Origin of the sequence: Erythrobacter sp. F6033 (assembly GCF_023016005.1) — a bacterium.
GTDB lineage: Bacteria > Pseudomonadota > Alphaproteobacteria > Sphingomonadales > Sphingomonadaceae > Erythrobacter.
Window position 1 is genome coordinate 1,371,069 of sequence record NZ_JALKAZ010000001.1, and the last position, 57,118, is coordinate 1,428,186.

At 54.1% G+C, this 57,118-nt stretch carries 57 protein-coding genes and 1 tRNA gene (2 of these 58 only partly in view); 25 read left to right on the forward strand and 33 right to left on the reverse strand.

Going from position 1 to position 57,118, the window contains the following annotated elements; genetic code table 11:
- On the forward strand, positions 1-113 hold the 3' portion of the coding sequence (locus tag MWU39_RS06445) for a ComEC/Rec2 family competence protein (protein ID WP_247159192.1). Its footprint begins 2,131 nt before the window's first position; the window shows 113 of its 2,244 coding nt (coding positions 2,132-2,244); the start codon falls outside the window, past its left edge; it ends in the stop codon at positions 111-113.
- A 21-nt stretch (positions 114-134) separates the two neighbouring features.
- On the opposite strand, the gene lexA is transcribed toward MWU39_RS06445, so the two are convergent.
- From lexA to MWU39_RS06495, 10 genes are all read right to left on the reverse strand, one after another.
- Positions 135-824 (reverse strand): transcriptional repressor LexA, encoded by a 690-nt coding sequence (gene lexA, locus MWU39_RS06450; protein ID WP_247159193.1) that lies wholly within the window; start codon positions 822-824, stop codon positions 135-137.
- A gap of 182 nt (positions 825-1,006) precedes the next feature.
- Positions 1,007-2,212: a molybdopterin molybdotransferase MoeA gene (locus MWU39_RS06455; protein WP_247159194.1), complete on the reverse strand. Its 1,206-nt coding sequence runs from the start codon at positions 2,210-2,212 to the stop codon at positions 1,007-1,009.
- 8 nt (positions 2,213-2,220) lie between these two features.
- Complete coding sequence (gene moaC / locus MWU39_RS06460; protein ID WP_247159195.1) at positions 2,221-2,694, reverse strand: cyclic pyranopterin monophosphate synthase MoaC; 474 nt, start codon at positions 2,692-2,694, stop codon at positions 2,221-2,223.
- Positions 2,695-2,763: 69 nt separating this feature from the next.
- Positions 2,764-3,552, reverse strand: coding sequence for an indole-3-glycerol phosphate synthase TrpC (gene trpC / locus MWU39_RS06465; RefSeq protein WP_247159196.1), 789 nt, complete (start codon positions 3,550-3,552; stop codon positions 2,764-2,766).
- Between the two features lie 4 nt (positions 3,553-3,556).
- Positions 3,557-4,549, reverse strand: coding sequence for an anthranilate phosphoribosyltransferase (gene trpD, locus MWU39_RS06470; RefSeq protein WP_247159197.1), 993 nt, complete (start codon positions 4,547-4,549; stop codon positions 3,557-3,559).
- Positions 4,546-5,157 (reverse strand): aminodeoxychorismate/anthranilate synthase component II, encoded by a 612-nt coding sequence (locus tag MWU39_RS06475; protein ID WP_247159198.1) that lies wholly within the window; start codon positions 5,155-5,157, stop codon positions 4,546-4,548. Before MWU39_RS06475 ends, trpD begins: the two co-directional genes overlap by 4 nt.
- Complete coding sequence (gene pip / locus MWU39_RS06480; RefSeq protein ID WP_247159199.1) at positions 5,154-6,131, reverse strand: prolyl aminopeptidase; 978 nt, start codon at positions 6,129-6,131, stop codon at positions 5,154-5,156. Before pip ends, MWU39_RS06475 begins: the two co-directional genes overlap by 4 nt.
- On the reverse strand, positions 6,131-6,958 hold the full coding sequence (locus MWU39_RS06485) for a phosphodiester glycosidase family protein (protein WP_247159200.1): 828 nt from the start codon (positions 6,956-6,958) through the stop codon (positions 6,131-6,133). The genes pip and MWU39_RS06485 overlap by 1 nt, the downstream gene beginning before the upstream one ends.
- Positions 6,955-8,454 carry an anthranilate synthase component I gene (gene trpE, locus MWU39_RS06490; protein WP_247160323.1) on the reverse strand — a complete coding sequence of 500 codons (1,500 nt, stop codon included), beginning with the start codon at positions 8,452-8,454 and terminating at the stop codon, positions 6,955-6,957. The genes MWU39_RS06485 and trpE overlap by 4 nt, the downstream gene beginning before the upstream one ends.
- Positions 8,455-8,505: 51 nt before the next feature.
- Positions 8,506-10,440: a SurA N-terminal domain-containing protein gene (locus MWU39_RS06495; protein WP_281501083.1), complete on the reverse strand. Its 1,935-nt coding sequence runs from the start codon at positions 10,438-10,440 to the stop codon at positions 8,506-8,508.
- A 235-nt stretch (positions 10,441-10,675) separates the two neighbouring features.
- Between MWU39_RS06495 and tpiA the strand changes: the two genes are divergently transcribed.
- The 3 genes from tpiA (at position 10,676) to MWU39_RS06510 (ending at position 13,662) form a co-directional block, all read left to right on the forward strand.
- Positions 10,676-11,449: a triose-phosphate isomerase gene (gene tpiA, locus MWU39_RS06500; RefSeq protein ID WP_247159202.1), complete on the forward strand. Its 774-nt coding sequence runs from the start codon at positions 10,676-10,678 to the stop codon at positions 11,447-11,449.
- Positions 11,450-11,527: 78 nt separating this feature from the next.
- Entirely contained in the window at positions 11,528-11,920 is a 393-nt protein-coding gene (gene secG, locus MWU39_RS06505) for a preprotein translocase subunit SecG (RefSeq protein ID WP_247159203.1), read from the forward strand.
- A 104-nt stretch (positions 11,921-12,024) separates the two neighbouring features.
- Positions 12,025-13,662 carry a CTP synthase gene (locus tag MWU39_RS06510; RefSeq protein ID WP_247159204.1) on the forward strand — a complete coding sequence of 546 codons (1,638 nt, stop codon included), beginning with the start codon at positions 12,025-12,027 and terminating at the stop codon, positions 13,660-13,662.
- A gap of 424 nt (positions 13,663-14,086) precedes the next feature.
- Here the strand turns inward: MWU39_RS06510 and MWU39_RS06515 are convergent, their stop codons facing one another.
- Positions 14,087-14,566, reverse strand: coding sequence for an Hsp20 family protein (locus MWU39_RS06515; protein WP_247159205.1), 480 nt, complete (start codon positions 14,564-14,566; stop codon positions 14,087-14,089).
- Between the two features lie 165 nt (positions 14,567-14,731).
- Here MWU39_RS06515 and grxC point away from each other — a divergent pair, with 165 nt between their 5' ends.
- The 4 genes from grxC to MWU39_RS06535 all read left to right on the forward strand — a co-directional run bounded on the left by grxC (position 14,732) and on the right by MWU39_RS06535 (position 16,418).
- Entirely contained in the window at positions 14,732-14,995 is a 264-nt protein-coding gene (gene grxC, locus MWU39_RS06520; RefSeq protein ID WP_247159206.1) for a glutaredoxin 3, read from the forward strand.
- An 8-nt stretch (positions 14,996-15,003) separates the two neighbouring features.
- A complete protein-coding gene (locus MWU39_RS06525; protein ID WP_247159207.1) occupies positions 15,004-15,822 on the forward strand; it encodes a carbon-nitrogen hydrolase family protein in 819 nt (272 codons plus the stop codon).
- 9 nt (positions 15,823-15,831) lie between these two features.
- Entirely contained in the window at positions 15,832-16,308 is a 477-nt protein-coding gene (locus tag MWU39_RS06530) for a DUF1178 family protein (RefSeq protein WP_247159208.1), read from the forward strand.
- Between the two features lie 33 nt (positions 16,309-16,341).
- A tRNA-Arg gene (locus tag MWU39_RS06535) sits at positions 16,342-16,418 on the forward strand.
- A gap of 4 nt (positions 16,419-16,422) precedes the next feature.
- On the opposite strand, the gene MWU39_RS06540 is transcribed toward MWU39_RS06535, so the two are convergent.
- From MWU39_RS06540 to MWU39_RS06550, 3 genes are read right to left on the reverse strand one after another with little or no spacing between them, the layout of a single operon-like run.
- Entirely contained in the window at positions 16,423-17,649 is a 1,227-nt protein-coding gene (locus MWU39_RS06540) for an MFS transporter (protein ID WP_247159209.1), read from the reverse strand.
- A complete protein-coding gene (locus MWU39_RS06545; RefSeq protein ID WP_247159210.1) occupies positions 17,646-18,560 on the reverse strand; it encodes a haloalkane dehalogenase in 915 nt (304 codons plus the stop codon). The genes MWU39_RS06540 and MWU39_RS06545 overlap by 4 nt, the downstream gene beginning before the upstream one ends.
- A gap of 59 nt (positions 18,561-18,619) precedes the next feature.
- Positions 18,620-19,483, reverse strand: coding sequence for a mechanosensitive ion channel family protein (locus MWU39_RS06550; RefSeq protein ID WP_247160324.1), 864 nt, complete (start codon positions 19,481-19,483; stop codon positions 18,620-18,622).
- 153 nt (positions 19,484-19,636) lie between these two features.
- Here MWU39_RS06550 and MWU39_RS06555 point away from each other — a divergent pair, with 153 nt between their 5' ends.
- From MWU39_RS06555 to MWU39_RS06570, 4 genes are all read left to right on the forward strand, one after another.
- Entirely contained in the window at positions 19,637-20,797 is a 1,161-nt protein-coding gene (locus MWU39_RS06555; RefSeq protein ID WP_247159211.1) for an acyl-CoA dehydrogenase family protein, read from the forward strand.
- Between the two features lie 127 nt (positions 20,798-20,924).
- Positions 20,925-21,224: a septum formation initiator family protein gene (locus tag MWU39_RS06560; protein ID WP_247159212.1), complete on the forward strand. Its 300-nt coding sequence runs from the start codon at positions 20,925-20,927 to the stop codon at positions 21,222-21,224.
- 180 nt (positions 21,225-21,404) lie between these two features.
- Positions 21,405-22,499 carry a pyruvate dehydrogenase (acetyl-transferring) E1 component subunit alpha gene (gene pdhA / locus MWU39_RS06565; RefSeq protein WP_247159213.1) on the forward strand — a complete coding sequence of 365 codons (1,095 nt, stop codon included), beginning with the start codon at positions 21,405-21,407 and terminating at the stop codon, positions 22,497-22,499.
- A 3-nt stretch (positions 22,500-22,502) separates the two neighbouring features.
- Positions 22,503-23,861: a pyruvate dehydrogenase complex E1 component subunit beta gene (locus MWU39_RS06570; protein WP_247159214.1), complete on the forward strand. Its 1,359-nt coding sequence runs from the start codon at positions 22,503-22,505 to the stop codon at positions 23,859-23,861.
- Positions 23,862-23,940: 79 nt separating this feature from the next.
- On the opposite strand, the gene MWU39_RS06575 is transcribed toward MWU39_RS06570, so the two are convergent.
- Genes MWU39_RS06575 through MWU39_RS06585 form a run of 3 tightly spaced genes read right to left on the reverse strand, consistent with a single transcriptional unit; the run spans position 23,941 to position 27,223 of the window.
- Positions 23,941-24,648: a TadE/TadG family type IV pilus assembly protein gene (locus tag MWU39_RS06575; protein ID WP_247159215.1), complete on the reverse strand. Its 708-nt coding sequence runs from the start codon at positions 24,646-24,648 to the stop codon at positions 23,941-23,943.
- Positions 24,645-25,244, reverse strand: a complete 600-nt coding sequence (locus tag MWU39_RS06580; protein WP_247159216.1) for a TadE/TadG family type IV pilus assembly protein — start codon at positions 25,242-25,244, stop codon at positions 24,645-24,647. Before MWU39_RS06580 ends, MWU39_RS06575 begins: the two co-directional genes overlap by 4 nt.
- Positions 25,241-27,223, reverse strand: coding sequence for a Tad domain-containing protein (locus MWU39_RS06585; protein ID WP_247159217.1), 1,983 nt, complete (start codon positions 27,221-27,223; stop codon positions 25,241-25,243). Before MWU39_RS06585 ends, MWU39_RS06580 begins: the two co-directional genes overlap by 4 nt.
- Before the next feature lie 211 nt (positions 27,224-27,434).
- On the opposite strand from MWU39_RS06585, the gene MWU39_RS06590 reads away from it, so the two are divergent.
- Positions 27,435-28,079, forward strand: coding sequence for a hypothetical protein (locus MWU39_RS06590; RefSeq protein WP_247159218.1), 645 nt, complete (start codon positions 27,435-27,437; stop codon positions 28,077-28,079).
- Positions 28,080-28,118: 39 nt separating this feature from the next.
- Entirely contained in the window at positions 28,119-28,583 is a 465-nt protein-coding gene (locus MWU39_RS06595; RefSeq protein WP_247159219.1) for a hypothetical protein, read from the forward strand.
- Here MWU39_RS06595 and trmFO read toward each other — a convergent pair whose 3' ends face one another.
- A complete protein-coding gene (gene trmFO, locus MWU39_RS06600) occupies positions 28,584-29,954 on the reverse strand; it encodes a methylenetetrahydrofolate--tRNA-(uracil(54)-C(5))-methyltransferase (FADH(2)-oxidizing) TrmFO (RefSeq protein ID WP_247159220.1) in 1,371 nt (456 codons plus the stop codon). It abuts the gene before it with no gap.
- Between the two features lie 43 nt (positions 29,955-29,997).
- The gene (locus MWU39_RS06605) at positions 29,998-30,630 is read right to left on the reverse strand and encodes a fatty acid desaturase (protein ID WP_247160325.1); all 633 of its coding nucleotides are present in this window, start codon (positions 30,628-30,630) and stop codon (positions 29,998-30,000) included.
- 314 nt (positions 30,631-30,944) lie between these two features.
- Here MWU39_RS06605 and MWU39_RS06610 point away from each other — a divergent pair, with 314 nt between their 5' ends.
- Complete coding sequence (locus MWU39_RS06610) at positions 30,945-31,595, forward strand: lysoplasmalogenase family protein (RefSeq protein WP_247159221.1); 651 nt, start codon at positions 30,945-30,947, stop codon at positions 31,593-31,595.
- A gap of 11 nt (positions 31,596-31,606) precedes the next feature.
- Here the strand turns inward: MWU39_RS06610 and MWU39_RS06615 are convergent, their stop codons facing one another.
- Together MWU39_RS06615 and gyrA are read right to left on the reverse strand one after the other, a co-directional pair.
- The gene (locus MWU39_RS06615) at positions 31,607-32,434 is read right to left on the reverse strand and encodes a TauD/TfdA family dioxygenase (protein WP_247159222.1); all 828 of its coding nucleotides are present in this window, start codon (positions 32,432-32,434) and stop codon (positions 31,607-31,609) included.
- 62 nt (positions 32,435-32,496) lie between these two features.
- Complete coding sequence (gene gyrA, locus MWU39_RS06620; RefSeq protein WP_247159223.1) at positions 32,497-35,292, reverse strand: DNA gyrase subunit A; 2,796 nt, start codon at positions 35,290-35,292, stop codon at positions 32,497-32,499.
- 327 nt (positions 35,293-35,619) lie between these two features.
- Between gyrA and MWU39_RS06625 the strand changes: the two genes are divergently transcribed.
- Entirely contained in the window at positions 35,620-36,975 is a 1,356-nt protein-coding gene (locus MWU39_RS06625) for a hypothetical protein (protein WP_247159224.1), read from the forward strand.
- A gap of 76 nt (positions 36,976-37,051) precedes the next feature.
- Here MWU39_RS06625 and MWU39_RS06630 read toward each other — a convergent pair whose 3' ends face one another.
- Genes MWU39_RS06630 through MWU39_RS06645 form a run of 4 tightly spaced genes read right to left on the reverse strand, consistent with a single transcriptional unit; the run spans position 37,052 to position 39,782 of the window.
- Positions 37,052-37,771: an NYN domain-containing protein gene (locus MWU39_RS06630; RefSeq protein ID WP_247159225.1), complete on the reverse strand. Its 720-nt coding sequence runs from the start codon at positions 37,769-37,771 to the stop codon at positions 37,052-37,054.
- Positions 37,772-37,811: 40 nt separating this feature from the next.
- Positions 37,812-38,453 (reverse strand): carbonic anhydrase, encoded by a 642-nt coding sequence (locus MWU39_RS06635; RefSeq protein WP_247159226.1) that lies wholly within the window; start codon positions 38,451-38,453, stop codon positions 37,812-37,814.
- Between the two features lie 34 nt (positions 38,454-38,487).
- Positions 38,488-38,796 (reverse strand): transcriptional regulator, encoded by a 309-nt coding sequence (locus MWU39_RS06640; RefSeq protein WP_247159227.1) that lies wholly within the window; start codon positions 38,794-38,796, stop codon positions 38,488-38,490.
- Entirely contained in the window at positions 38,793-39,782 is a 990-nt protein-coding gene (locus MWU39_RS06645) for a sodium-dependent bicarbonate transport family permease (RefSeq protein ID WP_247159228.1), read from the reverse strand. The genes MWU39_RS06640 and MWU39_RS06645 overlap by 4 nt, the downstream gene beginning before the upstream one ends.
- A gap of 119 nt (positions 39,783-39,901) precedes the next feature.
- On the opposite strand from MWU39_RS06645, the gene lipA reads away from it, so the two are divergent.
- Both lipA and MWU39_RS06655 read left to right on the forward strand, forming a co-directional pair.
- Positions 39,902-40,879 carry a lipoyl synthase gene (gene lipA, locus MWU39_RS06650; RefSeq protein ID WP_247159229.1) on the forward strand — a complete coding sequence of 326 codons (978 nt, stop codon included), beginning with the start codon at positions 39,902-39,904 and terminating at the stop codon, positions 40,877-40,879.
- Positions 40,879-41,340, forward strand: coding sequence for a type II toxin-antitoxin system RatA family toxin (locus MWU39_RS06655; protein WP_247159230.1), 462 nt, complete (start codon positions 40,879-40,881; stop codon positions 41,338-41,340). Before lipA ends, MWU39_RS06655 begins: the two co-directional genes overlap by 1 nt.
- On the opposite strand, the gene MWU39_RS06660 is transcribed toward MWU39_RS06655, so the two are convergent.
- Positions 41,301-41,813 carry a CinA family protein gene (locus tag MWU39_RS06660; RefSeq protein ID WP_247159231.1) on the reverse strand — a complete coding sequence of 171 codons (513 nt, stop codon included), beginning with the start codon at positions 41,811-41,813 and terminating at the stop codon, positions 41,301-41,303. The two genes, MWU39_RS06655 and MWU39_RS06660, sit on opposite strands and share 40 nt — an antisense overlap.
- A gap of 10 nt (positions 41,814-41,823) precedes the next feature.
- The gene (locus tag MWU39_RS06665; protein WP_247159232.1) at positions 41,824-42,984 is read right to left on the reverse strand and encodes a bifunctional 2-C-methyl-D-erythritol 4-phosphate cytidylyltransferase/2-C-methyl-D-erythritol 2,4-cyclodiphosphate synthase; all 1,161 of its coding nucleotides are present in this window, start codon (positions 42,982-42,984) and stop codon (positions 41,824-41,826) included.
- 77 nt (positions 42,985-43,061) lie between these two features.
- On the opposite strand from MWU39_RS06665, the gene dusB reads away from it, so the two are divergent.
- The 7 genes from dusB to hflX all read left to right on the forward strand — a co-directional run bounded on the left by dusB (position 43,062) and on the right by hflX (position 52,380).
- Positions 43,062-44,078, forward strand: coding sequence for a tRNA dihydrouridine synthase DusB (gene dusB / locus MWU39_RS06670; protein WP_247159233.1), 1,017 nt, complete (start codon positions 43,062-43,064; stop codon positions 44,076-44,078).
- Positions 44,079-44,080: 2 nt separating this feature from the next.
- Positions 44,081-45,172, forward strand: coding sequence for an ATP-binding protein (locus MWU39_RS06675; RefSeq protein ID WP_247159234.1), 1,092 nt, complete (start codon positions 44,081-44,083; stop codon positions 45,170-45,172).
- The gene (locus MWU39_RS06680; protein ID WP_247159235.1) at positions 45,169-46,611 is read left to right on the forward strand and encodes a sigma-54 dependent transcriptional regulator; all 1,443 of its coding nucleotides are present in this window, start codon (positions 45,169-45,171) and stop codon (positions 46,609-46,611) included. Before MWU39_RS06675 ends, MWU39_RS06680 begins: the two co-directional genes overlap by 4 nt.
- Before the next feature lie 70 nt (positions 46,612-46,681).
- Positions 46,682-48,907: an ATP-binding protein gene (locus MWU39_RS06685; protein WP_247159236.1), complete on the forward strand. Its 2,226-nt coding sequence runs from the start codon at positions 46,682-46,684 to the stop codon at positions 48,905-48,907.
- 46 nt (positions 48,908-48,953) lie between these two features.
- Positions 48,954-50,342: a sigma-54 dependent transcriptional regulator gene (locus tag MWU39_RS06690; protein ID WP_247159237.1), complete on the forward strand. Its 1,389-nt coding sequence runs from the start codon at positions 48,954-48,956 to the stop codon at positions 50,340-50,342.
- A 158-nt stretch (positions 50,343-50,500) separates the two neighbouring features.
- Positions 50,501-51,058, forward strand: coding sequence for an RNA chaperone Hfq (gene hfq / locus MWU39_RS06695; protein ID WP_247159238.1), 558 nt, complete (start codon positions 50,501-50,503; stop codon positions 51,056-51,058).
- Between the two features lie 17 nt (positions 51,059-51,075).
- Complete coding sequence (gene hflX, locus MWU39_RS06700) at positions 51,076-52,380, forward strand: GTPase HflX (protein WP_247159239.1); 1,305 nt, start codon at positions 51,076-51,078, stop codon at positions 52,378-52,380.
- On the opposite strand, the gene mazG is transcribed toward hflX, so the two are convergent.
- The 6 genes in view from mazG to MWU39_RS06730 are tightly spaced (at most 51 nt apart) and all read right to left on the reverse strand, a layout consistent with a single transcriptional unit that may run on beyond the window.
- Positions 52,369-53,163 carry a nucleoside triphosphate pyrophosphohydrolase gene (gene mazG, locus MWU39_RS06705; protein ID WP_348646375.1) on the reverse strand — a complete coding sequence of 265 codons (795 nt, stop codon included), beginning with the start codon at positions 53,161-53,163 and terminating at the stop codon, positions 52,369-52,371. The two genes, hflX and mazG, sit on opposite strands and share 12 nt — an antisense overlap.
- Before the next feature lie 51 nt (positions 53,164-53,214).
- Complete coding sequence (locus MWU39_RS06710) at positions 53,215-53,385, reverse strand: hypothetical protein (protein ID WP_247159240.1); 171 nt, start codon at positions 53,383-53,385, stop codon at positions 53,215-53,217.
- A complete protein-coding gene (locus MWU39_RS06715; RefSeq protein ID WP_247159241.1) occupies positions 53,382-54,164 on the reverse strand; it encodes an MBL fold metallo-hydrolase in 783 nt (260 codons plus the stop codon). Before MWU39_RS06715 ends, MWU39_RS06710 begins: the two co-directional genes overlap by 4 nt.
- On the reverse strand, positions 54,161-54,937 hold the full coding sequence (locus tag MWU39_RS06720; RefSeq protein WP_247159242.1) for a TatD family hydrolase: 777 nt from the start codon (positions 54,935-54,937) through the stop codon (positions 54,161-54,163). Before MWU39_RS06720 ends, MWU39_RS06715 begins: the two co-directional genes overlap by 4 nt.
- Complete coding sequence (gene metG, locus MWU39_RS06725) at positions 54,937-56,502, reverse strand: methionine--tRNA ligase (RefSeq protein WP_247159243.1); 1,566 nt, start codon at positions 56,500-56,502, stop codon at positions 54,937-54,939. The genes MWU39_RS06720 and metG overlap by 1 nt, the downstream gene beginning before the upstream one ends.
- A protein-coding gene (locus tag MWU39_RS06730) for a DNA polymerase III subunit delta' (RefSeq protein WP_247159244.1) crosses the window boundary here: on the reverse strand, positions 56,495-57,118 show its 3' portion. Its footprint extends 342 nt past the window's final position; only the last 624 of its 966 coding nucleotides appear in the window; its start codon lies beyond the right edge, outside the window; its stop codon occupies positions 56,495-56,497. The genes metG and MWU39_RS06730 overlap by 8 nt, the downstream gene beginning before the upstream one ends.

Below are 57,118 nucleotides of genomic sequence, written 5' to 3' on the forward strand. Positions count from 1 at the left end.
GGAGAATGCTGGAGGAAACCGGCGGTCTATCGCTCATCCTAGTGAACGGACGGATAGACAGCGTTGCATCGCGACAAGGCGAACACGGGTGGTGGCGCGGGGAGGGTGACTGACACCGCCCCGCGCTCACATAATCAATGATACCGACGGAGCAGGCCAGCCAATTTGCCCTGAACCTGCACCTCGTTTGAGCCGTAGACTTGAGGGTCATAGGCAGCGTTTGCTGGATCCAATCTGACGCTAGCACCTTCTTTGTGAAGATACTTCAAAGTCGCCTCTTCACCGCGCACTAGCGCAACGACAATCTCACCGTCCCGCGCGCTGTCGGTGCGGCGCACAAGCGCAAAGTCACCATCGAAAATGCCAGCCTCGACCATCGAGTCACCAGACACCTCAAGAGCGTAATGCTCGCCCGGACCAAGCAGAGCAGCTGGGACTGGGAGTGAGTTTTGACCTTCGAGAGCCTCAATCGGTGCACCAGCCGCAATCCGCCCATGAAGTGGAATCTCAATCACATCATTCGCGGGTTCCGGGGCAGCCCTCATCGCAGCATTGCCCGCTACGATAGTGTCATTGGCGGCTAAAGAGCTACGCGGCGTCGGGGTCGCGTCCTCTGGCATCTTGATGACTTCAAGCGCGCGAGCGCGATTGGGAAGACGCCGAATAAAACCGCGTTCTTCAAGAGCTGAGATCAATCTATGAACACCCGACTTACTCTTAAGGTCGAGCGCCTCTTTCATTTCTTCGAAGCTTGGTGAAATGCCGGATTCGTCAAGCCGTTGTTGGATAAACCGGATTAATTCGTGCTGCTTTGCCGTCAGCATGGAGTTTGCTCCCTAAGACGCACCATTCGCAAAAGCGCATACACGCTTTCTAGTGCCACATATGCGCACCCAAAGAGGCACCACAGAGAGGTGCGTTATGAATACTGGCCGTCCGCCAATAAGGTGAACGAATGTGGAACGAATAGGCAACCTTAGAGGGCCTGTCAACCTGATCCAGTCTCTCAAGACCTCGGTTTACCGCCATTTTCGAGCCAAAAGACGCCAACTTCGGCTCCGGCTTGTGAAGCAGCACATCCAGAAGGTCTATCGATGAGGCAATTCGCTTTCGCCAGTGATTGAAGAGCGCTCGAATCTTGCGAATCTGTGAGCCAAACCGATTGTCCATCTGATACGGCTCTGAGAAATTCTCTTCGGTGCCCGCCAGGGGGAAGGTCTTGCTTTGTTGGAATTTGGGTCAGGCCTGGGAAAGGGGTTTGAAAACCCATCATTGCCCTGATCAGGGGCAATGCAAATAGGTAACAGGTGACGAAGCTGGAGACGGGATTGCCTGGTAGCCCCAATATCACCTGCTTTCGTTGCTCAGACTGGCGGGTTGCAATCATCAGCGGTTTACCCGGTTTGATTGCGACTTTCCAAAACTCGATCTCTGCCCCCCAATTGATCAGCGCTTGCTGGATCAAATCATGATCGCCAACTGAAGCGCCGCCGGAGGTGACAAGCACGTCGCAATCATTGGTTTTTGAAAGGGCATCGGCCAATGCGTCCAAATTGTCCGCCACCGGGCCGAGCAAATCGATCGTGCCGGCAATCGGGGAAATCATTGCGCGAAGCATAGCGCCATTGCTCGCGGGAATTTGATGAGCCGCCAGTGTCGCGGGCAAACGAACAAGCTCGTCTCCGCTGTCAAGCACAGCAATTCTCGGCGCGGGAAGCACTGGCAGAGAAGAGAGGCCGCCAGAGAGCGCGAGGGCAATCTGTGCAGGTCCTATCAGTGTCCCGCGATGCAATAAAGTGTCGCCCTCATGAAAATCGAAACCTGCGCGCCTGATGTGTTGCGCCGATTCCGGCACGACTTCGCCTTTGCGCAGGCTCACTGTCTGACCGTCGACAACAGCATTCTCTTGGATCAGAATGCGGTCAGAACCGTCAGGGAGATGGGCGCCGGTTGATATGCGGGCGCACTGCCCATCAATCAGATGCCCTTTTAAGGGAGCGCCTGCGCGGCTTTCTCCCACGAGATCCCATGGCCCGTTCCCACAGATTGCGTATCCATCCATCGCTGACAGATCAGCCGCTGGTTGAGTTCGGACGGCTGTGACATCCTCGCTGACATGATGACCCTGCGCGAGATGGGTTTGGATCTCAACGGGCGGAATGTCTGACGCAAGAGCGAGTAGCTTCGCCTGGGCCTCTTCGAGTGTCAGCATTGACGGCACTAGGTCGCTGCCTTCCAGTTACCTGATTTGCCACCGCGCTTTTCAAGCAGCCTTATCTCGCTGATCACTATCCCCTTATCTAAAGCCTTGGCCATATCATAGATTGTCAGGAGTGCGGTGGAAACGGCGACCATTGCTTCCATTTCAACACCAGTCTTACCGGTCAGGGCAGCACTAGCGGTTGCTCTGATGGATTGGTGTTCAAAATCAAAAGCGACATTCACGGATTCAAGGCCCAGCGGATGGCAGAGCGGGATCAGGTCCCCGGTGCGCTTCGCCGCCATAATTCCGGCAATACGGGCAGTGCCTAGCACATCGCCTTTGGGCGCATCGCCTTCGCGGATTGCGCTTAGGGCCTCGGGCGTCATGGACACCGTACCAGTCGCAATGGCCGAACGCTTGGTTTCGTCCTTTCCACCGACATCAACCATATGGGCTTCGCCGCTTGTGTTAAGATGAGTCAGTTTGGTCACAATGCTTCCCTCTCGGCGGCTATTGATGCCATTCTTACGGCGTTGAGGCCAGGTTTCGAAGACCTGTGGTTAGCCTTGCAAAAGCGCTTTGGTTGCCGAAGCGACGTCTTCGGCGCGCATCAGGCTTTCTCCGACAAGAAACGACCGTACGCCGGAAGACGCCAGCCGTTTGCAGTCCGCATGCGTAGCAATCCCGCTTTCCCCGACGAGTAAGGCGTCTTTCGGCGCCAGTGGAGCGAGGCGCTCGGTCGTGGCTAATGATGTCGTGAATGTCTTGAGGTCGCGATTGTTTACACCGATCAATCGTGAATTGAGCACGCTAGCGGCACGTTCCAATTCAGCCTCATCATGTACCTCTACAAGGACATCCATAGAGTATTGTGCCGCGGCGGTTTCAATTTCAGCCATCTGGCTATCTTCCAAAGCTGCAACGATGATGAGGATAGCGTCTGATCCAATTGCGCGCGCTTCGGCGCATTGCCACGGATCGACCATGAAGTCCTTACGCAAGACGGGAATGGAGCAGGCAGAACGCGCCGCGATCAAATAGTCTTCGTGTCCCTGAAAGTAAGGCGCATCTGTGAGTACGGATAGGCAAGCTGCGCCGCCTTGCTCGTATGCCATTGCATGCTCGGCAGGGCGAAAGTCCTCACGGATCAAGCCTTTCGACGGGCTAGCCTTTTTGATCTCGGCAATCAGGCCGTATCCCTTCGCGGAGGCATCTCGCAGCGCGGATTCGAAGCCTCTGGGGGCAGATTGCACGCGGATAGCTTGCTCAAGATGAGCGAACGAAACCGCAGATTTTCGTGCGGCGACAATATCGCGTTTAGCCGCGCAGATTTCTTCCAGCTTATTCATGATTTCACTTGGCCAATTCGATCCAACGCTCGAGCAACTTCGAAGCCTTGCCACTATCCAATGCTTCGGCGGCTATCGCGACACGTTCTGGCCAGTCTGTGCCCTTGTTGGCGACCGCCAGGGCTCCAGCGGCATTGAATAAAACCGCATCGCGGTATGGGCCGGGCGCACCCATCAGCAATGCCTTTAGAGCAGCGGCGTTGTGAGATGCATCGTCGCCTCGAATGGCTTCAATCGGAGCTTTGGGCAATTTGGCATCTTCGGCGCTTAACCTGCTCATTTCAAATGCCTTACCCGCAACGACCGCGACTTCATTTCCCCCTGCCAAGCTCAGTTCATCCAAACCTTCGTCTCCTGAGACGATAAGCGAGCGACCTGTGCCTAACTTGGCCAACGCACCTGCATAAATTGGCACATAGGCAGGTCGGGCAATGCCGATTAGCTGGCTCTTAACCCCAGCCGGGTTTGACAACGGACCCATGAGGTTGAAAATCGTGCGCTTGCCGATCTTTTTACGGATCGGTTGGATGCGTCCCATCGCAGGATGGTGGTTCTTCGCGAAGAGAAAACAGATACCCAGCTCCGCGAGCGTTTCCTCCGCCGTACGCCCAGCCGCGTCCATATCCAGCCCTAGTGCTTCAAGCGTATCAGCGGCACCCGCTTTTGAAGAGGCAGCGCGATTTCCGTGTTTGGCAACGGGGATACCGCAGGCGGCGATCACAAGGCTGACCGCGGTCGATACATTCAATGTGTGATGGCCATCACCGCCAGTTCCACAAACATCGATTGCATTTTCCGGAGCCGAGATCGGGATCAATCTTGCGCGCAGCGCCCTTGCGGCTCCTGCAATTTCGTTTGAAGTCTCACCGCGTTCGGACAGATCAATAAGAAACTGTTCGATTTCGTTTTCAGACGGCGCACCATCCAGCAAGATGCCAAATGCGTCTTCTGCCTGAGTTTCAGTGAGAGGTCTCGATACGTCGGGTAGGGTACTCATGCAGAAGCTCTCGCGGGTAGTTTGGTTTCAACACCACATATTTTCAGAAAGTTTGCGAGTAGCGCGTGGCCATGCTCGGTTGCGATGCTTTCTGGATGGAATTGCACTCCGTGTATCGGGAGCGATTCATGTCTGAAACCCATCACGCTTTGTTCCGAGGTGCCCGGTGTTTCGGCATGGGCATTCGGGATTAGCGCGTGAGGTACATCGACAACTTCAAGGCTGTGATAGCGTGTTGCTGTATAGGGCGAGGGCAGGCCTTCAAAAACGCCTGTTCCGTCATGTGTGACCGGTGATGTCTTTCCATGCATTAAGCCGCCGCGCACAACTCGCCCACCAAAATGCTGTCCAATGGATTGATGTCCCAAGCACACACCGAGCAGCGGTTTGGATACGTCCGCGCATGCCGAAACGAGATCAAGGCTGATGCCAGCTTCGTTTGGAGTGCATGGGCCCGGTGAAATGAGAAACCCATCTGCCTTGGTCGCGATTGCTTGAGAAGCCGTCATCGCATCGTTGCGTTCGACGCGTACTTCGGCACCCAGTTCCATGAGGTAATGGACGAGGTTGAACGTAAAGCTATCGTAATTGTCGATCACAAGGATCATAATGGCTTACCTGCCAATGCATCTGTAGCGCGGACCAGACCGTCAATAATTCCGGGCTCGCTGGCACTATGGCCGGCATCATCCACTATCCAGAGCTGGGACTCAGGCCATGCCTTTTTCAGCGCCCAAGCCGCAGCAGGAGGTGTACAGATATCGTGTCGGCCTTGAACAATAATACCCGGGATGTTTTTGATTTTGCTGACATCCTTTAGCAGTTGAGCCTCTTCTAAGAAGAAGTCTTCGAGGAAGAATTTGGCGCATATGCGGGCAAAAGGCACAGCTTTTGAAGGATCGGCGAATTCATCCATCAATCCTTCATTTGGCAGCAAGGTCGCGACTGATCCTTCCCACATCGACCATTCACGCGCTGCTGCGAGACGCGTTGCTTCGTCTTCGCTGGTCAGGCGTGTGTAATAAGCTTTCACGAGGTCGCCGCGTTCACCTTCGGGAATTAGAGCGGTGAACTTTTCCCACTGCTCAGCCATGATTTGACTCGCACCGAAGCGATAAAGCCAACCTTTCTCTTGCTGACGAGCAAGAAACACGCCGCGCAGAACGATTTCACTCGTGCGGCTCGGGTGTTTCTGGGCGTATGCGAGCGCCAAAGTTGCCCCCCAACTGCCGCCAAAAACTTGCCAAGCGTCGTGACCGCACATTTCACGCAAGCGCTCTATGTCTGCGACGATCTTCCAAGTATCGTTGTTCTCGATTTCTGCGAATGGAAGCGATTTGCCGCAACCGCGCTGATCGAACAACAAGACATCGTAGAGCTCCGGATCCCACTGCCTGCGGTGAGACGGTGCCATTCCGCCGCCCGGGCCACCGTGAAGGAATACCGTCGGTTTTGCGCCAGGCGTTCCGACGCGTTCATAATAAAGCGAGTGGCCATCGCCTACATCGAGCATACCAGTCTCGTATGGCTTAATTTCGGGATAAAGCGTCCGAGCATAAGTGATGGTGTTACCGTGAGGCATTATTTGTCTTTCACAACCAAAAGTGGACCAACGCGTCGACTATCCATCCGACCAGTCGATGGGTCCCAAAGCGACGATACATTTCCATCAAGGAATAGCGCGTTGGGTGTCTTTAACTCGTCGCGGAAATAGCGGCCAAAGCGCCCAAAACTGATAGGCGCATCGGAGATCACAAAGTGCGCCTTACCATCGGACGAAACGCCAACACCGTTTCGTATGGCACGGGAAGGGCCATCGTCCTGAAATTCAGGGTGCAACTTACCATCGATAACCAGCATCGGTCCTGACTGCGTTCCGAACTGGGGGCGATCGCCGATCGTGCGAAAAAATGTCTCTGAATCGAGCACTTGCCACTTACCACTGCTGCCAAAGAACACGCCATTTGGCTTCAAATGAAAGTTTCCCGGTCCATCAGCGCGGTTCAATTCCTTCAACCGCTCAGATCCGCGGACGAAATAGCCGATCGCGCGAAGGTTATCGTCGTACATGCCGCCGTTCATAACAAAGGCAATTCCACCTTCATTCTTGCCAGCGGCCCATGCTTCAATCGTTCCGAAATTGCTCCCGCTTGATGGGGCAAGGGCAGTTTCAATTTTGTGAGAGGCAGGGTCGGCAACGCAATGGGTTAGTGCGACCCCTTCAAATGTGACGGATGAGCAAGCAGAACTTCGCGCAGCTTCAGTGGGCGTTGCATCGGGCTCAGGAGCTTCCACGATTTCGACCGGATTTGAACCGTCCAGCTGTGTCCTAACAACAGGCTCGCCGCCTGGTTGTTGCTCACAAGCGCAAAGGGCGAGGGCAACCGAACTGATAAGAACTCGCTTCATTGCCCAAACCCCGGTTCGCTGGCCACGCGTACTGCTTCTCGAGCCGCTGCGATCAATGCCCCGGCTTTCGCCCGACATTCTGCATGTTCGGAATCGGGGTCGCTATCAGCAACTATGCCTGCACCAGCCTGCACATTCATAACGCCGTCTTTGACGACTGCAGTGCGCAAGACGATGCAGCTATCGACTGATCCATCGGGCGCGAAGTAACCGACACCGCCAGCATACGCGCCGCGGGTCTCGGTTTCCAATTCAGCAATGATTTCACAAGCACGGATTTTTGGCGCACCTGAAACGGTTCCGGCAGGAAAACCGGCGAAAAGTGCGTCGAGTGCATCCCGGTCATCGGCCAAAGTGCCCACCACATTGCTCACAATATGCATGACATGACTGTACCGCTCGATTGTGAAACTGTCAGTCACTTCCACGCTGCCTTGTGCTGCAACTCGGCCGACATCATTCCGGCCTAGGTCCAGAAGCATCAAATGCTCTGCCAGTTCCTTTGGATCGGCCATCAGGCTGGCTTCGTTGGCACTATCCTCAGCAGGTGTGGCGCCTCTTGGCCTTGTCCCTGCGATCGGACGGATCGTGACTTCACCGTTCCGGACACGCACGAGTATTTCAGGGCTTGAGCCGACTATCGCGAAGCCCGGGAGGTCGAGAAAATATAGGAATGGAGAGGGGTTTACGCGCCGCAATGCCCGGTAAAGTTCCAACGGTGGAAGCTCAAAAGGGCAGGTGAACCTCTGGGCCAAAACGACCTGAAAGATATCGCCAGCCACGATGTAGTCCTTTGCACGGGCGACCATCGATTTGTAGTCCGCTTCGGCCATCACGGGTTTGAGCGACGGCTCTTCAGTGGCTCCAGAAAGCCGCGGTTCTGCCGGGCGAGGGCGGCTGAGCGCGCGCAGTGTTTCATCAATCCGGTCACTTGCCAGCTCGATCGCCTTGGAAGGATCAATCGCGTCCCAAATCGGTGCTACGCAATAGAGCGCATCGGTTAAGCTATCGAAGACAAGAATGATTGTTGGGCGCACAAAGAGCATGTCCGGCAAAGCCAGCTCACTCGCATTTGCTCGTGGCAGCTTTTCGACAAGCCCGATGGTTTCATAACCGAAATAGCCGACCAGACAGGCTAGGGCAGATGGCAGCTCGTCAGGGACATCAATGCGGCACGAATTAGCCAATTGACGCAGTTCGGCCAATGCATCTTGCCTACAGGTTTCGAACGCTTCTTTGTCAGTTTTCCAAGTGCGATTGATTGCTGCCGCGCTCTCGCTGCCCCGAAAGACAAGGTCGGGATCGAGGCCCAAGAGGCTGTAGCGCCCTCTTACTTCTCCGCCTTCGACTGACTCCAACAAAAAGTCGCCGCGCCCCGGTTCTATCAGCCTACGCGCAGCGCCTACTGGTGTGTCGCTATCCGCAACGGTGCGGCGCCACACTAATGCCGGCCGACCAGCGGCCAGAGCGCTGGCGGCTTCGGTTGCATTTTCAATCGTAGCGAGGGCGGGTCTTTCAGTTTTCACAAGTGGTTGCGATTTCTTTGATCAATTGGTTTCGCCAACCAATTGACGACGAACCGCATCAATCGCTGCTTCATTCTGTTCAACGCCAAGCTCCGCAAGAATCGCGCGCGTCAATTGCTCGGTATATTCCTGCGTAAGTGCCGGAGCCAATTGTTGCTGCGTCTGTGCCAGAATTGGGCTGTCATCCGGGAGGTCATCGGTGACGATCTCCCGCAGGTCCACAACATACCAACCGATGTTGTTTGGTGCTTCGTATAGCTTTGTGGACCCAGCTGCCATCGAGAACATCAAGACCAGCGGCGGAGGCGGATTACGGTTTTGTTGAGCAAATAGCTGGCGCCGCTCAAGGTCGATCCGCTCAACTGGAGGGAGTTGGGTTTCTTCAGAAGCAAGCGCTTCAGCTGTGCTGCTTTCCCCGCGAACTTTTTCGAGAACCCGATCAGCGGCTTCTCTGGCTAGCTTGTTGCCTTCGGCAAGGCGCCAAGCATTGACCAATTGCTCTCGTATTTCGTTGAGTGGAGGAGCAGCAGAAAGGGCAATCTCCGCAACATCGAAAACCACAAATTGCTGACCTGGAACGATCTCGGCAAGCTGAGGCTCGCTTTCTTCCATCTGGAAGGCTGTTTCGACGGTGCTGCGAAGCGCTGGATTCAGTGTCTCCCCACTGCCAAATACGCGGCCATCAGCAAGGATCGGAGGAGCCGTGTTGATTTCCAGCCCGTAAGTTTCTGCAACCTCGGGAAGTGACGTTCCATCAGCGATCTCGTCTTCGACGCGCGCGCTAAGATCACCGAGCGCTGCAGCTCGCTTGAGAACCCTCAATTCTTCAGTAATTTCCGGTCTAGCTTGAGCCAGAGAGCGAGCTGGTGTGGCATTAATGCGATCAACCCGTGCAACATACCAGCCGAGACTGCTCTGTGCCGGATCAGCAATTGCCCCCTGAGATGCGGCAAAGACGCTTTCGGAAACTGCGGCGCTCAATGACGAAGAAAGCTGCTCTTTCGTTTGTGCCTCAAGGTTTGAAACGCCAAAGCCAGCTTCGCGGGCAGCTGCTTCAAGAGAAGTACCCCCACGAATGCGCCTTACCAGAGCATTCGCAGCATCTTCGGTTGGGACGAGAAAGGACGATATGTCGCGCATCTCGCTAGCGGCAAAACGCTCTGCATTGTTGCCATAGAAGGTTTGGATCTCTTCGGTCGTCGGAGTGACATCGACGTCGAGCGTATCAGCACCAAAAAGAGCAAAACGGATTGTGCGGCGCTCTGGGCGAACGAAACGAGATTTCTCGGCGCTGTAAAACGCTTCGAGTTGCTCGTTTGTAGGGTCGCCTTCTGGCGCAAATGCAAAACTTGGTATGAAGCCGATTTCTCCGCGACGGCGCTCAAGGAGCAATGCAGCATATTGCTTAGCCGCTTTTTTCGGCATTTGCGGAGCTCCGAGTGCAGGTACAAGCAGCTGCTGTGCTAGAAGACCGTCGGCCAGATCGCGGCGCAAGATTGCATCATTCAATCCCTGCGCACGCAAAGCGCTTTCATAAACAGCCTGATCGAATTCACCGGTAGGTCCGTTGAACGCTCCGATTTTCAGAATTTCGCTGTTTACGAGGTTATCGCCACCGCGAAGGCCATACTTCTCTGCGTAGCCACCGATCCCATAGCGGTCGATCAGCTGGCTGATAACTTCATCAAGCCCGCCTTCTTCAACAAATTGTTGCATACCGATTGTCGGGTTCTGTTGCTGCACCGTACGCAGCGCAGATTCGGCCGTGCTTATCAGTTCGGAGCTGTTGATACGGTCATCGCCGACCGCAGCAACACGGTCACCGCCGGAAACTCCGCCAAATGTGGAGCCAGTTATGTCGGCAGCTGCGAATGCGAGCGCCACGAGAACCAGAAAACCAATAAAAATCGGCAAACCGATCTTGGATTGGAAAAAATTGCGAAAAAAGGAGATCATGGCGTTGGTCTATTCCGGCGATTTGATGGGCTGAGCGGCGGAATGACGCAGCGGCACCCATAGGTAAGCGCCCGTAAGGGCTGGTTTGGAAGCGCTTTATCGGCCCTGCGACCTCGCGGCAACAGGTCTGACAGTCTTTTGACTGTATCTCTTTACTCGTCTAGCGGACGCGGCCCCCTGACCCTACATCGGGTCCACAGATTCGTCCGACTAACGGACTTTGCAGGATATTGAGATGCCCAAGCGGCCATACATCGTTGGAAACTGGAAAATGCATGGAACCCGCGCCATGCTTTCAGAGGCTCGTACAATTGACCGCGCCGCCCAGCGCCACATGAAAGTTGAGGTGGCAATTGCGCCTCCTTACACACTGATCCATCCCGTCCATCGGGAAGCGGAACAGATTGCGGTTGGCGCTCAAGATTGTCACCATGAAGAGAGCGGTGCCCATACTGGCGATATTTCGGCTGCGATGGTTGCCGATGCTGGCGGAAAATTCGTCATCCTCGGTCATAGTGAGCGTCGTCAGAATCATGGCGAAACTGACTCGGAGATCAAAGCAAAGGCAGATGCTGCGCTGAATGCCGGTCTGCGGATCATTCTTTGCTGCGGTGAAAGCGAGAAGACGCGCGATTCTGGGAAAGCGGTTTCACACGTAAAGAAGCAGTTGAAAGCATCTCTGCCTCAGTTCGAAGATTCGTCTGAAGACATCAGCGAACGGCTTACTGTCGCTTATGAACCAATCTGGGCGATTGGAACCGGCAAGACAGCAACCACTGACGATATTGCCGAAATGCACGGTGAAATCCGGGCATTGTTGATTTCACTTTATGGTGAAGAGCACGGGGCAGAGGTTCGCATTTTGTATGGCGGATCTGTGAAGCCTGAGAACGCAGCCGAGATTTTGGCCACGCAGGATGTCGGTGGGGCTCTTGTTGGCGGAGCCAGCCTTACAGCGGACAGTTTTATGGGCATTGCGATGGCAGCGGGCGAAGCCGAGGAAAGCTGACAGTAGGCAGGCAAGACTTGCCGCTTGCCAATGCGCACCCTAAGTAGCGCCAGTAATTCAAATCGAGATCACACAGACATGTTCCTTTTCCTAACTGTTTTGCAAGCTATCGTCGCCGCTGGTTTGGTCGGCGTAGTCCTTATGCAGCGTTCTGAAGGGGGCGGTCTTGGCATCGGCGGAAATCCGAATGGCGCACTCGGTGCGCGCGGTGCAGCCGACTTTCTGACACGCGCGACCAAGTGGTTGGCGATAGCGTTCGTTGCTTTGTCAATCGCGCTGGCCGCCGTTGCCGTCAACGAAACCAGCAGCAATTCGATCACGTCCACACTCGATCGCGAAACCCCGGCAGCGACTACTGAAGACTTGCTCGGCGGCCCTGCAGGTGGAGAAGCTGCAGATCCGCTCGCGGGTCCGGGTGAGGGCGCTGAAGGAACGGAAGCTCCTGCAACGGGCGATCCACTCGCCGAATAACTCTGCATAAGCAGGTTTTTCTGACATTGGTTGTGGATGGCAGGGCAATTGCTCGCGCAATTTTCTTGCCACGAATCCAGTTCTACCCTTAAGGCTCAACTCCCATGGCGCGGTACATATTTATAACCGGCGGCGTGGTTTCCTCGCTTGGCAAAGGTCTTATGGCAGCAAGTCTTGCTGCTCTCCTTCAAGCGCGTGGCTACAAGGTCCGCATTCGGAAATTCGATCCCTATCTCAATGTCGATCCCGGCACGATGAGCCCGTATCAGCATGGCGAAGTCTATGTGACCGACGATGGCGCAGAGACGGACCTTGATTTGGGGCATTATGAACGCTTTACAGGCGTCTCTGCCCGCCAAAGTGACAACATCACGTCTGGCCGCGTTTATCGGGACATTATCGCAAAAGAGCGGCGCGGAGATTACCTTGGCGCGACGGTCCAAGTCATTCCGCATGTAACCGATGCTATCAAGCAATTCGCTTTAGATGATCAGGATGATCACGATTTCATTCTTTGTGAGATCGGCGGGACGGTTGGCGACATCGAATCCCTGCCATTCATGGAGGCGATTCGTCAGCTTCGGAACGATTTGGAGCCGATGCAAACGCTTAGTGTCCATGTGACACTTGTTCCCTACATCGCGGCAGCAGGCGAACTTAAAACGAAACCGACACAGCATTCCGTGCGTGAGCTAGCGAGCCTTGGGATCAAGCCTGACGTGCTGCTGTGCCGCGCGGAGCATCCTATTCCAGATAGCGAGCGTCAAAAAATCGCGAACTTTTGTAATGTTCGCAAAGAAGCTGTGATACCCGCGCTGGACGCTCCATCGATCTACTCGGTTCCCTTGCAATATCACCAGGTGGGCCTCGATGCAGAGGTACTGCGCGGCTTTGGCATCACCGACTCTCCTGATCCGGATCTAACCTCTTGGAATGATGTGACAGACCGTTACTTCAATCCAGAGGGTGAAGTGACAATTGGCGTTGTCGGCAAATATGTCGGCCTTCCCGATGCCTATAAGAGCCTAAATGAGGCCTTGGTTCACGGTGGATTGGCCAATCGGGTCAAGGTGAACATCAAGTGGATTGATGCTGAGGTTTTCGAAGGCGAAGACGAAAGCGCCCTTCTGGCCGAGCTTGAACCCTTGCACGGCATCCTGGTGCCCGGCGGCTTTGGTGAAAGAGGTAGCGAGGGTAAGATCGCAAGTGTCAAATTCGCGCGACTACGCAAAGTCCCATTCTTCGGTATTTGTCTCGGCATGCAGATGGCATGCGTGGAAGGCGCGCGCGAAGCTGGTTTCGAAGCTGCATCCTCAACAGAATTTGGGGAAACGAGTGAGCCTGTCGTCGGAATTATTACCGAGTGGATGAGCGAAGAAGGTATTCAAGAGCGTGAAGAGGGCGGCGACATGGGCGGCACCATGCGGCTTGGGGCCTATGATGCCAAACTCGGTGCCAACAGCCACGTTTCGCGCATATATGGCGGGGCGAGCGAGATTTCCGAACGTCATCGACACCGCTATGAAGTCAATGCACGTTACATAGATCCGTTGGAACGTCAGGGTCTGGTATTCTCGGGATTGTCACCGGATGGCTTGCTACCCGAAATTGTTGAGCGGCCTGATCATCCTTGGTTTGTAGGGGTGCAATTCCATCCAGAATTGAAATCTCGTCCGTTTGATCCGCACCCACTCTTTGCTGGTTTTATTGCGGCGGCGTTGGAGCAATCGCGTCTTGTATGACCTGTTCCAGGGCCAAGTGATTGAAGCGAAATAGTAACTTTGCATGAGTGGTCATATCTCTGCAATTCTACCAGCTGCATGGATATGTCGCGTTTTTACAATTCGATACGATTAGTCTTGCGCGATAACGCATCTGCGGCTTACGAGCCTGCGCACTGTAGTTTTTCGTAAGGGGGCGCTGTTAGGCGTTTGCGAAAATTGCTGCAGACCAAGACGATATTCAAATGCGTTGCGGCAAGGCTGTTTCGAAAACCAGGCTTTGCCAAGCGCATTTTACAAAGCTCGATACGGTGTTGACCGTCTTCTGCGACCCGGACGGTGAGCATCGAAACGAGGCGGCTTATGGTCGCAGGGGCGGATCATTGCGATCCGCCCCTACCTTTTTCAGATGAGTTCTATTCGTGTGAGTTTTGTGCGTACGCGCTTACGCAGCGTCGGTGGATTTCTCTTCCGAGCCGTCCGGTACTGCGGTCAGCGTTGGAGCGCCGTTTACCGCGATTTTCTTCGGTTTCATTGCCTCTGGCACTTCGCGGACCAGATCAATGATCAATAGCCCGTCTGCCATGTCGGCTTGTTCCACGCGCACGTGATCAGCGAGTTCAAAACGCCGTTCGAAACCGCGATTGGCGATGCCTACGTGCAGCATTTCTGAACCGCTATCGACATCGTCGCGCTTCTTGCCGTGAACAGTCAGAAGATTCTGTTGGGCTGTGATATCGATATCTTGCGGCCGGAACCCAGCAACAGCCAGTGTTATGCGATAATTGTCTTCGCCGCTGCGCGCGATGTTGAAAGGCGGGTAATTGTCGCCTGAGTTGTTGCGCGCCTGACTTTCCAGGAGGTCGAACAAGTGATCGAAGCCAACGGTGCTGCGGCGGTATGGAGTAAAATCTAAACGTGACATAATTTGCAAACCCTCGTGTTTGAGCAATTTGAGCATTTATGCAGACCTGCCTGATGCAGCGTCCGCGCGTGATGCCGCTTATTGTGTTCCCCTAGACTGGCGAAACACTGCGACACCGACTATTTGGGTGGAGAAGAAACACGTTTCAAGAGGTTCGAAACACTCATGAGCACGCCAAAAATCGATATCTACACCAAGTTCACATGCCCGTTCTGCGTTCGCGCGAAGCGTTTGCTCAGCTCGAAGGGCGTAGAGTTCAATGAGTTCGACATTTCGATGGGCGGACCAAAGCGCGAGGAAATGCTTTCCCGCGCTCCAGAAGCGCGCACTGTCCCACAGATTTTCATCGGTGATACTCACGTCGGCGGTTCGGATGATCTAGCGGTTCTTGAAAGTTCAGGTGAGCTGGACGCCCTTTTGGCGGGCTGACCAGCGCTATGCCGAAAATCGCCCTGTTGCAGATGACTTCCGGGATTGATCCGGAGGAGAACTATTCCTCTGTTGAAGCGGCGGCAAAAGAGGCATCGCGGGTCGGCGCTGAGGTGTTGTTTACTCCTGAGATGTCGCTGTTGCTGGATCGTGATCGTACGCGAGCCGCAACTTGGGTGAATTCGAACGAACCCATCCGAATGCGTGAATGGCTGGCCAGGCTGGCCGCTGAAACGGGCGTAGATCTGGCGATTGGCTCTATGCCGTTCCCTGCTGATGAGGGGCTGTGGGCCAATCGAGCGTTCTACTTTGACGCAACGGGTGCGGAGCGCGCCACTTACGACAAGATGCATATGTTCGATGTTCACCTTTCAACTGGTGAAACCTGGCGTGAAAGCAGCGCTTACAAAGCTGGTGATTGCCCCGTTAGCATTGATGATACACCGATGGGTAAACTCGGCCTTACGATCTGTTATGATCTGCGATTTCCAGCTCTATTTGAAGAACTCGGTAAGCGCCGCTGCGATACTATTGCCGTCCCCGCTGCATTTACAAAGCCAACGGGTGTCGCCCACTGGCACGTAATGCTGCGCGCGCGCGCTATCGAAGCCAGTGCTTTCGTGATCGCGGCAGCGCAGGTTGGGAAGCATCAGGATGGCCGCGAAACATACGGTCATAGCGTTGTCGTTGATCCATGGGGCGAAGTGTTGCTCGATATGGGCGGCGAAGACGCGCATCTGGCATATTGCGACATTGACCTCGAACGCATCAATGAAGTCAGGGGGCAGGTTCCAAGCCTTGCCAACAAGCGGGAAATCCCCAATTAGACCGACACGATGATAGTCTACGATCTCCACTGTGAACATGGCCACCAGTTCGAAGGATGGTTTGGCTCGTCGGCTGATTTTGAGGATCAGCAGGCGCGCGGCTTTGTTTCATGTCCCGATTGTGGTTCAGCACGAGTTAGTAAGGCGCCAATGGCTCCCGCCGTCCCGGCGAAGGGCAATACTCGGACCGAGCAAAGTCCACCTTCAGCATCGAATGCTGGAAAGCCTGTTTCCAATCAGCCAATTCCTCCCGAAGTTGAAAAGGCTATGAAGGCGCTCGCGAAGGCTCAAGAAAAAGCTCTCGAAAAAAGCACTTGGGTCGGAGAGCAATTTGCCGAGCAGTCGCGCGAAATGCATTATGGAGAACGTGATGAGACACCGATTCACGGGCAAGCTACACTAGAAGAGGCTAAATCTCTTATCGATGAAGGCGTGCAAGTTGCACCGCTTCCGTTCCCGGTGGCACCTCCAGACAAACTCAATTGATTAGCAACGCCTCAGTGCTAATGGGGTATCTGTGTCCCCGTAGCTCAGGTGGATAGAGCGTTGGATTCCTAATCCAAAGGCCACAGGTTCGAATCCTGTCGGGGACACCACGCTTCACGCCGTATTTAGCTGCGTGACGCCGCTTCCATAAAGCTTGAGGGCGAGCGCGCACAATGCAGTGAGCGCCGCGCAGCAGATCAAGACAGCCGTAGCAATCCCATCCCAGCCAAATGCGTCGAATATTGCGGGGCCTAAGAACGAAAACGCTCCGCCGCCAATGAACATGATGACGATATAGATGGTGGTCAGCCGTGTGCGCAGTGCGGGCTCTTTCGATAGAAAGGTCATGCGGCTGCCGACATCGATTGCTGGACCGACGGTCGACGTGATCAGGATCGGTATCATCAAGAGCCAGATGCTCCCGCCGAATGGTAGAAGTAGTGCGGTGCCGGCAGTCTGTATCAAAGCGAGATAGAGGCGAGCGCGGCGAGGGCCAATTCGATCAGACCATTTCCCGAGCCTTGGAGTGGTAAGCACGCTGAGAGCTGCAAAACCAGCGAGATAGCCAACAGCGTCCGTTCCATATCCCATTTCGGGCGATGTCAGGTGCAGGGCCAAAGCCAACCAAAGGGCGATGAATTGACCAAATCCGATGGCTTGAATAGCGCCTGAGATGATGATCTCTGGGTGCGAACGCAGCAGAGGGAACACTGAAAGCACCAATTGTAGATAAGGTTGCTTCGCTTCTTTAGGCGCAGCGACCTCAGATTTGGGCATGATCCGTGGCAACGCGATTGCGATTGCGACCATTGCGATTGTCGCCGCCCAGTAAACGGTTCGCCAGCCAAAGTGTTCGGCAACGACACCAGCGCCGACGCGGGCGACAAGTATGCCAAATAGAATTCCCGCAGTTAATGTTGCCGTTACATGTCCAAGACGTTCCGGCGCGACCCGTTTGGATGCGTACGCTGGCAGTAGATACGGGGCGATTGTGAAAAACCCCAGAAGCGTGGAGCCCGTGGTGAACAATACAAAGCCTGGCGCAAGTGTCATAAGTGCCAAGCCGAGGCACTGCCCGGCGGTGAATACAATCGTCAAATTGCGGTTCGAGTAACGATCACCCAACGGCAGCAGCAAAAGGATGCCTATCGCCAACGCTAGTTGATTGAGGGCTGGCACAATCCCGATTTGTGCATCGCTTATGCCAAATCCGTCGGCAACATCTCTGATTATCGGATGGATGTAATATGCGTTGGCCGTGACCACAGCGACCGCAAGCGCCAAGAGCAATTCTTGGCGCCGGGTCAGGTGCGGGTATGTGGCTTTTTCATCGTTGCTCAAGCGAGGAAACCAGCCTTTTGAGTTGTATCAATGACGCCTTGCGCGAGTTCAACGGGGCGATCCTCCTGACAGAAATGTCCGCAGGTTGAGAGCATACCGTGAGGCATATCCTTGGCACCTTGTATCCGCTTGATGAGTGGCTCAGCCAAACCGCCAGTCACCGGGTCATCCTCGCCAAACAAGGTGAGGAAAGGTTTGTCGAAGGAAGAGAGTCCCTTCCACGCCGCAATATTCTGCGCGATTCCATCCATACCATCCTCCACAGGAACGAGTGCAGGAAAAGCGCGAGCCCCGGCTTTGCTTGGCTCATCGGGGAAGGGGGCTTCATAGGCCGCGACTTCAGCCTCGGTGCGCTCTGTCGCGGTTGCGCGTTGAAGCAGCTCTCCGATCTGGAACTCTGGAGAGCTCTTCGCAAATTCCCGCCACGCTAAAAATGCTGGAGAAGGCGTTCCGCCGGTCGGTAAGAATGTGTTGCTGGCAACGACACACGCAAAGCGGCTTGGCTCTTCGCCGACCATTCGCAGTCCAAGCAGTCCGCCCCAATCCTGGCAGAATAGAGCTGCAGTTTCAGGAACAATGGCGTCACGCCACTGCTTCAGCCAGCTGACGTGCTTGTCATAGGTATAAAAAGCGATGTCATCAGGCTTATCACTTTTTCCGAAACCAATCAGATCCGGCGCAAAGCACCGGAACCCAGCCTCCACCAAAACCGGGATCATTTTGCGGTACAAAAAGCTCCAGCTTGGCTCGCCGTGGAACAACAGCAAGGGCGGTCCGTCCTTCGGGCCTTCATCAAGGTAATGCATTCTACCTGAAAAGCCCTCGCCGAGATCGATGTCGCGCCAATTCTCGGCAAAGGGATAGTCAGGGATCGCGTCAAATCGCGTGAGGTCGGCCTTCAGAATCTGCATTGGAATCGTCTCCTCTTTTCAGAAGATCGGTAGCATAGAAAAACTGAATCCCGATGCCTTTATGCGTTTTCGCCGGGTTGTTCGCCCATTGGCACACGCTCTTTGAAAGTGTGCGTGATGTATGGGAACGGAATTTCGATTCCGGCGTCGTCGAGACCACGCTTGATAGCTCGCACCACTTTGTCTTTGGATTCCCACCCCGAACGTGGCGTGGAACCTGACCACCAGCGTACGAGGAAGTCCACCGAGGAGGAGTTGAACTCTTGGGCAAAGATGTCGACGCCCTTTTCGGTGTCGACTTCTTCCACTGCAGAAACAGATTTTCGAATTACCTCGGCCGCTTCATCCAAGTCCGTGTCGTAGGAAACACCGATCACAACATCATGCCGCCTCTGATCTTTATCCGTAAGAATTTCGACGGGGTTTTTGAACAATATCGAATTCGGCACCACAGTGACTTCACCAGACAATTTTCGGATATGGGTTTCGCGCAATGTGATATGCTCGACCTTTCCGACGATGCCTTCGCATTCGATAACATCACCGATGCGCATCTTCTCCCTAATCATGATGAGAACGCCTGCGAGGAAGTTCTCGAAAATGTCCTGAAAGGCAAAACCGATTGCAACTGCACCGATACCAAGGCCAGCGATCAGGCTCGACGGTGTAAGATCGGGAAACAGCACAATTGCTGCGATCATCAAGCCGAGGATCCATGTCCCAAGTTTGACAATTGTTTCTATTAGATTTCGCAGGCTAGGACGCAGATCGGTCTTACCGATTAATCCGTCTGCGATTTTGACGGTAAATTTCGCCGCAATCGCCGTGACGAGAATGATAAAGAGAGCGATTGCAAAATAAGGCAGCGCATCAATGAAATCGTTGCCCATTGAGTTCAGTTGGTCGATCAATCTGTTCAGCATAGCAGTCTTGGTGTTCTCCTGTTTGCTAACCAACGTGACACTCCGCATGATCGTTCCGAAACAGTTGACCGGCCCGACCCAAATGATGCGGTGGACATTGCCGAGAATGCCAGCCAATCAGCGATCAGGGTTACAGAATGGATGCAATTCAAAATGCCGACTGAGACTGACGACATCGTTGAAATCCGCCGAGCGGTGCGGGCTCTCTGTGATGATTTCCCTGGAGAATATTGGCGCGCGAAAGACGCAGCGAGGGAATATCCGGGCGAATTTGTCGACGCTCTCACAAAAGCAGGTTTTCTGGCTGCGCTAATTCCGACAGATTTCGGGGGAAGCGGGCTGAGCCTTGATGAAGCCGCGGTGATCATGGAGGAGATTCAGGCATCCGGTTGCAATGGCGGTGCAGCCCACGCGCAGATGTACATCATGAACACGCTGCTACGTTACGGGTCTGATGCGCAGAAGAGTGAGTATTTGCCCAAAATCGCTAAAGGCGATCTGCGTTTGCAGGCCTTTGGTGTTTCGGAGCCCACAAGCGGGACAGACACGCTAAGTCTGAAAACCCGAGCCGTCCGTGATGGTAACGAATACGTGATCTCTGGCCAAAAAATCTGGACGAGTCGGGCGGAGCACTCCGACCTGATGCTTCTGCTAGCGCGCACGACCCCGCGCGATCAGGTGGAGAAGAAGACCGAAGGGCTTTCAATGTTCCTCGTCGATATGCAGCAAGCAGTCGGCAATGGCATGGAAATCAAACCAATCCGAACAATGATGAATCATTCATCGTGTGAGGTCTTCTTCGACGATCTGAGAATTCCGGCAAGCGCCCTTGTTGGCGAAGAAGGGAAGGGCTTTCGCTACATCCTTTCAGGCATGAATGCTGAGCGAATTTTGATCGCGGCAGAATGCATTGGCGATGCCAAATGGTTTATCGATCAAGCGAAAACCTATGCCAGCGATCGCAATGTTTTCGCGCGGCCGATCGGCCAGAACCAAGGCGTCCAGTTTCCTATCGCGCGTTGCTATGCGCAGATGCGCGCAGCCGAGTTGATGGTTCATCACGCAGCATCGGTTTATGACGAAGGTGGAAACCCAGGCGAAGAAGCCAATATGGCAAAACTGCTCGCCTCCGAAGCGAGCTGGGCAGCTGCTGATATGTGTGTTCAGACTTTCGGCGGGTTCGGGTTTGCTGAAGAATACGATGTCGAGCGCAAGTTCAGAGAGGCCCGCCTCTATACCGTGGCTCCGATCTCGACCAATCTGATTTTGTCATATCTGGCGGAGCACGTTTTGGGTTTGCCTCGATCATACTAGTGGTTTCAGGTGTCATATTGTCCACGCAATGGGGCAACCAGACCGGAAATTTTGCGTTCTATCATCTTTCGGCTTGATACGGACGGTTAACTATGATTCTGTGGAAGCAGGATCGAGGGACAATTCAATGCGTAAACCAGCGAAGGAGCAGATGCGGCAGGGCTTGGCTCTGTTTGTGCTTCTTGTGCTCACAGGTTTGGCGATCGCAGGGCCCACCGGATTGTTGGCTTGGAGCGAGAATTCGCAAGCTTTGGAACAGCGGACCGCGCAAATTGCGATGCTTACCGAAAAACGTGATGCGTTAAAGAACCGGGTGCAGCTTCTTAACCCCAAGGCTGCCGACGCCGACCTTGCAAGTGAGTTGGTGCGGCGAAATCTTGGCGTTCTGCATGCCGATGAAGTCGTGATTACCATCGAAGACGAGTAACTCGCGCATACGAATTCTCCGCATCGCCAAATGATCAAGCCGAGGAATCTGCGATTTTTTGTGGCCCGTTGAGGCCTGCTTTACGTTGCGTCTTTCATGGCTTCCTGATTATAGCGATTGTGGAATTAGGCGCTTTCCTTCCCAAGGATCTGCGCCAGCAACAATTAAGGACATTTCACCTTGGCCAAGAAGCCCGCCGCCAAAAAGACGCCAGCAAAGAAGCCCGCGACAACCGTAGCTCCGCAAGACGATCCAGATTTTGTGCTGCACTCGCTCCAGACGGAGTTTGAGGCTGCGAAGCGGTTTGACGCGAATGAAGATCAGATGATGGAATTCTATCGCCAGATGCTTCTCATCCGCCGCTTTGAAGAGAAAGCAGGTCAGCTCTACGGCCTTGGGCTGATCGGAGGATTCTGCCACCTTTATATCGGGCAAGAAGCCGTTGCGATTGGTCTTCAGAGCGCGCTCGATAATGACAAAGACAGCGTGATTACCGGGTATCGTGACCACGGGCATATGCTTGCATATGGTATCGATCCGAAGGTTATCATGGCGGAGCTGACCGGGCGTGAGGCCGGCATCTCTAAAGGGAAGGGCGGCTCGATGCATATGTTCAGCACCGAGCACAAATTCTATGGCGGCCACGGCATCGTGGGCGCCCAAGTCGCGCTTGGCGGCGGACTTGCGCTTGCGCACCAATATAATGACGATGGAGGTCTGTGCCTCGCTTACTTCGGAGATGGAGCTGCCAACCAAGGCCAAGTCTACGAAACATTCAATATGGCGGCCCTATGGAATCTCCCGATCGTTTTCGTAGTTGAAGACAACCAATATGCCATGGGCACCGCGTCCAAACGTTCATCAGCCGAAACCCGTTTCCATCGCCGAGGCACAGCTTTCCGCATTCCAGGCATGGATGTGAACGGTATGGATGTACTTGAAGTGCGTGCTGCCGCTGAAGTCGCATTCAAACATGTGCGTGATGGTAAAGGTCCAGTTCTGATGGAGCTGAACACCTATCGGTACCGTGGCCATTCCATGTCAGATCCTGCGAAGTACCGTACTCGTGATGAGGTGCAGGATCAGCGCGACAATCACGATCCGATTGAACGGTTGAAGAAGGCTCTGATTGAAGTAGGCAAAACCGAAGAGGAATTGAAAGCTATCGATAAAGACATTCGCAAGACTGTGGCGGAATCCGCTGATTTTGCGGAAAATTCCCCTGAGCCAGCGCCGAGCGAACTCTACACAGATGTTCTGGTGGAGGAGTATTGATCCATGGCTATTGAACTCAAGATGCCAGCCCTTTCGCCGACGATGGAGCAGGGAACGCTCGCCAAGTGGTTGAAGCAAGAAGGCGATACCATCGAGCCCGGTGATATCATCGCCGAAATTGAAACCGACAAGGCGACCATGGAATTCGAAGCGATCGATGAAGGCGTTCTGACGAAGATCATTGTCGCCGAAGGCAGCGAAGATGTGGCGGTCGGGACGGTTATCGCCGAATTGCAAGGCGAGGGCGAAGAAAGCGCTCCGGCTCCTGCTGCTCAGGAACAGAGCTCAACGCCTGCAGTTGAAGCTGAGCCCGCACCGGCGCCAGAAAGACCCACAAACCAACCTCAAAACGATCCAGACATTCCCGAAGGCACCAATTTCGTGAGCACAACCGTGCGCGAAGCTTTGCGCGATGGAATGGCCGAAGAAATGCGCAGTGATCCGCGCGTTTTCGTGATGGGTGAAGAGGTCGCTGAGTATCAGGGTGCCTATAAGGTAACCCAAGGCCTTCTGGATGAATTCGGGCCAAAGCGTGTGATCGATACTCCGATCACAGAGTATGGCTTCGCAGGTGTTGGAACGGGAGCTGCGATGGGCGGTCTTCGTCCAATCGTTGAATTCATGACTTTCAACTTTGCGATGCAGGCCATCGACCACATTATCAATTCTGCGGCCAAGACCAATTACATGTCCGGCGGTCAGATGCGGTGTCCGATCGTATTTCGTGGCCCTAACGGTGCAGCAAGCCGCGTAGGTGCGCAGCACAGTCAGAACTATGGCCCATGGTACGCGAGTGTCCCGGGCCTGATTGTCATTGCGCCGTACGATGCTTCGGACGCAAAAGGGCTGATGAAAGCTGCGATCCGTTCCGAAGATCCAGTTGTCTTCCTCGAGAACGAGCTGGTCTACGGTAAGAGCTTCGACGTGCCTGATCTTGATGACCACGTGCTGCCGATTGGTAAGGCGCGGATCATGCGTGAGGGAGCTGACGTGACCATCGTATCCTATTCCATCGGAGTGGGTTTCGCTCTGGAAGCGGCGGAGACACTTGCGGGCGAGGGCATCGATGCCGAGGTGATTGACCTTAGAACTCTGCGTCCGTTGGACACGCAAACTATCCTTACGAGTCTGGCGAAGACCAACCGCCTTGTTATTGCCGAAGAAGGTTGGCCCACATGCTCAATTGCGAGCGAGATCATCTCGCTTTGTATGGAGCAGGGTTTTGATGATCTGGACGCGCCGGTTCTACGTGTGTGCAACGAAGACGTGCCGCTTCCCTATGCTGCGAACCTTGAAAAGCTTGCCTTGATTGATGCTCCACGCATCGTCGAAGCTGCGAAGAAGGTTTGCTACACGGATTAAGCGCAAAGACGACAAAGCTTACAAAAAGGGGCCGCGCTCGAACACTCGAGCGCGGCCCCTTTTTGTGTCTAGATAATGCTTATGAAGGGCGGTCAGCCGAGTATGTGTCGCAAGACGCCACAGGCGAAACCGGGTTTGTTTGATAAATCTGGGTCAGGTCGCGCTGGTCGCGAACGTTGAAAGCAGCAGTGTACTGAATTTCAGTATCGCCATAGAAATCGAATGGGGTAACCGGCTCGTAGGTGTATGAAACCTCTACAAACATGACAGCGGTTCCGCTGCTTGCGGTAATCTCTTTGCCCGTTTCGCCCATGCCATCAAAGTCGGTGCCGCTCGCGCCATCACCCTCTACGCCGTAACTGGAATCATAGACCTTTGCGCCCCGGCACCTTTGCCAATGAATCCACTGACCACCGTCAGCATTCACCTCAAGGCTAGAGAGTATGATGCGACCGTTTTCGAAGATTTCATTTTGCTCACCGAGCTTTTCAGCACCGATAAACGCCTGATTGATGTCATCTTCAAAGACCTGACGGTTCACAAGGACATCAGCCTCACCAACACGAGATGCGTTATCGGCAACCTGCATGGCGATCTGGCTGATCTGCATATGTGTGATCGTGAAATATGCTGTTTCAGTGCCCAGCATGCCCAAGCCGATGAAGATTGGCGCGGTGAAAGCGAATTCCACCATCGCCACACCGGATGTGTGATCTTTTAACTCGCGCAGTTTTCTGCGGAACTTGGTGTTCGCAGCGCGTGCTCGCTGTTGGACCTTGGCAATCATGTGCAATTCCCGGTGGTTGTGGCGCGATCTTGTTGGTCGAAAGGCTGGTTGCGAAGTACGGTAGAAGCGCGAAGCTCAACATCTTGCGGAAGACCCGCAAGTCCGTACATCGGGAACAGTCGCGGATAGGTTACGACAGCAGTATAAAGAACCGCATCGCGTGCACCGCCGATACCGCTTTCGCCCCGATTGGCATCCCATTGACCGTTGCCATTTGAATCAACGAACGGCTCGTTGTCGTTGCAAATGCCGTCATTGTTATCGTCGGTATACTCTTCCTCTTCACCGATATCTTCGAAATCGAAGTGAGAGAGCTTTTCCAGGGTTACGGTCGCGCTGCTTGGCACCACGTTTTGAACTTGGCCGATCACCGCCTGATCAATTGTCGACTCCCGGCTGCCGGCGTTCTCTAGTGTGAGATCGCGTCCGGCTTTCTGCATCGCACCGTTCATCAACGCTGATGTGTATTGCGAATGCGCCATATCGAACACCCCCATGATCATCAGGATGAGGACCGGAGCCACCAGACCGAATTCGGTCAGAGTGGCTCCGCTCTCATTTTTCCTGAGACGATTGTTTTTGAACAAGCGCATCATGCTGTGAGCCTCAGTGCGGCGATCTTCTCGGCGATCTCTTTAAACGCATCATCGAGCGAGTCAGCATCACTAGCGGAATATGCCCGGCCAGTAGTTGCGCAGTCGATCAGGTTCTGCGTGAGCGTAGTTCCGAAGGCGACGACCCAGACAGAAATGTTCTTGTCCCGCGCCGCTTTACAGGCAGCTTGGAAGCGCGCCTCGTGGCGGGTGTTGCCCGTCGCTGCTGAACCATCGTCGGTGACCCGGCGATCCCACCATTCGATGCCATAAGGCGTGTAAACGGTGTTGCTTGTCGACAAAATACCGTCAGTCATAAAGATGATGTGACGCGAAATCGCATCGCCATTTGGAGCTGTGGCATTCTCTGACGAGAAAATTCCGTCCGGCGAAATGAAGCGACCGCCCCAGATCATGCCGATGTCATGATAGGTAGAGCCCCGACCAACGAAGCCATTCGAAGCGCTGAGCCAATCTTCCAGCTCGGTGCGGTCGTTGAATTTCGCAAGTTTCCTGGCCGCTTTCGGGCAAGTGGTTGACGGGTTCTGACTCCAATCTGTCGTTGTGATTTCTTCGTCACGGCTCCAGTCACCGGTTTCGGTATCGAAACGGTAAAACACCAGCGACGCCAATATCGGCTTCCAGTACTCACTGGCCGAATTCGGTACCAAATCGATGTCAAGATCGTTCGCGCTTGCAGGGAGCGGGCTGAACGTGCCGGTATTCGACGTGTCAGCTTCTTCGATGCAGCCATTCCATGTGTGCGCCTCATTTGCACCGTTCGTCCCGGTTGGCGCGATCAAAGATCCTGTGCTGTAGAGCGATGACAGATCGTATTCGATTTCATCAAAACGATATGCGAACGTTTCGGTTATTTCTTGGACTTGGCCAACCGTCACTGTTCCATCTGCGGTGTAGGAATATTCGTCATACGTAATGTTGCAGCTGCCGCCCGTGTAGTTGCCGCTGACGAAGTTCCAGAGCACTTTCCAAGTGATTTCGCCCTCATAGGTTGCCTCACCCGTGGTTCCGCTAGATGTCTGGGATGTAAGGGTCAAATCACTGGTATCGAACTCATAAGGGATATCCCAGTGTGGATAGCCGAATGCATAATCGACGCACTCGTCATATGTCAGGCCGGGCACACGTGTTTCGTTTGCCCCCAGATACGGATACCCATCGTTGTCGCCAGTTTTCGTGGAGCTGATCGCTCCATTTTCATCGTCAACCCAATCAATTTCTTGGATAACCGTTGGCTCGCGCGATTGATAAGTGTGCGTATCTGCAAGCCATGCGCTGCTCAAGTGAGCGCCGACATTGATTGAGCTTGAATAGGGCAGAATACCGTAACGGACCTGAGCAGAATTAGACGTCGCTGCATCAACAGTGTCGTAGAACGTGAGTGCCGATGCGCGGAGACTTTTGATCTTGGCATTTGTCGCTTCGACATTGTTGCACGAACCGCCGTTTGGATTGTCGGGCGCGCAGTTCATCGAACCGGTCACGTCGAGTACAAACATAATGTCCGTGTTCGAAACATTGATGTCCGCTTCGCAGTTTACCGACAGATCGAATTCATCGTAACCGAATGCGCCCATGATGCTTGATGGAAGGGTACCAGAAGCGGAACCTTGAACTTTGCCGTCTTCGGTCGCGGTGTAGACGCGGGAGCGATCCTCCATCCCGAACAGGCCATCTTCAAAGTTCTGATCGAAGAAGTTGTTGGCAATCTGCTTGTGAGAATCGTCAAAAGTATCGGCATCCATTGCACGGCGTGCGGCGAGGGCACCAGCGTCGCAGGCGGCCTGCAAGCGGGTGTCAGCCATGTAATATCGACTTGCGTCGACGCCTCCGCCAACCATCGCCATCAACGGCACAAGTGACACGGCCACGATAACAATCGTATTGGCTGTCGCATCCTGCGTCAGCGAACGCCAAAATGTTTTCGGCGCTGCGGTTTCTTGCTCGTTTTTAATAGCCATAAGGCGAATATCCTCGTGCGTGTTCCGGAACAAAATAGCTCGGAAAAGCAATTGCATTGGGTCGGCTTAGCGCAGCGAAGTAAGCGAAATTCCAAGCTTTGTGGTTAACGAGAGACTAATTCTGATTTTATCCAAAGAGACCGCTCGCGACTGGGCCGATAAAGGCGCCGGTATTGACAATGTGCCCCGATCACAGGCTACGGGCGGGATTGTGACCGAAACATCAGCCCTTGAACTACCCGCAGAGCACAGAATTGCTATCGCCTACACCCCCGAAAAGGTTCGCGGCCCGTTAACCACCTATCTGAATTTTGATCAGCGTTTGGCCCGGATTGTTGCCGGAACAACCGAACCCATGCTCGGTCAGATGCGGCTCGCTTGGTGGCGCGATATGCTGATGAAACCAATCGATGATCGGCCGAAAGGCGATGTAGTGTTGGACGCGATAGGATGTGATTGGTCCGGTGATGAAACGTCCTTGATCAAGCTCGTCGACGCTTGGGAAGTCTTGGTTGTTGCGGAAAAACTCGATCTCAAAGCTGCGAAGGAATTTGGTGCTGGACGCAGTGCTCCATTTTTAGATCTTGCCGATACTGAAAACTTGGTTCCCGCTATCGGGGCAGTGTGGGCAATCGCCGATGCCGCTTCGCAGGTTTCGGATGACGTAGAACGCGCAGTGCTTATCGAAGTCGGCTTAGATTTCGCCAAGACCGAAAGGTCTTATCCATCGGCCCTGCGCGGGATTGCAGTCTTGGACGCACTGGCATCGCGTGCGCTCAAGAAAGGCGGTCGCCCTTTAATGGAGGGTCGAGGCGCTTCACTAACAGCGTTTCGCGCCGCTTTATTTGGACGGTAAAGGTGTGTATTCCCTAAGCGTTGGCTTTGGGAGGTCTAATTGCGCCAGACAATACTTGGGGTTTTCGTCGGACTGTTGCTTGCCGGAGTTGGTGTATTTTGGTGGCAGGGACGCGCTCAAGTAGAAACAAATGCGCCCCCTCCACCTGAAGCCGAAGAAGTCGTGCTGGCCGATGACGAACTGCCTTTGACAGATCCTGGCGATATGGAAGGGCCGGCACCGCCAGAGGCAAGCGAACTCACTAGGGAGGAAAAGCGCTTTTTCCGATACGACCGAAATCGTTACCGAAAAATCACTCGTAACGAGATGCTCTCGTCACGTTCGGATGGATTTCGTAAGCTCGATGTCGATGGCAACAATCTGCTCACATTCGAAGAATGGGCAGTAACAACTGGCAATCGGTTCGATGAGATGGATGCGGACGGAAACGCCGAACTCACTCAAAGCGAGTTCGCGACAAGCAAGCCGAAAGCCCGGCCGAATAGGCCTCGCTGCCGGTGCTAATCAGGCTGGCACAGGCTCTGACAGCTCGGCGATCCAAGCCTTGAGATCTTGCTTGGCACGCGATGTGTAGGCTTCTTTGCGTTGTTTCTTACTCACCTCGTGCAGAGGCGGGAAAAGGCCGAAGTTCACATTCATCGGTTGGAATGTGGCTGCATCTGCATCACCAGTGATGTGACTGAGTAAGGCCCCAAGTGCGGTTGTAGAGGGTAGAGGCTGCCAATCGCGCCCTGATAGCTCCGCTGCGGCCATAATTCCTGCGACCAACCCGATTGCGGAGCTTTCGACGTAACCCTCGCAGCCCGTCACCTGACCTGCAAAACGAATATGTCGGGCAGCGTTCAATCGGAGTTGCCGATCAAGAACCTGAGGGGAATTAAGGAAAGTGTTCCGGTGTAGACCGCCTAGCCGGGCAAATTCTGCATTTTCCAAACCAGGTATCGTGCGAAACAGTTCGACCTGGCCTGCATATTTCAGCTTCGTCTGAAAACCGACCATGTTCCACAATGTGCCAAGCTTGTTGTCCTGACGCAGCTGTACGACAGCATAAGGCCAGCGTCCTTGTGGGAACTCTTCATTTCTGTCGAATGGATTGTCGAGGCCGACGCCTTTCATCGGACCATAGCGCAGCGTCTCGACACCGCGGGAGGCCATCACTTCGATAGGCATACAGCCATCAAAGTAAGGGGTGTCTGTTTCCCATTCTTTGAATTCCGTTTTTTCGCCTTCGATCAGCCCTTGATGAAACGCAAGGTATTGCTCTTTCGTCATCGGACAATTGATGTAATCGCCATCTTCGTTGGATGCTTCGGTGCGTTTGTTCCAGCGGGATTGGACCCAGCATTTCGACATGTCGATACTGTCACGGTGGATGATCGGGGCAATCGCATCAAAGAATGCAAGGCGTTCTTCCCCGGTCGCTCCGACGATGCTCTGCGCCAATGATTGCGCGGTCAAAGGCCCCGTTGCCACAATGGTGAGACCGCTCTCTGGCAAAGTGTCGACACGTTCACGCACCACTGTGATATTAGGATGGCTGGAAAGCGTCTTTTCGACCTCGGCGCTGAATACGTCACGGTCTACGGCCATGGCACTGCCGGCAGGTACGCGGGCGACTTCGCCTGCACGCATAACGATGGAATCGAGCTCTCGCATTTCATGATGCAACAGACCTACGGCGTTCTTGGTGTCATCATCAGAACGGAAGCTGTTCGAGCATACCAGTTCGGCCAACCCATCTGTTTGATGTGCCGGTGTCATTTCGCCGGAACCACGCATTTCCGACAAGCGGACTTTTACGCCGCGTTTTGCAAGCTGCCATGCGGCCTCTGAACCAGCCAAACCGCCGCCAATAATGTGAACATCATGTGCCATAGGGTGCAGCACTTAGGCGTTGCACCCGTTCGCATCAACTCGGCTATCGTCCTAAGACTGGCCGGATGGCTTTGGCGAAGGCAGGCTCAACGGCCTCAAGCCGCTCCGCAAGTGTCGGAAGGTGCTTCACAGGAACGCCGGGAAAGAGGTGATGCTCCAGATGGAAGAACATGTTGTAGCTGACCGCATTGACCATCCTTCCTCGCTGAGTGCGCGCGACTAGGGCGCTTTCATCGCAGCCGTGATGAGTAATCCAGACAGCGAACAAAGCTGTGAAACATTGAGCCAGAAGCATCGCAAGGAAATGCCACGCGATAAACGCCAAACCGAAGCTGAACGCGAGAGCGGGAAGGGCAAAGTTAAGGCCAAGATCGATCAAGACTTTTCGCCGCCAAACGGGCCCACCTTCTCGAAGTGCTGCAATATGGCATTCTAACGGGAAAAACGGGCCATAGATGATAACCTGCCAAAGGCTCATCTGGCCGGCCTTGCCTTCCAAATCTTGTTTTGTGTTTATGTGCTGGTGATGCCGAAGGTGGTTGAATGCAACCGAGTGGTTGCTGCCTAACATAACCAGACTGAGGGCATGAAGAACCATTCTATGCCCGAGGCTTGAGAAGCCTAGGTTATGATGGATGGCTTCATGGTTGAGCCTGAGTGCGGTCAGGAAAAACATGAACTCGGCCACGAAGGCGAGCGGCCAATAGCCAAAGTGAAAGAGAACTAGACCCAAGAAAAGCCAAGGCAGGGGATGTAGGCATTCCTTCAGGCCTTCGTGCGGTCGCATCGCTGTGAGGTCGCGCCACTGAACGCGCTTTACCGCTTGTTTGAGGAGGATAGGGTCAAGTTCATGTGCGCTATTGTGTTTGGGCATTTTGCGCTCCCCAGTTGTGTTGCTAATGGTCTAACAAGGTGAGAAATTATTGGCAGTGAAAAGCTTTGGGCACATGTTGCAAGCGACGCAACACTGGACCTTGTTTTGGGATGGAAATGGCAAAAAACGCACTAATCGAGCACCGCCCGTGGTTGTTGGCCAGCGTGATCGCCGCTGGCGCGTATTACTTCCTTTGGAACAATCCGATTGGCGAGATCTATCTCATCGCTTTGAAAGGTGCAGGTGTAGGCTTGCTGGCTGTATATGCGGGGAGGCGGACAAGCGGGGCTGACGGATCAATCTTGGTTGCAGCCCTTGTGCTGTCCGCCGCTGCCGACATGGCTCTGGTTCTCGATATGACCTTGGGAGGTGCTCTTTTCGCCTTGTCGCATATCGTGGCCACCGTTCTCTATTTGCGTAATCGACGGTCGGAAACGACCCGAAGTCAAAGATTGACGGCAATGGCATTGTTGGTGGGTGCCCCGGTGATCTCCTACCTATTGAGTCAGGACATCATGATCGGCATTTACGCTCTTACGTTGGGCGCGATGGCTGCGAGCGCATGGTCCAGCCGTTTCCCTCGATACCGAGTGGGCTTGGGGGCCGTGCTTTTTGTGATGAGTGACTGGCTTATCTTCAGTGAACTTGGACCATTCGATCTGGCACCTCTGCCTGACCTGTTGATCTGGCCCCTCTATTTTGCTGGGCAACTCATGATTGCCACCGGGGTTGTTCAGACACTGCGCGGAGAGCTTCCGGTCCGCTGATATCCCTGCGCTTAGGCAGCAATCGTTGTGCGGTGCAATTCTCGGCGATAGCCTTCGTAACCACCAGTGGCTTTGTGATTAACACTGCGATTGTCCCAGAGTAACAGCATGCCCGGCTCCCATTGGTGCCTGAAAACGAATTCCTCTCGTTCGCACCATTGGTGCAGCTCCATTACGAGCTGAAGCGCTTCTTCCTCGCTCATGCCTTCAATGCCCACAGTATAGCTCAGCGAGCAAAATAGCGCTTCTTCACCGGTTTCAGAATGGGTCTTTACCAAAGGATGCGCTTGCTGGGCCAATGCCGCTTCGCTCGGGCGGATGGCCATGGATCGACCTTTATCGTTGTCGCCATAGAGTCCATTCGGGGCATATCCTCGACGGGCTGAATGGATCGCTGTGAGTCTCCTTAGCTCTGCTTTTCTCTGTTCTGGCAGCGCAGCGAAGGCCGTTATCTGATTGCTAAAAAGCGTGTCACCGCCAACTGGTGGAATATCGATCGCGAGCAAGCATGTTCCCGATGGAGGTTGGGGCAGAAAGCTCCAGTCGCTGTGCCAGTTCTCCGCAAAAAGAGGCGAAACCTCATCGGCCTCGCGCTTAATCGCGGCAATGTTCTTGCGTCCTTCAATCGGATCAAAGAACGGGTCATAGCCAAAGCCACCCATCGCAATGGTGAAGCGTTCGAGAGCGTCATCGTCCATGCATTGATCAGTGAACGCGACGACTCTGTGCTTAAGCCAAGTTGAGCGAATATCAGCGATCAAGTCAGCCGATAGCTCGCCGGACAGATCAACGCCTGAAATCCTAGCGCCACATGATGCGCCGGACGGTTCTACAATCATCGGAGCCTCTCCCATTGCTCAGCTAAAGGATTAGCGGGTTGGGAGAGGCATTCAATGATGGCTCAATCGCCCGTTCCACCGTCGATATTGTTGTCTGAATGTGCAGTTGTATCGGGCGTAGTCTCATCGGCGTTACGGCCGACCATTTCCTCTACAATTGCTTCTTCGGCTTCGTTCTCCGGTTCCTCGGTCTCATCGATCTTTACGGCGCTAACGATGGTTTCGTTCTTCCCGACTGTGAAGAGTCTCACGCCAGCGGAGTTGCGGCCGATCACGCGAAGGCTTTCCAGACCGATGCGGATCAACTTAGCTTGATCTGTCACCAGCATGAGTTGCTGACCGGTTTCGACATTAAAGCTCGCTACCACTGGGCCGTTGCGCGCGATGTTATCGATATTGATTAGACCTTGGCCGCCGCGTCCGATGCGGCGATATTCGTAGGCGCTGGACACCTTGCCATATCCATTGGCGCAGACCGTCAGGATGAACTGCTCTTTCTCTTTGAGCGTTTCGTACCGCTCATCTGCAAGATCAGGCTTGCCCTCTTTTGCACCCTTCCAAGGTGCGAATTTCAGGTATTGTTCGCGCTCATCCGGTGTCGTGCCGGTCGCCGTAAGTGTCGAAAGTGAAACCACTTCGTCACCTTCGGCCAGCTTCATGCCGCGAACACCTGTTGATGTGCGCGAGGTAAAGGATCGAACATCTTCCGCAGCAAAGCGGATGGCTTTGCCCAGACGGGTTGCAAGCAAGACATCATCGCCCGCACCAACAAGGCGAACGCCGATCAGTTGATCGTCGCTTTCCTCGTCAAACTTCATCGCAAACTTTCCGTTCGACGGAATGTTTGTGAATGAATCCATGCTATTGCGCCGGACATTGCCCTTTGCCGTTGCGAATACAACTGACAGCGCACCCCATTCCTCTTCGTCTTCGGGGAGGGGCAGTACGGTCCGGATTGTTTCACCATCATCCAGAGCAGGAAGCATGTTAATGATCGGGCGCCCGCGTGTGGCCGGGCCACCTTCGGGCAGTTTCCAAACCTTCAGGCGATACACTTTGCCGGCAGTGGAGAAGAACAGGACCGGGTTGTGCGTCGAGGTGACGAACATCTCAGCAATGGCATCTTCGTCCTTCGTCGACATGCCTGCACGACCTTTACCGCCGCGGTTCTGCGCGCGGAACGTCGAGAGAGGCGTCCGCTTGATATAGCCGTCAAGCGTAACAGTGACGACCATGTCGTCCCGCTCAATAAGGTCCTCATCATCAAGACCGTCCCAGGCAGGAGCGATCTCAGAGACACGCGGTGTTGCGTAGGTCGCTTTGATTTCCTCAAGCTCTTCGCGCATCACGCCATAGAGTTTGACCCGGTCCGATAGGATTGAGAGCAATTCTTCGATCTGGATCGAGAGTTCTTTCAGTTCGTCACCGATTTCGTCTCGACCAAGCGCCGTCAGACGGTGCAGGCGTAATTCAAGGATCGCTTTAACCTGACGCTCAGACAGTTTGTATGTGCCGCTGGTCTCATCCGCATTCGGTTCGATAGCTTCGACGAGCCTGATGTACTGAGCGATATCGCCAATCGGCCATTCTTTCGCGAGTAGTTTTGCTCGGGCTTCAGCTGGGTTGGAGGCCCCTCTGATCATCGCCACAACCTCATCGAGGTTCGACACAGCGACCACAAGGCCAAGCAACAGATGCGCGCGCTCACGCGCTTTGTTCAGCTCAAACTTGGTTCTGCGAGTGATGACTTCTTCACGGAAGGCGATGAAGCTTTGGATGATGTCCCGCAGCATGAGCGTTTCGGGACGCCCATTGCGAATTGCGAGCATATTTGCCGGAAAGCTCGATTGCGCTGGGGTGTAGCGCCACATCTGATTGAGAACGACTTCGGGCGAAGCATCACGCTTAAGGTCGACAACAACGCGTACGCCCTCACGCGAACTTTCGTCGCGGATGTCGGAAATACCCTCGATCCGCTTTTCCTTCGCGGCATCTGCAATCTTCTCAACCAATCCGGATTTGCCGACTTGATAGGGAATAGAGGTCAACACGATTGATTGACGGTCGCCGCGTTTGGTTTCCACCTCATGCCGGCAGCGCATTAGAATTGATCCACGCCCGGTTGTGTAGGCCGCCTTGGCACCGCTCGATCCCAGAATGAGAGGGGCGGTTGGGAAGTCAGGCCCGGGAATGATCTCAATCAATTGTTCGGTCGTGATTGTCGGATCTTCGATGAATGCGAGGCAGCCGTCTATCACCTCGCCAAGATTGTGCGGCGGAACATTGGTCGCCATGCCGACGGCAATACCACCAGCGCCATTGACCAGCAGGTTTGGAAAGCGAGCAGGCAGAACAGTCGGTTCCTGAGTGCTGCCATCATAGTTGTCAGCGAAGTTGACCGTGTCCTTATCAAGGTCGTCAAGCAGCGTGTTTGCCACACGCGCCAAACGAGCCTCGGTATAACGCATGGAAGCCGGTGGATCCGGGTCCATCGAGCCAAAGTTGCCTTGGCCATCGATAAGGGGAACCCGCATGGACCAATCTTGGGTCATACGAGCCAGCGCATCATAGATCGCGGAATCGCCATGGGGGTGATAGTTGCCCATCACGTCGCCAACGATTTTCGCACTCTTCCGGTATGGCCGCCCAGCGACAAAGCCGCCTTCTTGGCTCGCATATAGGATACGGCGGTGGACCGGTTTTAACCCGTCGCGAACGTCGGGAAGGGCCCGCGACACGATCACGCTCATCGCGTAATCGAGGTAGCTGGTCTTCATCTCATCGACGATGTCGATGCGTTCGTATTCCCCCATTGGTGAAGGGGCGGGGGTTTCGATGATGTCGTTATCGTCGCTCAAAATGCGGGCCGTTTCTTGTTATTTTGTCTACGAAATTGAATGTAGGGTTTGTGGTGTCAAACCTCCATGGACAAAGCAGAACATAAGGGGTTCAAATGCACCTTTTTCCACACTTCCCGCAAAATAGCGGCTTTATGCAAGCCAAGCCCAAAAATTCGGAACCTAAACGCTGTATCCCGTTTCCATTCAAAGGCTGTTCAGCCCGTTTGGGCTACACAGAATTGCAAATCTGAGCGCATGCGTCCAAATGCATCGCCAGAAACCAATCCATCCGCGTACCTACGCATTGAGAGCGCGGAACCCAAATACCCCCAGGAGGTAACACGAATGCAGCTTTTCACTTTGCGCAAACGCGCTTCCAATCTCGCGTTCGCCATCGCTCTTGCGACTGGCTCAGCCGTGGTCGCCACAGCCGTTTATCCGGCGGAGGCCCAGGCGCAGCGCAAGAAGAAAAAAGACAGTAAGAGCGAAGGTGGCGGCTACGCCAAAGAATTTGTCGCTGTTTATCAGCCGCTCAATGAAGGCGTAAACGCTGAAGGTGCCGATGTTGCTGCTTATAAGCCGCAGCTTCAACAGCTCATTCCACTTGCGAAATCGCAGGACGAACAAATTGCTGCAGGCGGACTGATCTTCAACTCGGGCATCAAACTTAAGGATCAAGCGCTACAGCTTAGTGGCATGGAGCTCATGCTCGCGAGTGGTAAGGTTCCGGTTGATCAGATCGCTCGCTACAATTTCATCGCTTATCAGCTTTCAAACGCTGCAAGCGATTTCCCGAAAGCGCGCAATTATCTGCAGCAGGCGATCAACTATAATTTCAGCACCGAGAGCATTGGTGCAGCTGACCTGCAGATCGCCATGGCGGAAAGCTATTTTTCCGCGAATGAGCTTCGCGAGGGTCTGGCGTTTCTCAAGGACGCCATCAGCGCTCGGAAATCGCAAGGTCAAGACGTTGCAGAGCAGTGGTATCGCCGCGGCCTGACGGTAGCTTACAACAACCAGATCACTCCTGAGGTGTACGATTTCACAGCGATGTGGATTGAAGCATTCCCGTCATCTACGAATTGGCGTGACGCGGTGAATCTGACGCGTAACCTCAATGAATACGAGCCGCAATTGCTGCTCGACTTGCTGCGTCTTTCGAAGGCCGCAGGCGCGCTTCAGGAAAAGAACGACTATGTGCTTTACGTTGAAGCTGCAGATGCACGCCGACTTCCGAAAGAAGTCAAAGACCTGATTGAGCAGGCTTACGCTACCAATTCGGTAAGCCGAGACGACATCTATGTTGCTGACGCTTTGACAACCGCAAATGGGCGTATCGCTAGCGACCGTGCTGATCTTCCCGCACTTGAACGCGATGCTGCTGCATCCAATGCTGGTCTGAGGACTGTCGTCGCTGCGGCGAGCGCATTTTACAGTTATGGCCAGTACGACAAGGCCGCCACATTCTATCAGAAGGCTCTGACGATGCCTGGCGTGGATACTGCTGAAGCTCTCACTCGCCTAGGCATGTCTCAGGTCGGTCTTGGTGACTTTGCGGCGGCTCAAGAAACTTTGGCTAAGGTTGAAGGCAAACGCGCCCCGATCGCCCAACTGTGGAGCTCATTTGCCGCTGAAAAGGCAGGGCCATCTCAGTCGGATGGGCCAAGCCTCGGTGAACTCATGGGGGCCAGCACTCAGTAAGCTGTCACATAATTTGAATTAGGAAAGGGCGCCCGGCTGTTCACCGGGCGCCCTTTTTCGTTCATTTGCCGACGCGTTAATGCAGGCGCTTCACATACACTTGATTGCTATCGCGCCGTTCAACCTTGAAATTGTCGAGAGACGCGAACAGGTCGGAAAGGCTCTTGTACCCGTAGTTTCGGACATCGAAGCTTGAACGATTTCCAGCGATTTGACCGAGTTGCTGAAGTTTGGCCCAGCCATCATCATCGCGCTTCGCTTCGCGGTATGCTGCCGATATCAACTCGTCCAAGTCGCCCACGTTCGCCTTTGTTTCGCGACCGTTCTTTTGTCTCGTGGCATCGTCTGACGTCGCCGCAATTAGCTCATCAATGTACAAAAACCGGGTGCAAACTGCCTGAAAAGCTGGTGGCGTCTTCTTCTCACCAAACCCATACACAAGAATACCATCCTGTCGCAGGCGTGTGACCAAAGGAGTGAAATCGCTATCAGAGGTCATGATACCGAATCCATCAACCTTGCCCTGATAAAGCAGATCAATCGCGTCAATTGTCATAGCCATGTCGGTCGCATTTTTGCCTTTCGACACGTCAAATTGCTGCTGAGGACGGATGCCATAAGTATTGGTGATCTTGTCCCAGCGCGACAGATTATCCTTCGCAAAATTGCCGTAAGCGCGGCGGATATTCACCTGACCAAGCTCCGCCATAACGGTCAAAACTGGATCGATTCCTTGCGGTGTCGTGTTATCTGCGTCGATCAGCAGGGCGATGTTTTTGAGTTCACTATCTGACATGCTGACCTAACTGCTCTTGTCCAAAGAATGGTGCAAAGGCTTAATCTTCCGGCAGAAATTCGCCTGTGTCCTCATCTAGTGAGTAGAGGACACCTTCCTTGATTGAGAAATGTGCTCCGCGGAGCTTCAAGCTTCCATCTCGTTCTTTATCGGCAACCCATGGGAAACTGCGAAGGTTTGTGAGGCTCTGGCGAATTGCTGCGAACTCCATCGCGAGTTCAGCTTTGCGTCCCTCTGTTCCGTGTTTGCGGGCGACAGGTTCACGCGCTTCATCCAGCAAAGTGATCCAATCAGCGAGAAAACCGCCGTCGCCCGGATCCGTGCCGGCAAAGTCTTGCCGTAAAGCGGCTTTGCAACCGCCGCACCTACCATGCCCCATCACGAGGATTTGTTTTACCTCAAGCATCTGCACAGCGAATTCCACCGCCGCAGAAACGCCGTGCTGACCCGGCGATTTTTCAAAAGGTGGAACAAGCGCTGCGACATTGCGAACAACGAAGATTTCACCAGGATCTACGTCAAATATCTGCGCCGGATCCACTCGGCTGTCTGAGCAACCGATAATCATCAATTTGGGATGCTGCCCCAAAGCGATCGTCTCTTCAAAACGCTCTCGTTGACGCGGATAGGTATCTTCGCGAAACCGGCGATATCCTTTTAGAAGTTCAGCAAACTCAGGCACACTATTCCTCCCAAACGTCAGGAGATCGCAGCGCCTAGAAGCGTTCCCCTCGGATCACCTGCACGTCCCACATGCTGAAGATGAAGCCATACCGTGTAAGCATGGGAGCAAGCGTTTCGGCAAGGGCTGAGGCCTTATCTTCCGCAGCTATGGTCAAAACAAACACTTTATCTGTCCCCATAACACGTTCTTCGCGCCATGCGCCTTCGCGGCCTTTGCCGCTTGTGACGGGGACAATCGTCCAACCTGTGATGCCAGCTTTCTCAATCGCGTCGGTCACACGCTTTTGCAGCTGTGTATCAGCCAGAATTTCGATACGTTTTCTGGTGACTGTTTCGATCATGGTGCGATGCCTCCGCTTCCAGCCAGGTAGGCCGCGAATGCGCTGATAATGCCAATGTTGATGAGCACGTTAAAGGGGAAAGTGATGCTGAGAGACATCGTAAGGTAGATACCTGGATCAGCTTCAGGCAATGCCAAACGCATCGCTGCCGGAACGGCGATGTAGCTGGCGCTTGCACACAGCACACCCAAGGCTGCTGCCGATCCAGAATCCAATCCGATCCCGACACCCAAAGCAGCGCCAATTACGCCATTTACGAGTGGCAGGAAGATTGCGATCGATGCCAGACGCCAAGTAATAGCGCGCGAATCCATCATCCTACGGGCTGCGATTAGCCCCATATCCAACAGGAAGATGCAAAGCACGCCCTTGAAGCCAGTCTCAAAAAACGGGCTAACAGGCTCAAAGCCTGCAGGCCCCCCAATCATCCCGATTGCGAATGCCCCTAGCAACAAGACAATAGATGAGTTCGTAAAGACCTCGTGGAACATCTCGCCAGTGGTCTGACCGCCTTCATCACTGCTTCCGAGACCTCTTGCGAGCAGCAAGCCAGAGAGGATCGCGGGCGCTTCCATCGCTGCCATTACCGCAACCATATAGCCGCCTGGCTCGCGCGCTTGTCCAGTTAGAATTTCAACAGCGGTGACAAAAGTCACAACACTGATCGAACCGTAATGCGCTGCCACTGCTCCGGAATTTATTCGATCCAGCTTGCCGAAAGTTTTTAGGACAGCATAGGCGAAGAAGGGCAAAAGGAAGCCTGCGACGATACCAGTTCCAAGCGCGGATAGGACCGTTCCATCAATTCCCGACTCAGCAACCGCCACGCCCCCTTTGATACCAATCGCGGCCATCAAATAGAGCGACATCGCCTTTGCAATGGCTTCTGGTATCGCAAGGTCCGAGCGTGCAAAGGCCGCCAAAAGGCCCAAGACGAAAAAGAGGACGACGGGGGAAGTGAACGTCTGGATCGCAGTGTCAAACATAGAAGCTCCGGTACACGCGACTTTGTTGCATGAAAAGCAAAAGGACTTGCGGCGTTTTTGTTCCTTCTAGGGCGTTTCTTACTCTGCTCCGGCTTGCGGTGGACAGAGGGGAAGCCTAAATGGGCGGAATGAACGATCTCGCAAATTCACCGAAGCCAGAAAAGGGTTCTGCCAAAGCGGAAACTCGACCGGAGCGCCAGCGTAAACCGGATTGGATTCGCGTTAGGGCCCCCGTGAGCAAAGGGTATCATGAGACGCGCAAGCTGATGCGCGATCTCAATCTCAATACGGTTTGTGAAGAAGCAGCTTGTCCGAATATCGGAGAATGCTGGACACAAAAACATGCGACTGTGATGATCCTTGGCGATGTCTGCACGCGGGCATGTGCGTTCTGTAATGTGAAGACGGGTATGCCGCGTGCCGTCGATCCGATGGAGCCTGAAAACACCGCGATTGCGGCAGCCAAGATGGGCCTAAAGCACATCGTGATTACAAGTGTCGATCGGGATGACCTTCCCGATGGCGGGGCAGGGCAGTTTGTAAAAGTCATTGAAGCGCTTCGTCGGAATACTCCGGAAACAACAATTGAAATCCTGACACCAGATTTCCGCGGCAAAATGCGTGCCGCCGTTGAGGCGATTTGTGAAGCTGGTCCGGATGTCTACAATCACAATCTGGAGACCGTGCCACGCCTCTATCCTACCATTCGCCCGGGCGCTCGGTACTACGCGTCGTTGCGCCTGCTCGAAGAAGTGAAGGCCCATAACCCTCTAATCTTCACAAAATCTGGCATCATGCTCGGTCTTGGAGAGCAAAGGCTCGAGGTGCATCAGGTTATGGATGACATGCGCAGCGCTGAAGTCGACTTCATCACCATGGGTCAGTATCTTCAGCCGACGCCCAAGCACGCTGCCGTGGAAGAGTTTGTCACGCCAAAGGCTTTCAATGCATATGGTTCGATTGCTCGCGCAAAAGGCTTTTTGCAGGTGGCCTCAAGCCCTCTGACACGCTCCAGTTATCATGCAGGCGATGATTTTGCGGTGATGAAAAAGGCGCGTGAGGAAAAGCTTCGCAAACGGGACAAGCTGAGCATCTGATGCCCGGAATTCGCGAGACGAGACAGCTGCCATATAGTGCAGAACAGATGTTTGATCTGGTGGCTGACGTAGCCCGTTATCGCGAATTTCTACCATGGGTGATTGCGACACGAGTTCGCTCGAATTCGGATACAGAGATGGTCGCGGATATGGTCGTGGGCTTTAAGAGTTTGCGTGAAAGTTTCACGTCCAAAGTCTCGAAAGATAGGCCACACGAAATCACAGTCCATTACATCGATGGGCCACTATCCGACCTTAATAACGTTTGGACTTTCCGATCGACCGATGTGGGCGCATGTGAACTCGATTTTCTGGTCGATTTCAAATTCAAGAACCGAATGTTTGAAAAGATCGCTGGTCAGTACTTTGACCGGGCATTTCGCAGAATGGTTGAGGCGTTTGAACGGCGCGCCGCTGAGCTCTACGGCAGCAACAATTCAAGCGCGCAAATCGTCGCCTGATGCCGGATAGAGGCTCGGCCTCCTTCGCCTTCACCACCATCGAAATGTTTGAGTTCGCCCTCTGGTTCGCCATCTTTATTGCGGTAGGCCCGAGCAAATACGACCGTCCCCACAGGCTTTAACTGTGTGCCTCCACCTGGACCTGCGACCCCGCTGATCGCGACTGCTACGTCTGCATTTGAGTTCTTCAGCGCCCCAGCAGCCATCGCCCAAACGCATGCGATGGAAACCGCTCCAAATGTCTCGATAATATCCTGAGCCACACCGAGGCATTCCATCTTGGATTCGTTGGAATAGGTAACAAAACCACGATCCAATACGGCAGACGATCCCGCAATCTCGGTAAGGGCAGCTACAACGAGCCCTCCGGTGCAGCTTTCTGCGAGCGCGACCGTCCTGCCGGCCTCAATGTTTTCTGTGACAACACGGGCCGCGAGTGCATCGATATCGGCGGGTAATAGGTTGCTGGTCATTGCTTGTCCTTCAGGCGCTCTTTGTAAGGCCGACAATCGCCTGCGCAGCGATGCCTTCTTCGCGGCCAGTAAAGCCAAGCCTTTCGGTCGTAGTCGCTTTAATACTGACGACAGTTTCGTCCGTTCCCGTGATCTCAGCAACTCTTGTACGCATCTGTGGTCTATGAGGCCCGATCTTGGGTGCTTCGCAAATGATAGTCAGATCAATGTTGCCGATCGCATATCCCGATTCACCCGCCAACTTAACGGCGTGTGCCAGAAACTGATCTGAACGTGCGCCGGACCATTGAGGGTCGCTTGGAGGAAAGTGTGTTCCGATATCACCATTGCCGATTGCACCTAATACTGCATCCGTGATGGCATGCAGAGCGACATCAGCATCGGAATGACCAGAAAGACCTTTGTCGTGTTCCAATTTAATCCCGCAAAGCCAAAGCTCTTCGCCAGCTTGCAAGCGATGCACATCGTACCCTTGTCCAATTCGGTATTGCGGTGCAGCCATTGGTTCAGAAAAGTCCTCGGCAAATGTGATTTTTTTAAGTCTTTCATCACCGTCAACCAAAGCAACTGAACCGCCGCTGGCTGAAAGCACCTGTGCGTCATCGCCCGCATTTGGTTGTCCGCGCCATGCGCGGTGAGCCGCAACTACATCAGCGAACCGGAATGCTTGCGGCGTCTGAACCCGGCGAAGCGTGTCACGATCCGCTTTTCCGTCCATGACATTGCCTTCACCACAAACAGCGAGGCTATCGACGACAGGCAGGGTGGGTATCGCCCCCGGATGCGTTTCCAGCGCCCTTAGAAGCCGCTCAATCACCTCTTGTGGCAAGTCAGGGCGCGCTGCATCATGGATCAACACGTATTCCGGTGGAAGGCTCACAAGGGCCTCAAGTCCTGCCATTACGGACTGCTGCCTCGTTTTTCCGCCGTCTACGATCATAAGCGCGTCATTGGATCCAGCTGCGTGCGATGCCTCATCGTGCATCCCCTTTGGCGCCACGACTACGATCCGGTCGCAACCCGCATTCAACAGTGCTTTCACAGAGTGCCGCAAAACTGGTTTTCCGCGCCATTCGCGAAATTGTTTCGGTTTTTCTCCGCCGACACGCAGCCCTTTTCCTGCGGCTACGATAATTGCCGCGAATTCTGGGACAGGGGCTTGGTTATTCATGATGTCGTCGCGCTTAGGGTCTGGACGGATTTTCCGCAATGCACTATGCGCTGCACAAAATTTAGGCATTCCCTGACATGACAGCTTACCCGAACCCTCCGACTATGAAGCCAATCCAGATTGGCAATATTGAAATCGCGCAGCCCGTCGTGCTTGCGCCGATGACGGGCGTGACAGATATGCCGTTTCGTACACTCGTGCGGCGTTATGGCTCTGGCCTCAACGTGACTGAAATGGTCGCGAGCGAAGCAGCCATTCGAGAAACACGACAGTCCGTTCAGAAGACTGCTTGGGACCAGATCGAAGAGCCTGTTTCCATGCAATTGGTCGGCTGCGATCCTGACAGTATGGCGGAAGCTGCCAAATTGCAGGAGGGCAACGGAGCGGCGATCATCGATATCAATTTTGGTTGTCCGGTTCGCAAAGTTGTCGGGCAACTCGCAGGAAGCGCCCTGATGCGCGAACTTCCTCTGGCTACGAAACTTATGGAAGCGACTGTGAATGCAGTAGATGTTCCCGTGACAGTGAAAATGCGTATGGGATGGGATCACTCAAGCCTGAACGCTCCTGAGATGGCGCGCATTGCGGAAGATCTCGGCGTAAAGATGATCACAGTGCACGGCCGCACACGGAACCAAATGTATAAGGGCAGTGCAGACTGGTCTTTCATCCGGAAGGTGAAGGAGGCGGTGTCCATTCCAGTCATCGTCAATGGAGACATTTGTACAATCGATGATGCCTCGAAAGCACTGGAGCAGTCTGGAGCAGATGGCCTGATGATCGGGCGCGGTTCATACGGAAAGCCTTGGTTGCTTGGCCAGATCATGCATTGGTGGCGCACGGGAGAAGGCATCACCGCCCCAGACTTTGATGAACAGTATCAAGTTCTCGTAGAGCATTACCATCGGATGCTGGATCATTACGGCCGTGATGTCGGGACCAAGATCGCTCGGAAACACATAGGTTGGTATACCAAGGGTATGCATGGATCGGCAGACTTCCGAAATAAGGCGAACTTTATCGATAATCCTGATGACGTGCTCGGGGAAATTGAGCGCTTCTATGAGCCGTTCCTTCATCGCCGGGCGGCGTAGCGGTGATCGCGACCGAGGTTTCTGATCAGCCAGACGCAAGCGCCCAGATTGGCGGGCTGATTTTTGCCGTCTTGTTGATTGATACCGACAGCCTCATCAAAGAGGCAAACCATGCGGCCGAAAACCTGCTTGGCAAGAGCCTGAGCCGTCTCCTTGGGAAGCCAATCACGGCGGTTTTAGGCGATCTTGATGAGCGCGTTACAGGACGTTTCGCGGCGCCTGATTCAGCACTTGTTGCCCGCGATATCCGGGTAATCGCCAGCGAAGTCGAAACGCGCGTCAATCTCACCGTGTCGCCGCTTTCCAGCCACCCTGGCTGGCGCGTCGTGACGCTCTCCGAAATCTCGCATGAAGAAAATGCCCGAGAGGTTGAAGATAGTTCAACATTGGGTGCCCCCTCTATTCTAGCGCACGAGATCAAGAACCCATTGGCGGCTATTCGCGGAGCGGGTCAATTGGTCTCACGCAAGCTGCCTGCACAGGACAAAAAGCTGGCGAAAATGATAACAGATGAGGTTGATCGCATCGCGCGTTTGATAGACCGGATGCAAGAGCTGGGCAGTACCAAAAGCGAGCCAGCTGCCCCGTGCAATCCTCACGAAGCTATTCGGTCGGCGATCGCCACTGTGCGGGCAGGGGACACGGCGCGCGTTGAAATCGCGGAAGAATTCGATCCGTCTCTTCCTCCAGTTTTGGTCAATAGAGATGCCCTGGAGCAGGTATTGATAAACCTGATTTCAAACGCCCGCGACGCAGCGAGCGAATCTGCTAGTGCACCAAAGGTCTCGGTTCAGACGAGGTTTGTAAGCGGCTTTACCTTCAGCGCACTCCGAGTTGGGCGGAGCGTTCGGTTGCCGATTGAGATAACTGTCACTGACAATGGATCGGGCATTGATCCTACGATGCGAGACCACGTTTTCGAACCGTTTGTTTCCTCGAAGAAATCGGGTCAGGGACTGGGCCTTGCTCTCGTGCGCAAACTTGTGCGCGACATGAATGGCAGCATCAGTCATGAGCGGGATGTTAAGCGCGATCTGACGCATTTCAGGCTTCATCTACCACAAAGCAATGAGAAGGCGGCGACGTTCAAATGAGCATGAGCTCCAAAGGCAAGGTTCTTCTCGTTGAAGACGATCAGGCCATCGCGACGGTCATGATCGCGGCCCTTGAGGATGAAGGTTTCGGCGTTGAGCATTGCGCATCCATAGGGGATCGAGACCGCTGGCTCGAAGGTCAGAGATTCGATGTCATGCTTACCGATGTCATCCTCGAAGATGGTGACGGGTTAAGCGGGCTTTCAGTTGCACGCGAGTTAGCACCTGACATGCCGGTAATCGTTCTTTCGGCGCAAAACACACTGGATACTGCTGTTCGCGCCAGTGATAATGACGTCTTTGAGTATTTTCCGAAGCCTTTTGACCTCGATGAAGTCATTCAGGCTGTACAGCAGGCAACCGGTGCAAAAAGGCATGCATCGACTGGCGCCGAACCGTCGGTGCTTGAGGACGACGGGATGCCACTCGTCGGCAGAAGCCAAGCGATGCAGAGTGTGTATCGGATGATAACGCGCGTTCTGCGCAACGATTTAACTGTGCTGGTCACTGGCGAAAGCGGGACCGGAAAAGAACTTGTTGCTGAAGCCATACATCAACTCGGAAGCCGGCGGAGCGGCCCCTTTGTCGCTGTGAACACGGCGGCGATTCCGGCTGACCTTATTGAGAGTGAGTTGTTCGGACACGAAAAGGGCGCGTTCACTGGCGCAATTGCGCAAGCCATCGGCAAGTTTGAGCAGGCAAATGGAGGCACTTTGTTCCTCGATGAAATTGGGGATATGCCAGCCGAGGCTCAGACACGTTTATTGAGGGCACTGCAGTCTGGCCGAATTCGCCGGGTCGGCGGACGCCAAGAGATCGGCATTGATGTGCGTATTGTTGCTGCAACCAACAAGAATTTGGTTCCAATGATAGCCGCCGGAAGGTTTAGGGAAGACCTGTATTATCGTCTCAATGTTGTGCCGATCCACCTTCCGCCCCTGCGTGAAAGACGCGAAGATATCGGCGTTTTATCGCAGCACTTTCTCTCTCAAGCTGCGGATGACGGATTGCCGCACAGGACTTTGGCGAAAGACGCGATGGATGGGCTGGAAGCGCGGAATTGGCGCGGCAATGTGCGTGAATTGCGTAATGTGATTTACCGACTTGCCCTAATGGCGCGCGATGATGTCATCGATGCAGTAAGTCTTGAGGATATTCTTGGACAGGAAGCGCTTGCCCCCGGTGGCGATGAGGAGACCCGGGAAGGCGGGATAGGGCAAGCTCTCAATCAATGGCTGCATGATGAAAATCCTGCGGCCGGCACGGTTTACTCGCAGGCCTTGGCCGCGTTCGAAAAGCCGTTGATTGAGCACGCGCTGGGCGAAACCAACGGCAATCAGCTTCGTGCCGCCAAGCTGCTCGGCATAAACCGGAACACATTGCGCAAACGGATCGGCGATTTGCGGATCGAGCCTGACCGCTTTTCCCGAACAATTTGACTCGCTTGTTTCACACCAACCCAATTTTCCGCTTGCATAAATGCAACAGTAGAGTTGTAACTGCGCAACGATGGAATTGAGCGCTCAACCAACGACCACCACATCGCCACGGCAATCGCCGCGGTGGTGGAGGCGGTTTGTTGTCACATCGCGCCGTGCAAACATTTTCCTATGGCTAGAAATTTTGGCAGTGCTCGCCCTGATTGGCGCGCTCGTTGCGAATTACTTGATCTATGGGAATGCCCCAAGGGACGGGGACTTGCTGCCTACCATGCAAGTCTCTCTGCTACTGATGGCTGTTCTCGTGCCGGCGATGGGGCTCCTTATTTTGGTTGGAAGGCGGCTTGCATTGCGAAGGGCGGCGGGCAGCACCGCACGATTGCACGTTCGCTTGGTCTTCTTTTTCTCAATGGTCGCCGCACTTCCAACTCTTCTCGTGGCTGGATTTGCGGCATTCCTTTTCCAAACTGGTGTAGATTTCTGGTTTTCCGATGAATCGCGTGGGTTGATGGAAAACGCCAATGAGTTGGCCCAAAGCTACTACGATGCAAACCAACGTGATGTTCAGCAAGAAACCGTCACGATGGCGACCGATATGCGCACTATCCTCGCACGCGTTCCAATTTCCGATCCAGATTTCCCCGACTACTATGCCTATCAAACCCAGGCACGAGAGATATCGGAGAGCGCTGTTCTTCAGCGGCTTGAGGACGATACTCTGCGGACCGCAGCGATTCTAAATCTCCTTGAAGATAACCGGCCGCTTGAATTTAGTGAGGCGGCGCTCGCGCAGCTTGATGCGGGAGAGATTGTCGTCGTCGGTGGCAGTCCAGAACGGATCGCAGCTTTGGCGCCAATCGACCTGGATAGCGGGATCTATCTCTATAATGCTCGAAACACCGAAGCATCGATGTTCAACTCGTGGGCGAGCGCTCAGGCCATTTCGACAGCGTATGAAACGCTTTCAAATGATGCCCGAACCCTTCAGCTCCGTTTCAACATTTCGCTGGTAGTGATCAGCCTCCTGTTAGTCGGATTGGCTGTCTGGTTCGCGCTTCGTTTTGCTGATCGTCAGGTGGAACCGCTCACGGACCTTGTCGGGGCAGCCCGGGAGGTTGGGCAAGGCAACTTCGCACTTCGAGTCGAGGGGCGTACTGGCGCAGACGAGATCGGGCTGCTTAATCGCGCCTTTAACCGCATGACCGCGCAATTGGAAAAGCAAACAGACGCTCTCGTAAGTGCCAATCGTCAAATCGACGACCGGCGCGCCTTCACCGAGGCGGTCTTGGACTCGGTAACCGCGGGCGTGGTTTCAGTCGATGAGGATAACCGCGTTCTTCTTATGAACGGTTCGGCTCAGTCATTGTTGGCTTTTGACGATGGCGATGACCTCATAGGCCGCTCCTTTGCCGATCTTTCACCTGAGATAAGCCAGTTGATAGTCGAGGGGCAGCAAAGCGCCATTGTTAGTCATGCCAAGGGCAATGAACTCCTGACATTGGCAGTAAAAATCGTCCCGGGCTCAAGCGGTCGCGTCATTACATTTGAGGATATCACTCGGCAATTGCTGAACCAGCGTCAGGCAGCATGGTCTGATGTGGCTCGGCGTATTGCACACGAAATCAAGAATCCACTAACGCCGATCCAGCTTGCGACCGAAAGACTCAAGCGGCGCTATCGCAAACAAGTCGCCGATGAAGATGGCGAACTTTTTGACGAGCTAACCAGCACAATCGTCCGCCAAGTTGGCGACCTCAGAAAAATGGTTGATGAATTTTCATCGTTTGCACGCTTACCCAAGCCCGTTTTTCGCGGAGAGGATGCTGTCGATCTGGTCCGCCAGGCGGTCTTCCTTCAAGAGGTTGCTCATTCCGACATAGATTTCAGCGTCGCGAGCGATCAGTTGGAAACTCGGATGATCTGCTGCGATCGCCACCAACTTGGTCAAGCGATGACCAATGTCCTAAAAAATGCAGTCGAGGCCGTAGAGGCAAAGGCGGCTGAAACGAGCGACGCCTTTAGGGGTCGAATAGAAGTGACGATGGAGCAGGACGAAAGTCTCCTGACCATCACAGTTGAGGACAACGGCATCGGGCTACCGAGCGAACGTGACCGGATCACCGAACCATACATGACAACCCGAGAAAAAGGGACTGGGCTCGGCCTAGCCATCGTCAACAAGATTGTTGAAGAACATGGCGGGGACATGGGCTTTGCGAGTGCTGATACCGGGGGCACCATCGTCACCTTACGCTTCGCTCGTGATCCGCAAATCGCTGAAGGAGACACCGCGTGACCCTTCGGCATCAATTCATGACTACCCCAACCCCAAGGAGCTGCGCATGGCGCTGGATATCCTCATAGTTGATGATGAGCGCGATATTCGTGAACTCGTTTCCGGTGTGCTCGGAGATGAAGGATATGAATGCCGCACCGCCGCAGACAGCACGAGCGCTCTTGAAGCATTGGATGAAAGGCGCCCGAGCCTAGTTCTGCTCGATGTTTGGCTCCATGGCAGTCAGATGGATGGGCTTGAATTGCTTGATGCGATCAAAGTCCGTGAGCCCGATTTGCCTGTGATCATTTTTTCCGGACACGGAAATATCGATACCGCTGTTTCGGCGGTAAGCCGCGGTGCGATGGATTTCATCGAGAAGCCGTTTGAGGCTGAACGCCTTTTGATGCTGGTGGAACGCGCAACCGAAACGGAACGTCTCAGAAGAGAGAACACTCGGCTGCGTGACAACAATTGGAACAGTGCCGAATTCACTGGCAATTCTTCTGCAATCAATGCCGTCCGGGCAACGCTTAAGCGAGTTGCCAATACCGGAAGTCGGGTTCTGATATCGGGACCAGCTGGAGCTGGAAAAGAGGTGGCCTCCCGTTTGCTCCATGCCTGGAGCGGCCGTGCCGATCACGCATTCGTTCTGGTCAATTCTGCGCGGATAACTCCCGAACGTTTTGAACAAGAACTATTCGGGGAAGAGGTGGATGGAAAACAGGTTCGCCCCGGATTGTTAGAAATGGCTGACGGAGGAACTCTGTATCTTGATGAGGTGGCCGACATGCCACTTTCAACACAAGCTCGCATTTTGAGGGTGCTCACCGAACAGAGCTTTGTCAGGGTAGGGGGTACAAGGCAGATCGGCGTCGATGTACGGGTCGTGTCTTCCACAACTCGCGATTTGGCGGTTGAAATGGAGGAGAAGCGTTTCCGGGAAGACCTCTTCTACCGGCTAAATGTTGTTCCCGTAACGATACCGTCGCTTGCAGAAAGGCGAGACGACGTTCCGGCCTTGGCTGAACACTTCTTCACCCGCTACTCAACCGATCAGGGGATCGCGCCACCAGATATCTCTGAGCAAGCGATGGCAGCGCTCCAAGCCTATGATTGGCCGGGGAATGTTCGCCAATTGCGCAACGTGGTTGAGCGAACCATCATCATGACACCGCGTGAACGACTTACCACGGTCGAAACCGATATGCTTCCCGCTGAGATCACTGGAGGAAAGCTGGCCGCTTCGGGTCAGGGGCTGACCGCGATGATGGGTGTACCACTGCGTGAGGCGCGGGAGAGTTTCGAACGCGAATACCTCTCTATTCAGATCCGCAGGTTCTCAGGCAATATCTCAAAAACAGCAACATTTATCGGGATGGAGCGTTCGGCATTGCACCGTAAGCTCAAGCTGCTTGGTATGGCTGAGAGGCGGGACAGTTCCCGTAAAGAGTAACATCGACGTCCACTCGAAGTTAGTTGAAAGAAATTCAAGCATTGCAGCGAGCCGTTGCAAACGCCATTATAGTGTATGGCGTAGCAAGCGGGTGGGCTGTTTGCATGCGCCAAATCTGCGGACCGTAATGACGGCTGCCAATAACAGGAGCATGTTACATGTCGAACGGACGGACTCTCTCTCCTCGTCCAGACTCTTCCCGTGGCGAACCCGCCGGCGGAGGGCGTCAAGTGAATGGCAATTTACAGGACGCATTTCTTAACCTGTTGCGTAAGAATAAAGCGCCAGTGACGATGTTTCTCGTCAAAGGGGTTAAGCTCCAAGGTATTGTCACTTGGTTTGATAACTTCTCGATTTTGTTGCGCCGCGATGGCCAATCTCAGCTCGTCTACAAGCATGCCATCTCGACCATCATGCCGGGGCAGGCTGTTGATGCAGAGCAATTTGAGAACAGCGCTGGCAGTAAGAAACAACGGCTTTTGCAGGATGTTTTTCTGAGCCGAGTGAGTGAAGCGCAGGTTCAGGTCACCATGTTTCTGGTAAACGGAGTTATGCTCCAAGGCAGACTCGCCGCTTACGACCTTTTCTGCATGCTGTTGGAACGTGATGGTTCCGTGCAACTCGCGTACAAACACGCCGTATCGACGATTCAGCCAGCAAGCGCCGTCGACCTCAGCGACGATGACAGTTTTGATGATGACGGGATCGAAGACTGAGCTTTGATGATGACTTAATGGATGAAGTGACCCGCGGTGCTCGGGCGCTTGTGCTGTGCCCTGATATTCGAACGTTGCGTTACGATCTTGATGCACGCGAACGGTTGGAAGAAGCTCAGGGCTTGGCGCTCGCCATAGGCGTCGTGATTGCCCATTCCGAAATTCTGCCAATTCGTCAGATGCAACCCAACACACTGTTCGGGTCCGGGCAGGTCCAAAATATCGCCACTCTTTGTGAGTTGCACGAATGCGAGCTCATCATTGTTGATGGTGCGCTTTCACCGATCCAGCAACGCAATCTGGAAGAAACGCTTAAGCGCAAAGTCATCGACCGAACGGGTCTTATTCTCGAAATCTTCGGCGAGCGAGCTGCCACTGCGGAAGGGCGTCTGCAAGTGGAGCTCGCGCACCTCGACTATCAACAAAGTCGCCTTGTTCGCAGTTGGACTCACCTTGAGAGACAACGAGGCGGTTTTGGCTTCCTCGGCGGTCCTGGTGAAACCCAGATCGAGGCCGACCGCCGGATGATCCGTCAGCGGATGAGCAGATTGCGTCGAGAGCTTGAGCAAGTGCGCAAGACACGTGCTCTACACCGTGAAAGGCGGGGAAGGGCTCCTTGGCCTGTCATCGCGCTTGTTGGCTACACGAACGCCGGAAAGTCCACCCTGTTCAATCGCTTAACGGGCGCCGAAGTAATGGCGGAAGATTTGCTATTCGCAACACTTGATCCGACCATGCGAGCGATCGGAATGCCAGGGGTCGAGAAGGCCATTCTGTCCGATACGGTAGGGTTCATTTCTGATCTACCAACGCAATTAGTCGCGGCTTTTCGTGCAACGCTTGAAGAAGTGACGGGCGCCGACATCATTTGTCATGTCCGGGACATGGCAAATCCCGCCCACGCGGCCCAGAAGAAGCAAGTTATGGAAGTTCTCGCTGATCTTGAGGTCGTCGACAGGGATACAGGGCATAGCGAAATTCCAATCCTAGAGATCTGGAACAAGTCAGATCTGCTCGGTCATGAGCAAATGGTTGAATTGCGCGAAGCGGCGCCCGGGCATGAAGCTGTAATCATGTCAGCTGTGACCGGTGATGGCATAGACGATTTCACGGCGAAAGTCGCAGAAATGCTAACTGCCAAAGCGAAAGAGATTACAGTTACTCTGCCAGTCAGTGATGGACGCCGACTTGCTTGGCTGCATGCTCATGGCGATGTGCTCGAAGACAAAGATGGCGGGGAAGGGGAGCATGGTCCGACCCGCAAACTTACAGTGCGCCTAAATCCTAAGGAGCTGGGTCAGTATGCAAGCTTAGTGGCCTGATTTTTCGGATTTTTTGACCTTATCCCAAAGCTCTTCCTTCTCATCGAGGGAAAGACGTTCAAAACCAGCCCCGGCAAGTTCTTCCATACCTCTGAACCGCAATTCAAACTTCTTGTTGGCTGCTCTTAGCGCCTCTTCGGCATCGATCCCATTCGCTCGAATGTAGTTCACGGTTGCGAATAACAGGTCGCCAGCTTCTTCAGCCCGATCATTTTCTGAGCGTGCCGCTTTTAGCTCCGCAATTTCTTCGGAAATTTTAGCTTCGGAACCGCTCGTATCCGGCCAATCAAACCCTGTTCTTGCGGCTCTTTTTTGCAGTTTTTGCGCACGCATCAATGCTGGCAAGGCCTGAGCCACACCGTCCATTGCGCTGCTTTCACCCTTGCTTACTCGTTCAGCTTCTTTGAGGCTTTCCCAGCGGATTTCTCCCATCACCCCGGTTTCAGACCCAAAGATATGAGGATGCCGGGCTTCCATTTTGTCGCTTATTGAAGTTACGACATCGGAGAATTCGAAGTGACCAGATTCCTCGGCCATTCGAGCGTGGAACACGACTTGGAATAGGAGATCGCCGATTTCATCACGGAGTTCTGACATATCGCTGCGGTCGATTGCGTCGGCGACCTCATAAGCTTCTTCGATTGTATAAGGAGCAATAGTTTCGAAGGTTTGGGCGATGTCCCATTCACATCCGTTTTGCGGATGGCGGAGTGTTTCCATGATTTCGAGTAAACGATTGATGGCGTTCTGTTTGTTGGATGGGGACGACGCGCTATCAGACACACTACACCTTTGGAATGATAATATATATTATGTTAAATTAAGGTGATCTGACTAGTTGATGAAAAGCCCTACTATCACAAAGGCCCCACCAAAAATCGCAAGCCATACCAAAGCCATCTGAACCAGCTTACCCCAACCAAGTTTGAAAGAAGCAACAGCGCTACCGGCTATCACCAACCAACCGATCAGCGAAACCAAAGAGATCATTGTAATTTCACTCATGCCGTCATCTCCAATCCATCAAACCCAACCGTCACGAAATCAGGAACTTCATCTACCAATGTTCGGTAGTCCATACTCTTGTCCAAGTGACTTAAAACAAGTCTATCGGCCGAACACCGTTCTGCCAATTCGATGGCCATCGCAAGATGAGCATGTGTGGGATGCGGATCGCGACGCAAACAATCGCTCACCAAAATGTCAACGCCATCAAACAAGTCGACCATCTCATTCGAAATCGCGCTAAAGTCCGTCGCATAAGCAATTGATTTTCGGTCACAATCAAATCGATATCCGGTCGTTTCTCCCGGGCCATGCGCCATCTGGCACCATTCTACGCCGAAACCCGCGACAATTCTCAACCGTTCGAGCGTATCGAGACTTATGATGGTGGGATATCCGTCCTGGCCGGCGAACACGTATCCAAAACGTTGTCTCAACCGTCGAACTGTCTCAGTTGATGCATATCCCGGAATCGGTCCTCCGCGACCGTAACGAAGCGCCCTCAGATCATCGATGCCATGACAATGGTCGGCGTGGTCATGGGTCCAGAAAACGGCGTCCAGAGTAGGAATGGAGTTTGCGAGCAATTGAGCGCGGCAATCGCTTGAAGTGTCGATAAGGAGACGCTTTCCCTCATCACTCTCGATCAGGATGGAAACTCGGGTGCGGCGATTGCGAGGCTCATCTGGATCACAGTCCCCCCAATCACCCAATCCGTCTGGACCACCTACGCGAGGAACCCCCGTTGAAGTTCCAGAGCCAAGCATGATGAATTTCACAACACCGCCTTGCTAAAGAGCTTCGTGAAATTGCGGGTTGTTGCATCCGCGAGTTGCGGAGTTTCAACGCCACGCAATTCAGAAATAAAGCGCGCAGTGTCAACAACATATGCGGGCTCGCAAGGTCGGCCGCGATGCGGGACTGGAGCAAGAAAGGGGCTGTCGGTTTCGACCAGCAGGCGATCTTCAGGAACTCCCTTTGCCGTTTCCTGAAGTTCTTTGGCATTCTTGAATGTGACAATGCCGGAAATCGATATTGTTAGTCCAAGATCAAGGACTTTGCGGCCAAAGCTATCTGAAGCTGTGAAACAGTGGATTAAGGCAGGAAATGTCCCCTTCGCCATCTCGTCAGCTAGGATCTCGTAGGTGTCATCTTCAGCATCGCGTGTGTGGATGATTACAGGCAATCCTGTTTCGCGTGCTACATCGATATGCATGCGGAATAGCTTCGCCTGAGTATCCCGGTTTGAATGCTCATAATGATAGTCGAGGCCCGTTTCCCCGATGCCGATGACTTTTGGATTTTCAGTGGCCGAAAGCAGCACGCCCCTGCCCAGATTTTCATGACCATCGGCTTCGTGAGGGTGGATGCCGACGCTCGCGAATACATCTGCCTCTCGCGTCGCAGTCCCGACAACTTGCTCCCATTCGCATTGTTTGGTCGAGATATTGAGGAAGGCCCCTACCCCTGCCTCGCGAGCGCGCGAGAGAACGCCCGATTGGTCCTCAACCAGCCCCTTATATTCGAGATGGCAATGGCTATCGATGAGCATCAGGCAGCCTCCTCCTCCGACATTTCGAGGCGCGGGAAGACTGGCGTGGGTTTCGCCACGACGAAACCGCTTTCTACGAGCCGTTTATACCAGGTGAGATCGGACAAAGCGGCGTAGCTGCGTTCCGCTTGAGGAACACCCAACTGATCGAGCAGGCCCGCTGCTTTTTCAGGAACAACGGGTTGGATCGCAATCGTAAGGTCGCGCAGAGCGACAAAAAGCGTCTGCAGAACAACCTTCATCCGCTTCGGATCGGTTTTCTTGAGCGTCCAAGGCGCTTGCTCATCAACATACTGGTTGCAGGCATACACAGCACGCATCCACGCCTCGATACCGACAGAGAATACAAGGTCTTCAAAGGCTCGTGGCAACTCGACTGCGCAGGCGTCACGAACGTGGCCCAGCAGGTCGTCGTCCGGTTCAGTCCCGTCAAATTCCTCGAGAACTCCGTCCATGTTCTTCACGATCATGGACAGGGTGCGCTGAGCGAGATTGCCAAAACTGTTCGCAAGCTCGGCATTGGCCCGCGTCACGATTGCTTCGGGTGAATAGCTGCCATCCTGCCCGTATGCGACTTCGCGCATCAGGAAATAACGGAGGGCATCAACCCCGAATTTATCCGCCAATTCAAGCGGATCAGTCACATTTCCAAGAGACTTCGATTCTTTTTGTCCGCGATTGAGCAGGAAACCGTGGCCGAACACTTTTTGCGGAACAGGCAGGTCCGCGCTCATCAAAAACGCTGGCCAGTAAATCGTGTGGAACCGGACGATATCCTTGCCAATGATGTGCAGGTTGGCCGGCCAAAAATCGGCCATGTCATCGGTTTGATCGGGGAAGCCGAGACCGGTGAGATAGTTCGTCAGGGCATCGACCCAGACATACATCACGTGGTCATCGCTGCCCGGGACTTTCACGCCCCAGTCAAAGCTAGTCCGGCTGACCGACAAGTCACGCAGACCCTGCTCGACAAAAGCGATCATCTCGTTGCGGCGGCTTACCGGTTCAAGGAACCCAGGTGTTCTGAGCAATTCCAGAAGCTTATCTTGATACTTTGAGAGCCGGAAGAACCAGCTTTCTTCGACGGTCCATTCAACAGGAGTACCTTGCGGCGACAGTTTCGCGCTGCCCTCGCCTTCGACCAGCTCGCTTTCATCATAATAGGCTTCGTCGCGAACGGAATACCAACCCTCATACCGGTCCAAATAGAGGTCACCAGCGTCCTCCATCCGCTGCCAGATCGCTTGACTGGCGCGGTGGTGGTCTTCTTCAACTGTACGAATAAACCTATCGTAAGATACGTTCAGTGCATCACACATCTCTTTGAAGTATGATGACATTTCATCTGCTAGTTCGCGTGCAGTCCGGCCCTGTTCTTCGGCTTTGCGAGCCATTTTGAGCCCATGCTCGTCCGTACCCGTCTGAAAACGAACGTTACGCCCCATCTGGCGCTGAAAACGCGCGATCACATCGGTCGAAATAGCCTCATAGGCATGGCCGATATGGGGCCGCCCGTTAGGGTAACTGATTGCCGTGGTGACATAGAATGTGTTGTTTTCAGCCATGGGCGTGCTCGCTACCCGCGCCGACTGAGCTAAGCAAGGTGCCGATTTCCATAGCGAGCAAACCGTTGTCGAAATTGTAGGTGGGTGCCTGACCGGCAAGCGATACCAACTCGCCATGCACCTCGATCAATCGGCCGCGCTGCGTAGATGAAACAGCATTGCGAGCGCGATCCGCAACGAGCGATTGGGCAAGCTCGAGTACCGATTGGATTCGCGCACGATCAGCCCGCGACCCGATGGCACGGGATAGATCCCCTCGCGCCTGAAATGCTGCATCGCCTTGATCCAAGAGGCTGCCAATCAAAGACGCGAGAGGCCCCATATCCTGCTCTAGGAAGCGCAGAGCGGCGCCAAATGAACCATCCGATGCCTTGATTGCTGCAGCGCGTGCGCTTGGACTGGCTGAACTGCCCTGATCTGACAAAAGCCGCTCGAGATCGGCGTCCGTTAGGGTTGGAAAGCGCAACAGGCGACAGCGCGAGCGAATTGTCGGAAGCAAGCGCGATGGGCGGTGCGCCACAAGGATAAAAAACGTACCCTGCGGTGGTTCTTCAAGGCTCTTAAGCAATGCGTTCGATGCGCTGGGCTCCATGTCGTCCGACGGGTCAATGATGAT

Coding starts and splice junctions, on each gene's coding strand:
- MWU39_RS06530 (WP_247159208.1), top strand. CDS start 15,832: ATGATAGTCTACGATCTCCACTGTGAACATGGCCACCAGTTCGAAGGA.
- metG (WP_247159243.1), bottom strand. CDS start 56,502: ATGGCTGAAAACAACACATTCTATGTCACCACGGCAATCAGTTACCCT.
- dusB (WP_247159233.1), top strand. CDS start 43,062: ATGACAGCTTACCCGAACCCTCCGACTATGAAGCCAATCCAGATTGGC.
- MWU39_RS06580 (WP_247159216.1), bottom strand. CDS start 25,244: ATGATGCGCTTGTTCAAAAACAATCGTCTCAGGAAAAATGAGAGCGGA.
- tpiA (WP_247159202.1), top strand. CDS start 10,676: ATGCCCAAGCGGCCATACATCGTTGGAAACTGGAAAATGCATGGAACC.
- MWU39_RS06720 (WP_247159242.1), bottom strand. CDS start 54,937: ATGCTCATCGATAGCCATTGCCATCTCGAATATAAGGGGCTGGTTGAG.
- MWU39_RS06545 (WP_247159210.1), bottom strand. CDS start 18,560: ATGCAGATTCTGAAGGCCGACCTCACGCGATTTGACGCGATCCCTGAC.
- MWU39_RS06515 (WP_247159205.1), bottom strand. CDS start 14,566: ATGTCACGTTTAGATTTTACTCCATACCGCCGCAGCACCGTTGGCTTC.
- lexA (WP_247159193.1), bottom strand. CDS start 824: ATGCTGACGGCAAAGCAGCACGAATTAATCCGGTTTATCCAACAACGG.
- MWU39_RS06615 (WP_247159222.1), bottom strand. CDS start 32,434: ATGATTGTAGAACCGTCCGGCGCATCATGTGGCGCTAGGATTTCAGGC.
- MWU39_RS06455 (WP_247159194.1), bottom strand. CDS start 2,212: ATGCTGACACTCGAAGAGGCCCAGGCGAAGCTACTCGCTCTTGCGTCA.
- MWU39_RS06625 (WP_247159224.1), top strand. CDS start 35,620: ATGCAGCTTTTCACTTTGCGCAAACGCGCTTCCAATCTCGCGTTCGCC.
- pip (WP_247159199.1), bottom strand. CDS start 6,131: ATGCCTCACGGTAACACCATCACTTATGCTCGGACGCTTTATCCCGAA.
- grxC (WP_247159206.1), top strand. CDS start 14,732: ATGAGCACGCCAAAAATCGATATCTACACCAAGTTCACATGCCCGTTC.
- MWU39_RS06495 (WP_281501083.1), bottom strand. CDS start 10,440: ATGATCTCCTTTTTTCGCAATTTTTTCCAATCCAAGATCGGTTTGCCG.
- hfq (WP_247159238.1), top strand. CDS start 50,501: ATGTCGAACGGACGGACTCTCTCTCCTCGTCCAGACTCTTCCCGTGGC.
- hflX (WP_247159239.1), top strand. CDS start 51,076: ATGGATGAAGTGACCCGCGGTGCTCGGGCGCTTGTGCTGTGCCCTGAT.
- MWU39_RS06690 (WP_247159237.1), top strand. CDS start 48,954: ATGGCGCTGGATATCCTCATAGTTGATGATGAGCGCGATATTCGTGAA.
- MWU39_RS06475 (WP_247159198.1), bottom strand. CDS start 5,157: ATGATCCTTGTGATCGACAATTACGATAGCTTTACGTTCAACCTCGTC.
- MWU39_RS06645 (WP_247159228.1), bottom strand. CDS start 39,782: ATGTTTGACACTGCGATCCAGACGTTCACTTCCCCCGTCGTCCTCTTT.
- MWU39_RS06525 (WP_247159207.1), top strand. CDS start 15,004: ATGCCGAAAATCGCCCTGTTGCAGATGACTTCCGGGATTGATCCGGAG.
- MWU39_RS06585 (WP_247159217.1), bottom strand. CDS start 27,223: ATGGCTATTAAAAACGAGCAAGAAACCGCAGCGCCGAAAACATTTTGG.
- MWU39_RS06640 (WP_247159227.1), bottom strand. CDS start 38,796: ATGATCGAAACAGTCACCAGAAAACGTATCGAAATTCTGGCTGATACA.
- MWU39_RS06575 (WP_247159215.1), bottom strand. CDS start 24,648: ATGATTGCCAAGGTCCAACAGCGAGCACGCGCTGCGAACACCAAGTTC.
- MWU39_RS06710 (WP_247159240.1), bottom strand. CDS start 53,385: ATGAGTGAAATTACAATGATCTCTTTGGTTTCGCTGATCGGTTGGTTG.
- MWU39_RS06560 (WP_247159212.1), top strand. CDS start 20,925: ATGCGTAAACCAGCGAAGGAGCAGATGCGGCAGGGCTTGGCTCTGTTT.
- trmFO (WP_247159220.1), bottom strand. CDS start 29,954: ATGGCACATGATGTTCACATTATTGGCGGCGGTTTGGCTGGTTCAGAG.
- MWU39_RS06655 (WP_247159230.1), top strand. CDS start 40,879: ATGCCCGGAATTCGCGAGACGAGACAGCTGCCATATAGTGCAGAACAG.
- MWU39_RS06510 (WP_247159204.1), top strand. CDS start 12,025: ATGGCGCGGTACATATTTATAACCGGCGGCGTGGTTTCCTCGCTTGGC.
- lipA (WP_247159229.1), top strand. CDS start 39,902: ATGGGCGGAATGAACGATCTCGCAAATTCACCGAAGCCAGAAAAGGGT.
- trpD (WP_247159197.1), bottom strand. CDS start 4,549: ATGAGTACCCTACCCGACGTATCGAGACCTCTCACTGAAACTCAGGCA.
- MWU39_RS06555 (WP_247159211.1), top strand. CDS start 19,637: ATGCCGACTGAGACTGACGACATCGTTGAAATCCGCCGAGCGGTGCGG.
- secG (WP_247159203.1), top strand. CDS start 11,528: ATGTTCCTTTTCCTAACTGTTTTGCAAGCTATCGTCGCCGCTGGTTTG.
- MWU39_RS06485 (WP_247159200.1), bottom strand. CDS start 6,958: ATGAAGCGAGTTCTTATCAGTTCGGTTGCCCTCGCCCTTTGCGCTTGT.
- MWU39_RS06685 (WP_247159236.1), top strand. CDS start 46,682: ATGGAATTGAGCGCTCAACCAACGACCACCACATCGCCACGGCAATCG.
- MWU39_RS06665 (WP_247159232.1), bottom strand. CDS start 42,984: ATGAATAACCAAGCCCCTGTCCCAGAATTCGCGGCAATTATCGTAGCC.
- MWU39_RS06610 (WP_247159221.1), top strand. CDS start 30,945: ATGGCAAAAAACGCACTAATCGAGCACCGCCCGTGGTTGTTGGCCAGC.
- MWU39_RS06680 (WP_247159235.1), top strand. CDS start 45,169: ATGAGCATGAGCTCCAAAGGCAAGGTTCTTCTCGTTGAAGACGATCAG.
- MWU39_RS06605 (WP_247160325.1), bottom strand. CDS start 30,630: ATGTTTTTCCTGACCGCACTCAGGCTCAACCATGAAGCCATCCATCAT.
- trpC (WP_247159196.1), bottom strand. CDS start 3,552: ATGAATAAGCTGGAAGAAATCTGCGCGGCTAAACGCGATATTGTCGCC.
- MWU39_RS06630 (WP_247159225.1), bottom strand. CDS start 37,771: ATGTCAGATAGTGAACTCAAAAACATCGCCCTGCTGATCGACGCAGAT.
- MWU39_RS06550 (WP_247160324.1), bottom strand. CDS start 19,483: ATGCTGAACAGATTGATCGACCAACTGAACTCAATGGGCAACGATTTC.
- MWU39_RS06660 (WP_247159231.1), bottom strand. CDS start 41,813: ATGACCAGCAACCTATTACCCGCCGATATCGATGCACTCGCGGCCCGT.
- MWU39_RS06570 (WP_247159214.1), top strand. CDS start 22,503: ATGGCTATTGAACTCAAGATGCCAGCCCTTTCGCCGACGATGGAGCAG.